Origin of the sequence: Kribbella turkmenica (genome assembly GCF_004348725.1) — a bacterium.
Classification (GTDB): domain Bacteria; phylum Actinomycetota; class Actinomycetes; order Propionibacteriales; family Kribbellaceae; genus Kribbella; species Kribbella turkmenica.
This window is the reverse complement of sequence record NZ_SMKR01000038.1, coordinates 1-46,109: the sequence shown is the minus strand read 5'-3', so window position 1 is coordinate 46,109 and position 46,109 is coordinate 1. Positions and strand designations below refer to the sequence as shown.

Below are 46,109 nucleotides of genomic sequence, written 5' to 3'. Positions count from 1 at the left end.
ACCTGGATCTGATCTACGGGACGCCGGGGGAGTCGCTCGACGACTGGCGGGCGTCGCTGGAGTCCGCGCTGTCGGCCGATCCGGACCATGTCAGCGCCTACGCGCTGATCGTCGAGGACGGCACCCACGCACGTCCCAGCCACCCCAGCGGTACTCGCCGAGCGCGGCCGCGGTCGCGTCGTTCTCCACCGAGGTCGGCAGGCCGAACCTCTCGGACACCAGCCGGCCGAGCGGAACGTTGTCCCAGCCGGGCAGACCGGGTGGGCCCAGAATCACACCGGTCCGTGGATCGAGTGGCCCGCCGCACCCGACGCCCACCGCCACCGGCGCCGAGCCGGCCTCGGTGAGCGCCTGCTCGCCGAGCTCGAGGAGACGTTTGACCACCGCCGCCGGACCTTCGTCCACGGCGGTCTCGATCTGGCAGAACGACTGGACGGTGCCGTCCGCGGCGACGATGCCGGCAGCGAGCTTGGTGCCGCCGACGTCCAACGCGAGCACGGGCGGCAGATCAGGGGAAGGCACGCTCAGCCTTTCTGCGCGGTCGTCGCCACGCCGTCGAGGATGTACCGCTGGCCGAAGGCGAACAGGATGATCATCGGCACCACGGCGATCACGCTGGCGGCCACCGCGAGCTCCCACTCGTAGTGCCCCGAGAGCGCGAAGGCGTCGATGATCTGCTTCAGGCCGCGCGGCATCGTGAAGTACTCCGGGGTCTGCAGGTAAATCAGGGGTTTCATCAGGTCCGACCAGCTCGCCTTGAACTCGAAGACGAACACGATCACCAGCGCCGGCTTGCAGAGCGGGAACGCGACCCGCCGGAACATGCCGAAGTACCCGCAGCCGTCCACCCGGGCCGCCTCGAACAGCTCACGGGGGATGCCGAGGAAGAACTGCCGCAGCAGGAACACGTAGAAGGCCGAGCCGAACAGGTTCTGCGCCCAGAGCGGGATCTGGGTGTCGATCATGCCGAGCCGGTTCCAGATCAGGTACACCGGGATCATCGTCACCGCGCCCGGCAGCATCATCGTCGACAGCAGGACGCCGAACAGCAGGCCGCGCCCGCGGAAGCGGAAGTAGGCGAACCCGAACGCGACCAGCGCGCTCGACAGCGTCACCGCCGTGGCGGCCATGAACCCGACGGTCAGCGAGTTCGTCAGCCAGCGCAGCACCGGCGCGGTCTCCCAGATCCGGACGTAGTTCTCCGGCTGGAAGACCTCCGGGATGAGCCGGTTGTCGAACACCTGCGACCGCGGCTTCAGCGATGCGGACACCAGCCACACCAGCGGATAGCAGAAGGCGAAGGTCGCCAGCGTCAGGAAGAACAGGAAGGGCAGCCGGCGGATGGTGAAGCCGGACGGTTTGGCCGAGGAGGTCACCGTGGTCGATGCGGTCGCCATGTCACCGCTCCCCGTGGTAGTAGACGTACCGGTTGCCGACCCGGAACTGGATGAAGGTGATCAGCAGGATGATCACGAACAGCAGCCAGGCCATCGCCGAGGCGAAGCCCATCTTGAAGAACTGGAAGGCGTTCTGGAACAGGTAGACCATGTAGACCAGCGACTCCTCCGACGCCGCCGCCTTCTGCTGCGGGCCGTAGAACATCGTGTACGCCTGGTCGAACATCTGCATCGCCGCGATCGTGTTGGTGATCACCGTGAAGAACAGCGCACCGGAGATCATCGGGACGGTGATCCGGAAGAGCTTCGTCACCGGCCCGGCACCGTCCAGCTCGGCCGCCTCGTACAGCTGCTTCGGTACGCCGTTCAGCGCGGCGAGGTAGATCACCACCGTCCCGCCGAGCGTCCAGAGGCTGACGACCGCCAGCGAGGGTTTGAGCCAGTTGGGGTCGGTGGTCCAGTTCGGCCCGTTGATCCCGACCCAGCCGAGCACCTTGTTCACCAGGCCCTGCTGACCGTTCAGCAGCAGCAGGAACATCGCCGCCGCGGCCACGGCCGGCGTCATCTCCGGCAGGTAGAACGCGGTCCGGAAGAAGCCGCCGGCCCGGCCGACCCGCTGCAGCATCATCGCCAGGACCAGCGCGAAGATGGTGCCGAGCGGGACGAACATGGCCGCGTAGACGAATGTGTTGCTGAGCGACTTGAGCACCCGCGGGTCGTCGAACAGCTCGCGGTAGTTCTCCAGTCCGACCGCGCGCGGTGCCTGGATCATCTGGTAGTCGGTGAACGACAGCACCAGGCTGGCGATCATCGGCCCCGCGGTGAAGATCAGGAACCCGATCACCCATGGCGAGACGAACAGCCAGCCGGCCCGGTCCTCCTGCTTCGCCAGTGGACTCCGGTGGAGCCGGCGCCGGCGGGCAGGCTCGGCCTGCCCGCCGGTCACCGGACGCTCGACGGTCGTCGTCATGGAATCAGCCCTGGCTGACCTTGTCGAAGGCGGTCTTTGCCTCGGACTGGGCCTGGTCGAGAGCGGCCTGCGGCGTCACCGAGCCCGCCAGCGCCTTGCCGACCGCGTTCTTCCACGCGGCCTCGATCTCCGCACCGGCCGGTGACGGGTTCAGCGACTTCGCCTTGTCCAGCGCGCTGTAGTAGTTCTCGATCGCCTGGTCGAAGCCGGCGTCACCGGTGGGCTTGAGGTACTTCGCCTTGATCTCCTCGTCGGCCGACTTGTTCCCGGTGAACAAGCCGGTGAAGAAGCTCTTGTCCTTCGTGACGGTCTGCATCCGCGCCTCGGCCGCCTTGTGCCAGGTCTCCAGCGAGGTCATGGTCTTGGCCCACTTGCAGGCGGCGTCCATGTTCTTGGCGCCCTTCGGCACCACCCAGGCCGAGCCACCGAGCGTGCTGATCTGCTCGCCCTGCCGGTTCGTGAACGGCGTCGACGCGAGCTCGAGCCCGTGCTTGCGGGCGTCCCGCAGCACGTTCACGTACCAGTTCTCGATCGGCATCACGGCCAACTGGTCCTTGGTGAACTGGTTCTGCTCGCCGAAGATGTCGAAGGTGTCGCGGAAGGTCTTGAAGTTCGACCAGCCGCCCTGGTCGTTGATCAGCTTGATCGTGTACTGCAGCGCCTCGACCGCCTTCGGGTCGTTCAGGTTCGGCTCGCCGCCGGGCTTGACCAGTTCGGCGCCGTTGGCCATCGCCCAGATCGGGAAGAAGTCGGGCATCCGCGGGTCGTACCCGATCCGGGCCGGGCGGCCGGCCTTCGCCTTGTACAGCTGTTTGGCCGTCTGCTCGAGCTTGTCCCAGTCGGTGGTCTGGATGTCCTCCACCGCCACGCCGGCCGACTTCAGCGCCTTGCCGCTGATCAGGTTGGCCGTCACCGTGTAGAACTCCGGGATGCCGTAGGTCTTGTCCTTGAGCTTGACCTCGTTCATCGCCGCTTCGCGGTACTGGCCGGTGTCGATCTCGTTGTTCTTGATGCAGTCGTCCAGCGGCTGAATCGCGCCCTTGGCGGCGTAGGTGCCGATCAGGTTACGAGCCATGTAGACGACGTCCGGCGGGTTGCCGCTGGACACCGCGGTGAGGAACTGCTGGGCGTCGAAGTCGCCCTTGTTGTTCTTCACCGTGACGGTCGGGTACGCCGCCTTGAATGCGGCGATCCGGGACTGGGCCACCTCGTCCTCGCCGCTGAAACCCATCACGTTCAGGGTGCCCGACGGGGTCGAGTCGGCGGAGCTCTGGTCGCTTCCGCCGGAGTCTTCGTTGTTCCCGACGCCGGCGCAGGCCGTGAGTACCAGTGTGCCGGCGGCCAGCACCACGGGAAGGCGCAGGTGCTTCATTGCTTGCTCCTAACTCGACAGGGGACGAGCGGCCGAAATGTGGCATCGATGCCACATTCGGTTGCAGGCACGGTATGTGTGATTTTCTGCCGTCGTCAAGACGTGCGTGGAAGGTTGTGGACAACGATCCGGTTGCACCTCGCCCGGTGCCCCTCGGGAAACCCCGGTGAACAGGCTCAGCCGCGCGGTGCCGGCCCGGTGGAGCCGCGGACGATCAGCCGCGCCGGGACCCGGACGATCCGGCGCCTGGCGGGGAGGTCCCCGCGGATCCGGGCCAGCAGCAGCCGGGCGCAGCTGCGGCCCAGCTCGACCGTGTGCTGGTCGACCGTCGTGAGGGCCGGCTGCACCAGGGACATCCACGGCACGTCGTCGTACGCGGCGAGGCTGATCTGCCGCGGGATCCGCAGCCGCCGGTCCTTCAGCTCGGCCAGCGCGCCCTGGGCCAGCACGTTGTTGGCCGAGATGATCGCGGTCACCTCGTGCTCGTTCAGCAGCTTGCGGGTGGTCTCCCGGGCGGCGTCGGCGTCGAAGCTGGTGTACGCGATCAGGTCCTCGTCGAGGTCGACGAAGTTGTCCAGGTGCGCGGCCCGGAACCCGGCCAGCCGGCCGGCGCCGGTCGACCACTTGGTCTCGTCGATCAGCAGGCCGATCCGGGTGTGGCCGAGTGCGATCAGGTGATCGGTCAGCTCACGGGCGCCGGCCTTGTTGTCACTCATCACGACGTCGCCGTTGGACCGGCCGAGCTCACGGTCCGCGCAGACCACGTGCACCCCGTTCTCCTGCAGCACCCGCGGGCACTTGGCCGTTACCGGGGTGACGATCACGCCAGGCACCCGCATCGCCAGCAGCGTCTCCGCGGCCCGCATCTCCTCGGCCGGGTCGCCGTTGTCGTTCACGAGCACCATCTGGTACTCCGCCGCCCGCAACTCCTCCTCGATCCCCGCGGCCAGGTCGGCGTAGAACGGGTTGCGCAGATCGGAGATGAGCACGCCGATCGACGTCGACGTCCGGCTGCGGAGGTTGCGGGCGTTGTGGTCGAGGACGTACCCGATCCGCTCCGCGGCCGCGCGCACGCGGGCACGTACGTCGGGAGACGCGTAGCCACGGGTGTGCAGGGCGCGGGACACCGTCGACGGTGAGACACCGGCCTCACGGGCCACGTCCTGCACCGTCGGACGTCGTACAGACTGCTGTGCCGGCTGTGAGACCGCCCTCGCCGCCTGCTGCCCCCGTGGACTCATGGCCCGCAGTCTAAAGGCTCAGAGCCGCCCTGTAGCGGTCCCAGCTGTCCCTGATGGCGTCGAAATCCTCCGGACCGAAGTCATGTCGGTCCGTGTCGGTACCGTCCACGTAGTACAGCGCCGGAACCCCCAGACCGCCCTGCATTCTGACGTACTCGAGCCACTCCGCATGGCTCGGCATCATCCAGCCGTCGGTGTCGATCCCCAGCTCGGGGCACACCGCCTTCACCACACCGGCCCGGTAGACCATGTGGCGAGCGACATAGCCGGGCACCGCGGTGTCATCCCGCAATACGTCGTTCAGCCGGATCACGTCGGTCACGTCGAGGAAAGCAGGGTTGGGGGTGTGCGTGACGACCAGAGCATCTGGCTTGACTCGCTTCGCGGTGGCGTAGACGAGTCGCAGTTGCTCATGGAGCAGAGCAGCACCCCAGCGGGGTCCGCTGTGCCGCAGCGACGAGCCTGACGGCGTCCGCGCGGTGAAGTCGATCTTGAAGCCGTCGGCATCGAGGTCACCGAGCATGTACTCCACAGCCTCGGTGATGAGGGCGACACACGCAGGGGAGTCCGGGTCGAGGCCGACCGGGTTGCCGCCGGCGTCAGTCACGCAGGCGTCGGCCGTTGCACCCTCCTCGTCCCACGCCTTCCACCACAGCAGCACCCGCTGTCCGGCCGCGTGCCGCCGGGCGATCCACCCCTTGAGGTCGTCCCACTTCGCCGGATCCGGCCGGCAGGTGGCGTACGACGCCTGCCACTTGTCGTCGATCACGATCGTCTCCGGCACGATCCCCTGGCCGGCAAGTGTTTCCAGGAACCGGTCGTAGTTCGCCTCGGTAGCCAGCGGCTGCGGTGCCTGCGCTGTCCGTGCACCGACTGCGCACTGTGCACCCCACCCGCAGAAGATCGTCCCGTGCCACCAGTCCGCGTCGGCGACGTTCCGTTGGGGCACGACGCCGTGTGTGTCGAGCAACGAGCGATGCCGGACCAGGACGTCCTCAGCGGACTCGCCACCGAGGTGTACGACGAGCAGCGGCGTACTGAACGGCTCGTCGACCACTGTCTGGCCCTCATAGTCCAGCCGAAGACTGAAGCCCCCGGTCACCGGTAGGTAGTGGTAGCTGGTGAAGGTCTGGTCGGCGACAGGTGCGACCACGCTCATCCCGAGCCACTGCTCGTCCACGGCCGCGGCGAAGCACCAGGGCGAGGGTGTGAACAGCCACCGCTCGATCCCCGGCTCACTGCCCTCTCCGCACACGCTGATCGTCGCCGTCTCGAGTGCGTCCCGCATGACTCGGGTCGGATGATCCGGGTTGGGCGAGTACACCTGCTGCAGACCGGACCCGCTGGGCAGGAACCCACGCGGCGTACGACGTCCGCCGAGCAGATGTACGTCGGTGAGCCGTCCCTGCCCGGTCACCGTCGTCGACGTCTCGATGCGGTCCGGCAGGAAGCGCGTGGTCGTCACCCGCGAGTCCCATACCGTGCTGCGAGCGGTCGCGGTGACGACGAGCCCCTCAGCAGACTCCGCGACGTCCACCGCGATGTCGCCGTAGCTCTCGTCGAACCCGCCGACTGTGTCCAGGGAGGCGAAGAGCCGGAGCCTGAACAGCGGCCGGTCGTCGACCGCAACGGTGGCGAACGCCTTGGCAGCGTGAATATCGACTGTGTACTTCAACGAGTAGTCCTTACATCGACGAGGGCCTCGGCCAACTGACCCAGGTACCGGCCGTCCCGGGTGATCCCGGCGGCGATCCGCGCCTGCCGGACAGGCGCGGTGACGTGCGGCACGACCAGGAACTCCGAGCCCGAGACCTGCTGACACTCCCAGCCGGCGGGCACCACCAGCTCGACCCCCGTGCAGCTCACCCGCACCGGGAACGGCTGCCCGTCAACGGCATCGATCCGGTACGGCGTGATGCGCACCGCACCCGTGAACACCGGGTCGTCCGGCAGGAACAGCTCGCGATGGACGCGCGCGACCTCGTCGCCGAGCCGGGAGAGCTCCTCCAGGTAGGCCGGCGTGACCACGCGTGGCTCCCAGTGCCCGGAGATCATCAGCGATGGCTGCAGGCGCTGGTAGAGCGCCGCCGAGGCAGCGTAGTCGCCGGCGGCGAACGCGTTCGCGTACTGGAAGTTGGGGATCTCCGGGGACTCGCCAGGGACCCAGGTCCCGGTCTGCTGATCCCCGGTCGCGAGCACTCGCCGGCCGTCGGCCTCGAAACCGATGGCCGACGCGTACAGCGTGTGGCCGGGAAGTGCGTGCAGGTCGAGTTCGTACTCGCGCCACCGGATGCTGGACCCGTTGGGCACGTGCTGTGCGCACGGAATCGGCTCGAACCAGAGGCACGGCAGGTCGTAGCGGGTCGGGTTCTCCAGCACGTGGGCCACCGGGCTGGAGGCCCACACCTCGGTTCCGTGAACGTCACGCATGAGGTTGAACGCGGCAACATGATCGTCGTGGTAGTGCGTCGGGACGGCGACCTCGATCCGCTCGATCCCGTAGTCGCGCTGCAGTGCGCGCAGGCTCGGCAACCACGGCCGCAGGTTGTGCCGCCCGCTGCCGAAGGCGACGCCGCTCGTCAGGTCGTACCCGTAGTCGATGAGCAGTGCCGTGCCCGAGTCGCTGAGCAGCACGTAGCTGCGGGACTCGCTGGTCCGGTTCATCAGCAGGTGCGGGCTGAGCTCGACGTACGGATGCTCGAGCTTGTCGAGCAGTCCGCTCGGACTGCCGAGTCGAGTCTGGATGAGCGAGTCCAGGGCGTCGCAGGTCTTCCGGACGGCGAGCGCCGGGTCCGTCATCGGTGAGCCGTGACTGGGCATCAGTACACGCGGCTGGTGGTCCAGCAGTTGTACCAGCGACGCCATGGTCGTCGCGGCACCTTCGAGGCCGACGTACGACCACTGCAGGGCGGCGGCCGACCACACCTTGCCAGGGCTGTGCAGGAGATCGCCGGTGAAGGCGTAGCCGTCGATCAGGTAGCTGACACTGCCAGGCGTATGACCCGGTGTCGGCAGCGTCCGCACATCCAGATGGCCGACGCGAGTGACGCTGTAATCCTTCATCACGCCCGCGACCGGCACCGACTCCAGCAACGAGAACCGGTCCGTGTGCAGATCGTAGTTGTTCGCCACGCGTCGTTGCTGCCAGTGATGACTGACCTCTGCTATCAGCCCGTACTCACCCTCCGGCACCCAGATCCGCGTGCCACTCGCGGCCAGCCGCGGCAGCCCCTCGACCTGGTCGCGGTGGTGATGTGTGACAAGTACGTCGGTCACCCGGTTCACGCCGTACGAGGCCAGCCGGTCCATCCATCGCCCGCTTCCGGCGTCGATGGCGACCGCTGACCGCGTCTGCTCGTCGACGAGCAGATACACGACGCAGGTGTCCTCGATGGCGTGCAGCACATCCAGCACCCTAAGGGGAGTGCTGGAATCGATTCCACTTCGGCCCGCGGGCTGGACGGCCGGACACGCCTACAGCGATGCGAGCGCCTCCGCGACCGTGGAGTAGATCCGGAACTGACCGCCCAGCCCGGTGACCGCCAGTGGCCGGTCGACCGGCCGGCCGACGCCGACCAGGGCCAGGGTGATGTTGTGCCGACCGGCCAGGTTGCGCGCCTCGACCAGATTGCCGAGGCCGGCCGAGCTGCAGAAGGTGACGGCGGACACGTCGATCAGCACCAGCCGGGCCGGCGGGGCCACCGCGGCGCGGATCGACTCGGCGGCGAAGTCGGTCGTCGCGATGTCGATCTCTCCGGACAGGCGGACCAGCAGGACGCCAGGTTCCAGTTCCTCGGCCAGTGCGTCGAAGGTGGTTCTGATCATCTCGCCGTCCCGCGGCTCAGGCTGGCTGGTCACGCCGGTCTCTCCCCCGGGTGGTTCCGCGAAACGCCGGTCGGTCCTGGCGGGGGAACTCCCTGCCCTCACCGTATGCCCCAACGCGCAGGCGTCACAACGGGTCCGGCCGGGATGACCTCGGAGCGTGATCCGGCCAGGGAGTAAGCGCTGCCAGGTCTTCGGTTCAAACGAATGACCTCATCCCCAGAAGGCCGGCTGGGTCTGGACGTTGAGCTCGGACAGCTTCACCTTCTCGGCCGGGTCGGTCCGCCGGTCGGAGATCTTGAAGGTGTCGAACGCCGTCACCGACTCGGTGCCGTAAATCGTCCCGTTGTAGTAGTAGACCGACCAGTACCCGCCGAACGAGGCCGGCCGGCGCGGCGGGCGGTCGAAGTACCCGATCTCCTTCGGGTGGGCGGAGTCGGTGAAGTCCCAGACCGAGAAACCGCCCTGATACCACGCTTGGACCATGATGTCGCGGCCGCGGACCGGGATCAGCGAACCGTTGTGCGAGACGCAGTTCTCCTGCTCGGCCTGGTGCCGCGGGATCTTGTAGTAGCTGCGGAAGGTCAGCTTGCGGTGCTTGATGTCGAAGATCGCGGTCGCACCCTTGTCCGGCCCGACCGCCTCGTTGCACTCGGCACCGCCACCGCCGCCGAGCTCGTCCATGAAGACGACCTTGGTACCGTCGCCGTTGAACGTCGCGCCGTGCCAGAAGGAGAAGTTCTCCGCGTCCTGGACCCGGTCGATCACCCGCGGCGCGGCCGGCCGGGAGATGTCCAGCAGGACGCCGTCGCCCATGCATGCCGCGGCCGCGATCCGGCGGGCCGGGAAGGCGGTGATGTCGTGGCAGCCGCTGGTCTCGTAACCGGTCTCGCTGCCCGGGAACCCGCCGTCCGGGAACAGTACCGGCGACGCCACCACAGCGGCCCCGGCCGGGTTTCGCAGCGGCACCTTGACGATGTCGATCCGGTCGTTCGGCGGCTGGCAGTCCGGGTAGGTCGCGTGCGGGAAGTACGACGAGTTGTAGATGTAGACCGAGCGTTTCGACGGCTCGGGGACCAGGGTGTGCGTGTGCGAGCCGCACTTGGTCTCGACGGCGGCGACGTACCGGGGGTTGGCGGGGTCGCGGACGTCGAAGATCTTGATGCCCTCCCAGGACCCCTTGATCGTCGGCGACTGCGGCACGCTCTGGCACGAGCTGTCGCTGCGGGACTGGTCGGTGCTCAGGAACAACAGGCCGCCGTACACGCTGATGTCGTTCTGGCTCCCCGGGCAGGACACCTGGCTTATCATCCGCGGCTCGGCCGGGTCGGCGACGTCGTAGACGGCGAAGCCGGCGTAGTTGCCGACGTACGCCTTCGTGCCGGCGAACGCGATGTCGGTGTTCACCCCGCCGGTCAGCGGACCGGTCATCGGCACGCTGGCCAGGTGGGTGATGTTGTCGCTCTTCGAGGCGCCGGTGTCCGGCGGAGCGGCCGCGGCCGTGCCGGCCAGACCGGTGACGAGGGCAACAGCGAGGGCGAGACGGACGAGCCTGCGGGGGCGGCGCATGCCTGGGTCCCTTCTTCGGTTCTGCTTCGAACCCAAGCCTAGGCGTGATAGACACGTTATGGAAGCGATCTGACACAAGGAGTGAGGCCGTGGGGATCCGCCGCTCAGCCGTTGCCGTTGCGCTCGTCGTCGTTCTGGCAGGCTGCAGTACGACGGAGCCGGACGCGAAACCGGCGCCGTCGCAGCCGCCGGTGATCGTCCCCGGGACGCCCGGCGGCCCGAACCGGACGGTGCCGGCGCTGCCCTCCCAGGCCGCCGCACCCGACGCCGACGACGTCACCTTCCTGGCCGACATGATGGTCCACCACACCCAGGCGCTGCTGATGGCCGGCCACGCGCCGGCCGCGGCGGAGAACCCGAAGGTCAAGGGCCTCGCCGAGCGGATCCGGGTCGGTCAGAAGCCTGAGATCGAGGCGATGCGGCAGATGCTGGTCGCCCGCGGCCAGACCCCGCCCGACCTGACCCACGTCGACCACATGGACCACAGCGGGATGCCGGGGATGGCCACGCACGACGAGTTGGCCACGCTGGCGAGGGCGCGCGGCACGGCGTTCGACCAGCTGTTCCTGAGCCTGATGATCAAGCACCACCAGGGTGCGGTGACGATGAGCCGCACGGTGATAGACAAGGGAACGGACCCGCAGGTGGGCGAGCTGGCCCAGGACGTCGGCGTCACCCAGACGAAGGAGATCGCGACGATGCGGCAACTGCAGAAGGAGCTCTGATGGGCGTCCTCGACGGCAAGGCCGATCTCGTCACCGGAGGGTCGCGCGCTACCGGAGGGCTGCTGAGCTGAGTACCGCCGATCTGATCGCCGACATCGACGCCGCCGCGGATCCCGCGGCGGCGATGATCCTGGCGGGCTATTTCAAGCTCGGTCCCGGCGGCTACGGTCACGGCGACCGGATGATCGGGGTGAAGCTGTCCACGATCCGCGGCCTGATCAAGCCCTACCTGCGTGCGGACCTTCCGCTGGCGGAACTCGAACAGGCGCTGAGGAGCCCCATCCACGAGCACCGGCTGGCCGTGCTCTGCGTGCTCGCGGCTCGCGCCGATCGCAGCCGCCGACCCCAGACCGCGAACCCGGACGAGCTCGCGGCGATCTACGACCTCTACCTGCGCAGTACGGCGTACATCAACAACTGGGACCTGGTCGACTGCAGCGCCTCGGAGATCGTCGGCGGGTACCTGCTCGACAAGTCTCGCGACGTTCTCACCTCGCTGGTGCGCTCGGAATCGCTGTGGGAGCGGCGGATCGCGCTCGTCGCCACCCACCTGTTGATCAGGCAGGGTGAGAGCGCGGACACCTACGCACTGGCCGCGCTCGTGCTCGACGACCGCGACGACCTGATCCACAAGGCGGCCGGGTGGATGCTGCGCGAGGCCGGCAAGCGGGTGTCGGCGGACGAGTTGCGGGCGTTCCTCGACCGGCACGCGGCGGTGATGCCGCGGACGATGCTCCGGTACGCGATCGAGCACTTCGCGCCCGACGTCCGCAAGTACTACCTGTCCTTGCGCTGACTTTTCGGCCGACGTCGAAAGGCCTGCCGCAGCGGTGCGGCGGCGCTAGCCTGAGCCGCAAAGATCGCGTGCTAGGGAGCCGCCCCATGAACCTGAAGCGCATCGTCCAGCTGTTGCTGCTCGCAACACTCGTCGCCGCCGGACTGGTCGGCGTACCGACCTCCGCCATGGCCGCACCCGGCTTCCAGATGCCGATCCCGTGCGGTCTCCGCTGGACCACCGCCACCCACAGCGGCCATGCCAGCCAATGGATGCTCGACATGGTCTCGCCGAGCGGAGCCACCCGCGGTACGCCGGTGCTCGCATCGGCCGGCGGGACCGTCAGCGCGTCGCTGCTGTCGTCCAGCGGCGGTCACATGGTCGTCATCGACCACGGTGGCGGCTGGCAGACGCGGTACCTGCACATGGATCGCCGAGACGTTGCGGTCGGCAACGTGGTGGCCCAGGGCCGGCAGATCGGCACCGTCGGCAACACCGGTGACAGCACCGGGCCGCACCTGCACTACGAGCAGAAGCTGAACGGCACCGTCCAGCAGTCGTGGTTCAACGGACACGCGGTGCCGCTCACCTGGTCGTACAACCAGCACTTCGAGACCAGCGCCAACTGCGGTGCCGGTGACGGGAAGTTCTGGGTCGACACCTTCGCCGACGCACCGGGCCACAGCACGCCGGGCGGAACGCAGACCGGCACCCTCTACAAGGGCACGAACTACGTGTTCTGCAAGGTCTGGGGACCAGAGGTCCGGGTCGGTTCCGCGTACAACCACTGGTGGATGAAGACGGACCTCGACGTCGGCCCGGCGAACCAGTGGGTGTCGGCGTACTACCTGTCCCGCTGGGGCAACGACGAGGCGAAGGACAACAACGGCCGGGACCTGCCGAACTGCTGATTGTCGACAAATCGCCGTGGTCAGGCCTTCCGGCTGTCCGCGTACGGCGGGGCTGCGAGCGCGCAGTGCGGGTGGTGGTGCACGTCCACCGGCCGCGCTGCGCGATCGGCCAGCGTGATCCAGGCCAGCACTCCGCCGGCCGCGGTCAGCGCGGCCGAGATCCACAGTGCGTTGGCGAACCCGTTGCTGAAGGCGTCCGGTTCGCGGTACGAGTCCCCGGTGATGCCGGAGGCGATCGGGATCGCCGCGACCGCCATCAGTTGCGCGGACCGGGCGACCGCGTTGTTCACGCCGGACGCGATGCCGGCATGGTGGTCCTCGACCGACGACAGCACTGTCGCGGTCAGCGGTGCGACCGTCGCGACCAGCCCGAGGCCGAGGACGGCGACCGCCGGCAGGACCGCGCTGACGTAGCCCGCGCCGGCCTCGATCCGCAGCATCAGCAGGAAGCCCGCGGCCATCAGCAGCGGTCCGACGGTCATCGGGATCCGGGCGCCGATCCGGTCCGCGAGGCCGCCGGCGTACCCGGACAGGGCGAGCATCAGCGCGGTCATCGGCAGCAGGGCGGCTCCGGCCGACACAGCGGAGTACCCGAGCACGGTCTGGAGGTAGACGACCAGCAGGAAGGTCGCCGTCCCGAGGCCGCCGTAGACGACGACCGTGACCAGGTTGGCGCCGGTGAAGCGGATGTTGGCGAAGATGCCTGGTGGCAGCATCGGGTGCGAACTGCGGCGCTCGACCTCGACGAACACCGCCAGCGCGACCGCGCCGACCATCAGTGACACCAGCACGAGGGTGTCGCCCCAGCCCCGGTCGCCGGCGCTGATCAGGCCGAAGGTGAGGCCGGCGAGCCCGAGGGTCGCGACGACCGCTCCGGTGATGTCGAGCTTGCCGGCCGCGGTCTCGTCCCGGGTCTCCGGCACATGCCGCACGGTGACCAGGACGGTCATCAGCGCGATCGGGATGTTCAGCAGGAAGATCAGCCGCCAGGACCCACTGTCGACCAGGCCGCCGCCGACGAACGGTCCGACCGCCGCGGCGACCGAGGTCAGCCCGGACCAGGCACCGACCGCCTTGCCGCGGTCCGACGGCGCGAACGACGTCTGCAGGATGGCCAGGCTGCCCGGGGTCAGCAGGGCGCCGCCGACGCCCTGCAGCACGCGGCCGGCGATCATCACCTCGAGGGTCGGCGCCACCGTGCAGATCACCGAGGCGACCGCGAACCAGACCACGCCGGCGACGTACACCCGCCGGCGGCCGAGGCGGTCGCCGAGCGAACCGCTGAGCAGGATCAGCGCCGACAGCGGCAGCATGTAGCCGTTGACGATCCACTGCAGGCCGGCCACATCGGCGTCGAGCTCCTCGCCCATCGCCGGCAACGCGACGTTCACCACCGTGCCGTCGAGGAACGCCATCCCCGACCCGAGGGCAGTGGCCGCGAGGACCCACCTGGCCCGGCTGGTGCCGAACACGATCCGCTCGTCCGTCATGGACTCACATTAGGCGGTAGCTGACGGTTATTGCGGCTGCGGCAGGTCCAGCTGGAGAACGACCAGGGCCTTGTCGGCCGGGATGCCCTGGAGGACCGACAGCTCCGGTGGGTTGCCGACCGCGCAGCGGGTCTCGGTCAGCAGCGGGCAGACGGCGTTCAGCAGTCTGCCGCCGCGCACCGTCAGGTTCGTCGGCAGGCCGCCCTCGGCGATCGTGGTCAGCGGCCTGATGGCCGACGCGGCCCGCTCGGGCCGCGACTCCGTCCGCCGGACGGTCGAGCCGGACAGGCGATAGGTCAGCCGCAGGGTCGTGGCCGCGGTGGTCAGGGGCACGTCCGTCGTCGTGGTGATCTCGGTGCTGGCCAGCGGGACGTTCATGCCGTCGGCCTGGACCCGGAGATTGCCTGCCGTCGGCGAGGTCCTGGTCATCATCCCGGGCAGTTGCTCACCGGACGACGGCAACTGGACCTGCAGGATGTTCGTCGCCTTCGGCAACATCACTTCCTCGGTGATGTCGAACGACCCGTCCGGCCGCGGCACGGCGACGAGCCGGATGCCCGGCCGGGTCGCGCCGGGTCCGGGACTGGTGGACGGGGACCGGGCCGGGGTACTGATGGTCGCTGTCGGCCGTCTGGGGTCGGGCAGCCCCGGGCTCGGAGCTGCTGGGCCGGCGACATCGGGTGAACAGGCCGCGGCCGCGCTGAGCCCCAGAGTCAGCGCGGCCGTTGCCAGCCACCGTGCCCCCGAAGCCCGCCACCGGAGGTCCTCCACCCCCGATGGAACGTCCGGGAGGAACTCCTGGGCCGCCGTCGACGCGTCGTCCGGGGAACCGCGTACAGACACGTGTCTTCGCCCCCCAACGGATTCGACCACTTCCTCTGGCGGTCGGATCGGACTTGCGCATACGATACGCCGCAATTGGTGGGGTCCGGCAATTCTTGCCGGAATTTCAGGGGGACTTCGAGGGGGGCACGAAATGGTGAGACGCAGCGTGTCCGGGCCATTCCGAACTGTATTGGCAGGAATTTCGAGAATTCCTGGTCCGGTGATTCGAAGGGTGATTCCACTGACGCTGGCGGTGACCGTCGCGGCGGCACCCGCGGTGCTGGTCGCGCCGGCCGAGGCGGCCGAGGCGGCCGTGGGCGCGCATCTGTACATCGTCCAGGGGCTGCCCGGGCGGTCCCTCGACGTCAGCATCGACGGCCGTACGGTGACCAGCGGGCTGGCGACGACGAAGATCGCCGGGCCGTTCCGGGTTGCCGCGGGCAAGCGCATGGTGACGGCCCGGGAGGGCGGGAAAGTGGTGATCCAGCGGGAGTTGACGCTGGGATCGGGGTCCAGCGTCGACGCCGTGATCCACCTGCCGGTGTCGCCCACGGGCGCACCCGTGCTGACGTCGTACGTGAACAAGCTGACCTCGGTCCCGAAGGACAAGGCCGCCCTGCGGGTCGCGCACGACGCGGCCGTCGGCCCGGCCGACATCCGGGTGAACGGCCAGGTCGCGTTCGCGAACGTGGCGAACGGGGAATCGCTGGAGGCGGTCGTCCCGGCGGCCACCTACAAGGTCGACATCGTGCCGGCCGGCGCCACTTCACCTGTTGTTCTCGGTCCCTTGGACCTGCCGCTCCGGGCCGGATACCTGACCCGGGTTTTCGCGGTCGGTAATCCGAACGCGAGAACAATGAATGTCGCTCTCGGGACGATCAAGTTGCCGGCGACGGGCTCGGGGACACCCGGGCTGGTGGAGACCGGGACCGGTGGTCAGGCGGCGGAGCTGGACCAGGCGCAGAGCTCCACCTCCGGCCTCTGGGTGCTGTTCGTGCTGGCGAGCACGCTGGCCGCGGTGGCGACCATCCGGGCGGTGGCGGTCCGGAAGGTGGCCCGTCGCTGAGGAAGCTCCTGCTCGCACTGGTGCTGTGCTGCGCGGGCCTGGAGGGGTGCGCTGCGCAGGCAGCAGATTCCGGGCTGGACCCCGGGGCGGACGGCGGTACCCCAACGCCGTCGTCCGTCCCGGCCACCCGTGGCGTCCCCGGATTCGCTCCCGAGATCACGCCCACAGCCGGGCCGTCCACGGCCGAGGACGGCCGGGCCGCCGCGCCGCCCGCCCGGATCGGTACGCCGGCGCCGAGCCAGCGGATCTGGTTCGTGCCGACCCAGGTCGTGCTGCCCGGTGGCGCGAAGGCTCCAGTGGTTCCCGCGAGCACGGTCGGCGGCGAGCTCGAGGTGCCCGAGCAAGGCGATCGCGTCGGGTGGTGGGACGGCGGTGCCCAGGCCGGCGACCCGTTCGGGTCGGTGGTGCTGGTCGGCCATGTCGACACCAAGACCGACGGCATCGGGTACTTCGCCCGGCTGCTCCGGATCAAGTCCGGCGAGCTCGTCGTACTTCACGGCTCCGGGCACACCCAGGCGTACCGGGTCAGCTCGATCGTGTCGGTACCGAAGTACGCCCTCGCCACCCGCAGCGGCGCGTTCGACCAGACGGTCGCCCACCGGCTCGTGCTGATCACCTGCACCGGCCCGTACGACGCGGCCCGCGGCGGCTACGAGGACAACCTGGTGGTGACCGCCACCGCGGTCGGCCTCGCACGCTGACCCACTGGGGCGTGTTCCAGTTCCCCGCGTGCTGCACGCCACCGAGTACCTGCTCGCGACTGCAGGGATTGGGCGAGGTGCCCTAGGCTCGGCCTCCATGGCGAGGTATTTCGACGTACATCCGGAGAATCCGCAGCGGCGGGCCGTCGGCCAGGTGGTGGACCTGTTGCGCGAGGGCGGGCTGATCGCGTATCCGACCGATTCCGGCTTCGCGCTCGGCTGTCAGCTGGGCAATCGGGAGGGAATCGAGCGGATCCGCGCCATCCGGCAGCTGGACGACCGGCACCACTTCACGCTGGTCTGCCAGGACTTCGCCCAGCTGGGCCAGTTCGTGCACATCAGCAACACGGTGTTCCGCTCGATCAAGGCGGCCACGCCGGGGAGCTACACGTTCATCCTGCCGGCGACGAAGGAGGTCCCGCGCCGCCTGCTGCACCCGAAGAAGAAGACCGTCGGTGTCCGCATCCCCGACCACGTGGTGGCGCAGGCCCTGGTGGCGGAACTCGGTGAGCCGTTGGTGTCCAGCACCCTCCTGCTGCCCGAGCACGAGGTGCCGATGACGCAGGCGTGGGAGATCAAGGAGGAGCTCGACAACCAGGTCGACGCCGTGATCGAGGGCGAGACCGGCACCGAGCCGACGACCGTGATCGACTTCTCCGACGACGTCGCCGAGGTCGTCCGCGTCGGCGCCGGGGATCCGTCGCCGTTCCAGTGAGCTCTTGCGGTCGGGAAGCAGCCTGTGCACCTGCTGAGATAGTGGAGCGGTGACCATACTCGACCTCTCGCCCGACGAACTGCTCACCACGACCCGCACGGTCCGCAAGCGGCTCGACCTGCAGCGGGAGGTTCCGATCGAGTTGGTGCGGGAGTGCATCGCGATCGCGTTGCAGGGTCCGTCGGGGAGCAATCGGCAGACGTGGCACTGGATGGTGGTGACGGACGCCGGGAAGCGGGCCGCGATCGGCGAGTACTACCGGCTTGCGGTGGAGCGATACCTCCGAGGTGCCGGCGCGGCCGGGAAGTTGTTCGCGGACGACCCGGTGCGCGGACCGGTGCAGCGGCGGATCGGGAACAGCGTCGCCTACCTGGGTGAGCGGATGGGGCAGGTGCCCGTGCTGGTCATCCCGTGTCTCGAGGCGAAGTCACTGCCGGCCGGCAACCAGGCCGGCCTCTGGGGCTCGATCCTGCCGTCGGCATGGAGCTACATGCTGGCCGCGCGCGCCCGCGGACTGGGAACGGCGTGGACCACGCTGCACCTGAACCACGAGCGGGAAGTCGCCGACGTGCTCGGGTTGCCGGAGGAGATCCGGCAGTCCGTGCTGATCCCGACGGCGTACTCGATCGGCACGGACTTCAAGCCCGCACCGCGGCAGCCGCTCGACGAGGTCGTGCACCTCAACGCCTGGTAGCCATGTCCTCGATCGTCAGGCCGCTGAGCACCGACTTCGGCTCGGCGACGGTGAGGTCGAGGGCCGGATCCGCGGCGGCGTCGCGGACCTTCACCAGCAACCAGTCCTCACCGGTCCTGGTGAACGCCCACGCGCCGTTCAGTTTCACGCCGTGCAGATGGAACTTCAGGTGCCCGCGCTCGATCGCCACCGCCGGGTCCACTGGCCGGCGGCGATCGTCGCGGGTCAGGTTCGTCCAGATGCCGGCGTCCCAGACGATGACCGCACCGCTGCCGTACTGGCCGTCCGCGATCACGCCTTCGTAGGAGGCGTACTCCAGGTCGTGATCGGTCGTGAAGACGGCGAGCCGCTTCACCGTCGGGTCCAGCGACGGCCCACGCGGGACCGCCCAGGACTTGAGCACGCCGTCGACCTCCAACCGAACGTCGTAGTGCAGCCGCCGGGCATCGTGCAGCTGCACCACGAAGATCGGATCGGACGTCAAGCGGCAGCTGCCGTGGGTGACTCGAGGCGTTCCCGCAACCGGTCGAGGATGCCGCGGAGCAACCGGGAGACCTGCATCTGGCTGACGCCGATCTCGGCGCCGATGTCGGCCTGGGTGTGTCCCTCGATGAAGCGCAGCTCCAGGATCCGGCGCTCGCGCGGTGCCAGCTGGCTGAGCACCGGCTCGAGGACGGCGACCGCCTCGGTGCGCTCGAACGCGGTGTCCTCGGTGTCGGCGATCGTGTCGGCCAGGTTGGCGGACGAGTCGTCGTCGACCGGGCGGTCCAGCGACAGCACCGAGAAGCAGCCGTCGGCGGCCATCGCGGCCTCGACCTCGTTGACGTCGGCCCCGATCTCGTCGGCGATCTCCTGCACGGTCGGCTCGCGGTGCAGGTCCTGCGTCAACTGCGGACGGACCGACGCGATCGAGCCCTGGAGTTCCTGCAGGCGGCGGGGGATCCGGACGGTCCACGAGCAGTCGCGGAAGTACCGTTTCACCTCACCCCGGATCGTCGGTACGGCATACGCCAGGAAGGGGGTGTCGGTGTCCGGATCGTAGTTCCGGGCGGCCTTGACCAGGCCCAGGTAGGCGACCTGGTCCAGGTCCTCGGGCTCGACGCCCCGGCCGCGGAAGCGGGTGGCAATGCTGTGAGCGATGCTCAGATTGAGCTCGATCGCCTCGTCCAGAAGAGACTGCCGGAGATTCTCGTCGGTGCTGGCGGCCCGCCGGCTGAGAAGGGTGCGGGTCGTCGTGTCTCGGCGCTGCTTCGGATCGGTGCTGCGCTGCTCGTCGACGGTACTGCGGGTAAGTACGGTGACCATTTTTTGCTGACCTCGCGACGTTGAGTCACGGCGCGGCACATGTCTGGACCGCGGTCAGAGCTGTCTGCTGACATTCCTACCCCACGATTCGCGGAGTTATGCATTTGTACCTGGACCGACCATCGACCGCAACACGGCGCTCACTGACCTGTGACCCGGCATAGGTTCTGCCCATGGACTGGAAGCTCGAGCTGGTGTCGGTGCCTGTGTCGGACGTGGACCGGGCGAAGACGTTCTACACCGAGAAGATCGGCTTCCACGCCGATCACGACCACCGGGTCACCGAGGAACTGAGGTTCGTTCAGCTCACGCCGTCGGGGTCGGCGTGCTCGATCGCCATCGGCAGCGGGATGCCGCAGGCCGAGCCGGGGTCGGTCCGTGGGCTGCAGATCGTCGTGGCGGACGTGGCGGCGGCCCGCGAGGAGCTCGCGGGCCGTGGGGTGGAGGTGTCGGACCTGCAGGAGTTCCCGTGGGGGACCTTCGCCTTCTTCAGCGACCCCGACGGGAACACCTGGGCCTTGCAGCAGCTGCCTGCGCGCGACTAGCGGTCGAACCGCGGGAGCTGGTCGTCCGGATCCTCGTCCGGTGCGTCCGGGTTGGGGGCCGGCTGTTCGAGCGGGGAGTCGTCGTCCGGCCGGGTGCCGGCGGCCGGCTCCTCGTCGGTGGCCGGGTCGACCAGGTCCGGCATGTCCGGGTCCGGGTTGTCCGGGTTCCGGGAGTCGCCTGGACCGACCGGCATCGGTGGAATCGGGTTCGTGCTCATGGCTGAACCTCCTTGGTGAGATCCTTCCGGTACCCAGGGGGTTGGATGTGAATTCCGGTTATCGCTAACGCCGGGTCATCCGGCGGCTGTAGGGTGGCTTGTGGTTGAGCAGCCAGCCCCCTGATGTTGGCCGCCGTGTCCCTGCGAGGGCGACGATGACCGAACTCCAGCACCATCCCGGCGCGGTACGCCGCCATCGCGTGACCGCCCCTGTCCAGAAGTCAGGTGCCATGCCCGTAGCCACCTCTCCGGCCCGGCCCGTCGCCGTCCAGGTCCGCATCGGCGGCCGCTGGATCGCGGGTCAGGAAGTCGGCCGCCGGACCGGCGCGGCCGGTGCTGACGAGGTGCTCGTCAGCCACCACGGCCACCTGGTCTGGGTCGACGCGCAGGCCGTCCGCAGCTCGTAACCCCTTGTCCGCAAGGCTTTTCAGCAAAGAGTTTTCGCAACCAGATTGCCGATCTCGACCGCCCACGCGTGGTAGACGGCCACCTGCAGGCCGAGCTCGGTCTCGGCAAGCTCGTCGAGCCGCCGCTGCACCCGGTCCTGGAGATTCGTCACGGTGTTCATCCTGTTTCTGGGAGTGTCCTCACCGACAGGTCGGACCCGGCCCGCAGGTTTGACACACTGCACCCGTGGAGTTGCGGCAGCTGGAGTACTTCGTGGCGGTGGCGCATGAGCGCAGCTTCACCCTGGCCGCCCGGCGGCTGCACGTCGTCCAGAGTGCGGTCAGCGCCGCGATCGCCGTACTGGAGCGAGACCTGAAGGTCACCCTGTTCGAACGCAGCGCGCAACGGGTCGTCCTGACCGAGGCCGGCGCGGCGCTGCTCCCGGAGGCGCTCGCCGTCATGGATGCCGTCCAGGGTGCCCGGGACGTGGTCGACGAGTTCGGCGCCGGGATGCGTGGCTCCGTCCGGGTCGGGTTGCTGCCCGGACTCGGGCTGGTGAACCTGCCCGCGGCGGCCGGTGAGTTCCGCCGGCGGTACCCGAACGTCGAGCTGCAGCTGCGGGCCGAGGCCGAGGGCTCGGCCGGAGTGATCGCCGGGCTGCGCAACGGCGACGTCGACTGCGGGTTCCTCGGGATCGCGGCCGGCAGCGCGCCGCGCGACCTGACCACCTGGGAGCTGCTCCGCGTCCCGCAGGTGCTGGCGGTACCGGTCGGGCACCGGCTGGCCCGGCGGCGGTCGGTCACCCTGGCCGACCTCGCCGACGAGGCGTTCGTCGACTTCCCGCCGGGCTCCGGCACCCGGACCCTGATCGACCAGAGGTTCGAGGCGGCCGGGCTCGAACGACAGGTGGTGGTCGAGGCGCTCGGCATCGAGGGCGGGGTGCAGTTCGTCGCCCACGGCGTCGGGCTCGGAATCCTCCCCGAGTACGCCGTCAGCGGGATCGACTCGATCCGCGTCGTCCGGATCTCCGACGACGAGTTCCGTTGGTCGCTCTACCTCGCCACCCTGCGGAAGCGGAAACCGTCGGCCGCTCTCCGGGCCCTGCTCGGCCTGGTCAGCACGCATCTCCAGCACCCGCCGGGAACCGAACGCGGCCGGTCCTTGGATCAATGGAATTGATTCAAGTATCGACTTGAGTCGTTGGACTTGATGCATTGGCCGCAGCAAGATCTTCGGTGTCAGCAGGACCCCGAAGATCTGAAGGAGCAGGGCAATGAGCAACGAGCGAGTCGCGATCGTCACCGGTGGATCGAGCGGGATCGGCCGCGAGGCCGCGGCCCGGCTGGGCCGCGAGGGCTACGCGGTGGTGATCGGGTACGCCGGCAACCAGGCCAACGCGGACGAGGCCGTCAAGGAGGTCGAGCAGGCCGGCGGCCGGGCGATCGCGGTCCAGGCCGACGTCGCCGACGAGACCGCGGTGGCGGCCATGTTCGACCGGGCCGAGCAGGCGTACGGCGGTGTCGACGTGGTCGTGAACGCGGCGGGGATCATGCCGCTGTCGCCGCTGGCCGAGCTCGACCTCGACGTGTTCGACCGGGTCGTCCGGACGAACCTGCGCGGCACGATCGTGGTCGACCAGCAGGCGGTCCGCCGGCTGCGTTCCGGTGGCGCACTGATCAACGTGTCCAGCTCGCTGACGAAGCTGGCCCGCCCGGGCTACTCGGCGTACTCGGCCACCAAAGGCGGGGTCGAGGCGATCACGCTGATCCTGGCCCGGGAGCTGCGCGGCCGCGACGTCACCGTCAACACCGTCGCCCCCGGCCCGACCGCGACCCCGCTGTTCTTCGAGGGCAAGTCGCAGGAACTGATCGACCGGATCACCACCGAGCCGCCGCTCGAGCGCCTTGGCGAGCCGGCCGACATCGCCGAGATCATCGCCTTCCTGGCCGGCCCGGCGCGCTGGATCAACGGCCAGGTCATCTACGCCAACGGCGGCTCGGCCGCCTGACCACCGCACTCTTCCGAAAGGGAACCGACCATGAGCAAGACAGTCCTGATCAGCGGCGCCTCGAGCGGCTTCGGCGCCCTCACCGCCCGCGCCCTCGCCGACGCCGGCCACGTCGTGTACGCCGGCATGCGCGACCTGAGCGGCCGGAACGCGACCGCCGCGGCCGACGCCAAGCAGTACGCGACCGAGCACCAGGTCGACCTGCGGCCGGTCGAGCTGGACATCAGCTCGGACGCCTCCGCCCAGCAGGCCGTCGACACCGTGATCAGCGAGCAGGGACGCCTCGACGTCCTGATCCACAACGCCGGGCACATGGTCACCGGGCCGGCCGAGGCGTTCTCCCCCGAGCAGCTCGCGGAGCTGTACGACACCAACGTCCTGGGCACGCAGCGGCTGAACCGGGCCGCGCTACCGAAGCTCCGTGAGCAGCAGGACGGCCTGCTGCTCTGGGTCGGCAGCTCGAGCACGCGCGGCGGCACCCCGCCGTACCTGGCGCCGTACTTCGCGGCGAAGGCGGGGATGGACGCGCTGGCGCAGAGCTATGCGCTGGAGGTGGCACGGTTCGGGATCGAGTCCACGATCGTCGTCCCGGGGGCGTTCACCCACGGGACCAACCACTTCGCGCACAGCGGCTCGCCGGCCGACGCCGACGTGGTGGCGGCGTACGAGACGAAGTACTCCGGCCTGATGGCACAGGTCAGCCAGAAGCTCGCCGAGCTGGAGCCGGAGTGGGCCGACGTCGCCGAGGTCGCGAAGGCGATCGTCACCGTGGTGAACACCGAGAAGGGCCGGCGCCCGTTCCGGGTGCACATCGACCCGTCCGACGACGGCGCGGCCGTGGTCAACGCGGTCGCCGACCGGGTCCGCACCGAGCTCCTCCGCCGGATCGGCCTCGAGGACCTGCTCCACCCGGCGGCATGAACTGTGCACATCGCCACGCTCCGCGCGGCAGGTCATGGGGCTGTGACTCCCGGCCTTCCCTCGTCGCTCCAGTCGCTGCGCTCCCTCCGCTCCTCGGTCCAGGCCGGGAGGCCCGATGACCAGGCTGACCGACGTCCACGCGCACTTCCTGCTGCCGGAGTACGTCGCCGCGGCGGAACGGGCCGGGCATCTCTGTCCGGACGGGATGCCCGGCTGGCCGACGTGGACGGTGCGGAAGCAGCTGGACCTGATGGACCGGAACGGGATCGCCACCGCGCTGCTGTCGATCTCGTCGCCCGGCGTGCACTTCGGCGACGACTTCCGCGCGCGGGTGCTGGCCCGGCGGGTCAACGAGAGCGCGGCCGAGCTGGGCCGCGATCACGACGGGCGGTTCGGGTTCTTCGCCAGCCTGCCGTTGCCGGACGTCGGCGGTGCGCTGGTCGAGCTGCAGTACGCGTACGACGTGTTGCACGCCGACGGCGTCGTACTCATGAGCAACGCGGGTGGGTCGTATCCGGGTGAGCCGTCGTGGGAGCCGTTGTGGCGTGCGCTGAACGAGTGGGCAGCCGTCGTCCTCCTGCATCCGACGTCCCCACCGCAGTGGCGGCAGGTCGCGCTCGACCGGCCGCGGCCGATGATCGAGTTCCTGTTCGACAGCGCCCGGGCGGTGACCGACCTGGCGTTGACCGGGATCTTGACTCGCTACCCGGACATCCGGTTCGTCGTCGCGCACGGCGCAGTACTGCCGCTCCTCGGGGGCCGGCTCGACCACTTCCGCCGAACGTTCGCCCCGGACAGCCGGCCCAGCGTGACGGCACAGCTGGAGAACCTCTGGTACGACGTCGCCGGTACGCCGGACGCGGCGCTGGGCGATCGGGTCCTGTACGGCAGTGACTACTGCTTCACCCCCGCCGACGCGGTCGGGCGGCAATTGACCGCGCTCGACGCCCGATCCGGCGACTGGCGGAAACGGGTTCAGGAGAACGCGGAACTCGCGCTGGAGTCACCCCGGCGGGCCCTGACAGCACCGCCGGGGTGACTGTTGATCTCTCAACAGCCACCGGATAGTACGCGTTCGCGGAACCGAAGGACAGGCGGTGTCCGATTCGGCACCCATGGCATGCTCTGGGGCAGAAGCTAGAGGCGAGGAGTGCTGTGGGGCCGTGGGACGTGGACCAGGTGCTGGGGTTGGCGCCGGATCCTGCGTCCGCGAAGGCAGCCCAGGCTCAGGCGCGGCCGGCGAAGTGGCCGGAGACCGGTAGCTCGGAGCGGGCGGTGTGGGGACTGTGCCTGGGAGGCGGTACGACCGAGGCGGTGGGGCGGGGAAGGGGTTCAGCACAGCCGTACCGGACCGCGGTCGATCCGAGCGGTCCGGCGTACAAGTGCTCCTGTCCGAGCCGGAAGGTCCCGTGCAAGCACGCACTCGGGTTGATGCTGCTGTGGGCGGCGGGCGAGGTCCGATCCGGCGACGAGCCGGAGTGGGTGAAGTCGTGGGTCGACCAGCGGGTCGCCCGGGCGGAGCGGCCCGAGCGGAAACCGGGTGAGGTCGCCGACCCGTTGGCGGCGCAGCAGCGCGCGTCCCGGCGAGCGGACCGGGTGTCCGCGGGGATGGCCGAGCTGGCCAGCTGGCTCGACGACCAGGTCCGGCAGGGTCTCGGTGGGTTCGACCAGCGCGCCTACAGCGAGCTCAGCCGACTGGCCGCCCGCATGGTGGATGCACAAGCGCCAGGTGTGGCCGGAGCAGTACGGCGGGCGGCGGGCGTCGTCGGCCGCGGGCACGGCTGGCCCGGCGAACTGCTCGAGGAGCTCTCGCTCATCCACCTGATCGTGTCCGCCCACGCCCGCCTCGCCGATCTCCCGCCGTCACTCGCCGATACCGTGCAGTCCCGGATCGGCTGGACCGTCGAGACCGCGCGGGTCCAGGCCGAGGGGGAGAAAGTGGCGGACGACTGGCTGGTCCTCGGCCGGGTGATCGAGCCCGACGACCGGCTGACCGTCCGCCGCGTCTGGTTGCGCGGGGCAACGACCGGCCGGCTGGGGCTGATCCTGAACTTCGCCGCCGCCGGTCGCCCGCTCGATCCGCTGCCGGCGCGCCCGGGCGAGTACGTCCCCGGTGCGCTGTCCTACTATCCCGGGGCCCTCCCGATGCGCGCGCTGCTCACCCAGACCGCACCCCGCCGGCCCGCACCCCGGCCGGCCGGATTCACGGCCCGGCAGGCGCTGGCGTCGTACGTCGAATCCGTCGCCGCGGACCCGTGGAACGAACGCTGGCCGTTCGTCCTGCAGGACGTCCGGCCGGCCCGGTACGGCGACGGCTGGGCGCTGGTGGACGAGTCCGGTGACGGGCTCGAGCTGCTGCCCGGCCTCGATCCGCTGAAGCTGCTCGCGGTGTCGGCCGGCGAGCCGCTCACCGTTGCGGGCGAGTGGAACCGGGCCGGCTTCCGGCCGATGACCTGCTGGCACGTCGACCGGCCGGTGATCCTGTGAAGGGCTGGGACGGGCTGGTCAGTTCGGCGCTGCTGGGGACCGACCGGCGGCCGGTGCACTTCGAGGAGTTGCCCGAGCACATCCAGGAGCGCCTGGGAGACGGTGATCTGCTGGACGCGGCCGCGCTGGCGACCGTCTACAAACGCGCCGGGCGTACGCCGCTGCGCGACCTGGAACCGATGCCTGCAGCTGCCGGTGAGGATCGCCCGTTGCCCCGGCCGGTCGCGATCCGGCGGCTGGCCGCCATGCTCGGCGGCTTCCAGACTGCGGCGCTCGGCGAGTGGTTGCGAGCCGCCGACGAGCGCGGCTGGGGAGTGCCGCCGGAGCATCTGCCCGCGCTGGCCGACCATGCCCGGAACAGAGCGGAGTTCCGCCCGCTCGTGATCGCCGCGGCCGGCCGGCGGGCCACCTGGCTGGCCGACCTGAACCCCGAGTGGAAGTTCCTGCACGCGGCCGAGAGCGACGACCCGAAGCTCTGGTCGCACGGCAACGCGCTGCAGCGGCGCACCTGGTTGCGCAAGACCCGCGCGCAGGATCCGGCCGCCGCACTCGAAGCCCTGCGCGAGGTCTGGCCGACCGAGTCGGCCGCCACCCGCGCCGAGTTCCTCGCCCTGCTGGCCGAGGGGCTGTCGTTGACCGACGAGGAGTTCCTGGAGGCGGCGCTCGACGACCGCGCCAAGGATGTCCGCCGGGGCGCCGCCCGGCTGCTCGCGCGCATCCCGGGATCGCGGTACGGCGACCGGATGACCGGGCGACTGTGGTCGCACCTGGTCGTCAGCCAGGGAGTCCTCGCGGTCGACCTGCCGAAGCGCGTCAGCGCGTCGATGGAACGCGACGGCATCGATTCGCAGAACCCGGAGGGCATCGGCAAGCGGGCCTGGTGGTTCCTCCAGATCGTCGCGAACACCCCGCTCTCCGTCATGGACCCGGCCTGGCCGGCGATGCCCGTCGAGGGGTGCGCACCCGAGATCCTGCAGGCGGCCTGGACCGAGGCGGCCGTCCGGGAGCGCTCGCGGACCTGGGCGCGCGAGTTGCTGACGGCGAATGCCTCGACCGGCGGCCGGAGTGCGGCGGAGTTGCTGCGGATCCTGCCGGCCGACGAATGGGTCCGGGCGGTCACCGCGCTGAAGGAGACCATCGACCTGACCGAACTGGTCGGTCGGTTGCCGGTGCCGTGGCCGGCGTCGCTCGCTTCGATGATTCTCGATCAGCTGGCCGCCGCCGGGACTGCCCGGGGCTGGGCCCGGCTGGCGAGTGTCGCCGCCCGCGCGGTGCCGGCCGACGTACTGGACCATCCGATCACGCGGGAGCCGACCGGTGAGGAAGACACCTGGCGGCGCCGGCTGGTGGAGACCTTGATCTTCCGACGTGAGCTGTACGAGGAGCTGTCATGAGCACAGAGGTATTGCGCCCGCACGCCGAGGACGAGTACGCCGGTGAGCTCGCGGCACTGACGGCCGCGGACGACCGGCCGCGTCCGCCGGCGTGGCGGCTCTCGCCGGCCGCGGTGGTGACGTACCTCCTCGGCGGCCGGGCCGGCGAGGAGGAGATCTCGCCCAAGTACGTCGGTCCGCGCCGGCTGATCGAGGTCGCGGTCGCCACCCTCGCGACGGACCGCGCGCTGCTGCTCCTCGGCGTACCGGGAACGGCGAAGACCTGGGTCAGCGAGCACCTCGCGGCCGCGATCAGCGGGGACTCGACCCTGCTCGTGCAAGGCACCGCCGGGACCGCCGAGGAGTCGATCCGGTACGGCTGGAACTACGCCCAGTTGATCGCCCAGGGCCCCAGCGAGCAGGCTCTGGTGCCGAGCCCGGTGCAGCGGGCGATGGCGGACGCGAAGATCGCCCGGATCGAGGAGCTCACCCGGATGCCGTCCGACGTCCAGGACGCGCTGATCACGATCCTGTCCGAGAAGACGCTGCCGATCTCCGAGCTGGCCACCGAGGTGCAGGCCCGCAAGGGGTTCAACGTCATCGCCACCGCCAACGACCGCGACAAGGGGGTCAACGAGCTGTCCAGCGCGCTTCGCCGGCGGTTCAACACCGTGGTCCTGCCGCTGCCCGACTCCGCCGACGACGAGGTGCAGATCGTCTCCCGCCGGGTCGCCCAGCTCGGGTCGGCGCTCGAACTGCCGCAGCCGGACGACGCGCTGGACGAGATCCGCCGGGTGGTGACGATCTTCCGGGAGCTGCGGTCCGGTCGGACCGAGGACGGCCGGACGGCGGTCAAGTCGCCGTCCGCGACGCTGTCGACCGCCGAGGCGATCAGCGTGGTCACCGGCGGACTCGCGCTCGCGGCCCACTTCGGCGACGGCGTGCTGCGGCCGACCGACGTGGCCGGCGGCATCCTCGGGGCGGTCATCAAGGACCCGTCCGCGGACCGAGTCGTCTGGTCGGAGTACCTGGAGACCGTGGTCCGCGAGCGCGACGACTGGGCGCCGTTCTACCGGGCCTGCCGAGAGATCAGCGGATGACTGTTCACCTGTTCGGGATCCGGCATCACGGACCGGGCTCGGCGCGGGCGGTGGCGACCGCGCTGGCCGAGCTCGCTCCGGACGTGGTGCTGATCGAGGGACCGCCGGAGGCCGACAAGGTGGTAGAGCTGGCCGGGGCGGAGGAGATGGTGCCGCCGGTCGCACTGCTCGCGTACGCGGCGGACGACTCGACCCGGGCCGCGTTCTGGCCGTTCGCGGTGTTCAGTCCCGAGTGGCAGGCGATCGAGTACGCGCTGACGGCCGGCGTACCGGTGCGGTTCTGCGACCTCCCGGCCGCCCACCAGTTCGCGTCCTCGGGTGGTGAGGGCCGGCGGGGGCTGTCGATCGATCCGCTGGCCACGTTGGCGAACGCCGGCGGGTACGACGATCCCGAGCGCTGGTGGGACGACGTGATCGAGTCCCGGCGCGAGGGTGCCGAGCCGTTCACCGTGATCGCCGACGCGATGCGTGAACTCCGGCACGGCGAGGAAGCGCGTGGTCGCGAGGCGCAGCGCGAGGCCTACATGCGGACCGTACTGCGGAAAGCCGTCCGGGAAGGTTTCGAGCGGATCGCGGTGATCTGCGGTGCCTGGCACGTGCCCGCGCTGGAAGCACCGTTGCCCCCAGCAACTCACGACGCGCGGATCCTGAAGGGCCTGCCGAAGCGGAAGGTCGCCTGCACGTGGGTGCCGTGGACGCACGGCCGGCTCGCCGCGGCCAGTGGGTACGGCGCCGGGATCACTTCACCCGGCTGGTACCACCACCTCTTCAGCGCGCCGGACCGGATCACCGCGCGGTGGCTGTCGAAGGTCGCCCAGGTTCTGCGCGAGGAGGACCTGCCCGTCTCGAGCGCGCACGTCATCGAAGCGGTCCGGCTCGCCGACACGCTGGCGGCGCTGCGAGAGCGTCCGCTGGCCGGGCTGAGCGAGGTCACCGAGGCGACGCGGGCGGTCCTGTGCGGCGGGAACGACGTACTGCTCGACCTGGTCACCCGGGAAGCGGTGGTCGGCGAGCTGCTCGGATCCGTGCCGGGTGAGACGCCGCAGGCGCCGGTCGCGGCGGACCTGGCGGCGCAGGCGCGGCGGCTCCGGATGCGGCGGGACCCGACCGAGCGGGTGACCGAGCTCGACCTGCGGAAACCGAACGACCTGGAGAAGTCGCGACTGCTGCACCGGCTGCGGATCCTCGGCGTGCACTGGGGTGTGCCGGCCGCCGACGAACGCCGGGCGCAGGGCACGTTCCGCGAGTTGTGGCGGCTGGCCTGGGACCCGGGACTCGAGGTGGAACTGGTCGCCGCCGGCGCCCACGGCACGACGGTCGCCGGCGCGGCGACCGCGGTGATGCTGCACGTCGCCGACGAGTCGTCGACCCTGGCCGACGTCACCGCGGCGTTGGAGAAGTCGCTGCTGGCGGACCTCGCGGACGCCTTGCCGTCCCTTCTCCGAGGTGTCGACACCCGCGCGGCCGCGGACGCCGACGTCGGTCATCTGATGGCCGCGCTGCCCGCGCTGGCGCGATCCTCGCGGTACGGCGACGTCCGCGGGACCGACACGGCCGGGCTGGCGTCGGTCGCGGGGCGGATGGTGTCCCGGGTGTGCGCCGGTCTCGGCCGGACCGTGCACGGACTCGATCCGGACGCCGCGGCCGCCGTACAGGAACTGATCGACGGCGTGCAGGACGCGACCGCCCTCCTCGACGAGGACGTCCGGGCCGAGTGGCTGGCGACGCTCGAGGGCTTGAGCGACCGGTCGTCGGTGCCGCCGATGATCCGCGGCCGGCTGACGCGGCTGATGCTGGACACGTCCCGGCTGCCCGACCACGAGGTCGCTCTGCGGCTCGGACGGGCGTTGTCGCCGGGGACGCCGACCGCGGACGCCGCCGGGTACGTCGAAGGCTTCCTGGCCGGCGGTGGGTTGCTGCTGGTGCACGACGAGCGGTTGCTGGCCTTGGTGGACGCCTGGCTGGCGGCGATCCCGGACGAGGCGTTCGTCGAGGTGCTCCCGCTGCTCCGGCGTACCTTCGGGACGTTCGCGTCGCCGGAGCGGCGGTCGATCGGCACCCGGGCCCGCGCCCTCGGCGACCCGGCCGCACTGGTGGTGGCTGATGACAACGACCTGGACGCCGAGCTGGCCGCGTCCGTGCTGCCGGTCGTCGCCCGGCTGCTGGGGGTGTGATGGACGACGGACGCATGCGCCGGTGGCGACTCGTGCTCGGCGGCGAGGCCGAGCTGGAGACCGGTACGACGCTGTCGTCGGAGGACCGCTCGGTCGACTCGGCGCTGGCCGCGCTGTACGACGCACCGTCCGGTGAGGCGGGCACGCAGCGGGCGGCCGGGCTGGGGTCGTCGGCGCCACGGGTGGCGCGGTGGCTGGGTGACATCCGGCAGTACTTCCCGAGCACCGTCGTCCAGGTGATGCAACGGGACGCGGTCGAGCGGCTCGGCATCACCCGGATGCTGATGGAGCCGGAACTGCTGGGCGCGGTCGAGCCCGACGTCCACCTGGTCAGCACCTTGCTCGCCCTGAACGAAGTGATGCCGGAGGAGACCAAGCAGACCGCGCGGGACGTCGTCGGCCGGGTGGCCGCCGAGCTGGAGGCCCGCCTGGCCGAACGCACGCGGGCCGCGGTCACCGGCGCACTCGACCGGGCCGGTCGCACCGGCCGGCCCAGGCACTCCGACATCGACTGGGACCGGACGATCCGGGCCAACCTCAAGCACTTCTCGCCGGTGCTCGGCACGATCGTCCCGGACCGGCTGATCGGCTACGCCCGGCGGAACCACAGCGTCCAGCGGGACATCGTGCTCGCGATCGACCAGTCCGGCTCGATGGCGGAATCGGTGGTGTACGCGTCGCTGTTCGGGGCGGTGCTCGGGTCGATCCGGACGCTGCGGACCAGCTTGGTCGTGTTCGACACCGGGGTCGTCGACCTGACCGACCAGTTGGAGGATCCGGTCGACGTACTGTTCGGGACGCAGCTCGGCGGCGGGACGGACATCAACCGGGCGCTGGCGTACTGCGAGGAGCTCGTCACCCAGCCCGCGGAGACCGTGATGGTGCTGATCTCCGACCTCTACGAAGGCGGTGTCCGGGAGGAGATGCTCCGCCGGGCCCGGTCGCTGGTCGAGTCCGGCGTCCAGTTGATCGCCCTGCTGGCGCTGGCCGACTCGGGGACGCCGTCGTACGACGCCGAGAACGCGGCCGCCCTGGCCGAGCTCGGCGTACCGACGTTCGCCTGCACGCCGGATCTCTTCCCGGACCTGATGGCCGCGGCGATCAAGCGCGAGGACATCGCCGGGTGGGCGGCGACGAATCTCTTGGGAAGCACCTGAGAGCTCCGGCACCGCCGGCTCTTCGCCGGACATCACTACCGCCGAGGAGGCACCCGCGCGTCATCCGCCGATCAGTCGGCTAGTTCGAGAATGTCGATGGGGGTGTTGGGGTCGGCTTCGGCGAAGCGGAGGGCCCAGTGGACGGCCTCTTCCTTCGACTCGACCCGGATGATCGAGACGCCGGCGATCAGTTCCTTGGTCTCGGCGAACGGGCCATCGACGACGCGCGGCTGCTCACCGGGCGCCGGGAACGTGATCCGGGCGCCGCGTGAGCTCGGCATCAGCCCCTCGGCCGCCAGCAGCACGCCGGCCTGCCGCATCTCCTCGAGGACGGCGTCCGCCCGGGCCAGCATGGCCGGGTCGGGCGGGTTGCCCGCCTCAAGGTCGTCGTTGGTCTTGTGGAGCAGCATGTACCGCATAGAGCAGACCTTAGTGCCCGGTGTCGACCTAGCCCCGGTCCAGCGCGTGCCAGAACGCTGACGGGATCTCGTGGTCCATCCAGCCGGCGACCTCGGTGATCTCCTGCGGGGTCCGCGCCCCCACCACCACGGCCGGTACGGCGGGATGGGCGAGCGGGAACTGGACCGCGGCGGCCAGCAACGGCACGTCGTACCGGCGACACAGCTCGCGGAACCGGTCGATCCGCCGGACGAGGTCCACCGGGAGGCGCTCGTACCCGTGCGGTGCGCCTTCGGCGAGTACGCCGCCCTGGAACACGCCGGCCGCGAGCACCGCGACTCCGAGCTCCTCGCAGAGCGGCAGGAGCTCACCGGCTCCGGACTGGTCGAGCACCGTGTACCGCCCGGCGAGCAGGATGCAGTCCGGACCGGCCGGGCCGGTGTCGCGGAGGAAGCGGGCGGCGACGTCGGCGTGGTTCACCCCGAGCGAGACGGCCCGGATGGTGCCGCGGCCACGCAACTCGGCCAGCGCCTTGAGGGCCTCGGTGGAGGCCGTCGGGTAGTCGAGATCCGGGTCGTGGATGTGCAGGATGTCGATCCGGTCGATGCCGATCCGCTCCAGGCTCTCCTCGAACGAGCGCATCACCGCGCGGTACGAGTAGTCGAGCCGCGGACCCAGCCCGGGCGGTGGTTCGGCCCAGATCGGCTGGACGTCCGGCCCGCCCGGCTCGATCAGCCGGCCGACCTTGCTGCAGAGCACGAACCGGTCCCGCGGGCGCCCGCGCAGCGCCAGGCCGGCTCGGCGCTCCGACAGGCCGTACCCGTACACCGGCGCGGTGTCGAACAACCGGATCCCGAGCTCCCAGGCGCGGTCGATGGTCGCGACCGCCTGGGGCTCCGGCACCGCGGCGAACATTCCCCCGATCGAGGCTAGCCCGAGCCCGAGCCGGCTCACCCGTAACCCTGTCCGCCCCAGCTCAGCACTGCGCATGCGGCGACCCTAGAAGCCGCCGCCGACAGTTCCCGGGTCAGCGGGGTACGTCGCCCCGCCAGGCGCCGGTCTCGCCTGGGCGCTCCTCGATGAACTCCTTGAACCGCTGCAGGTCACCCTTGACGCGGCCCTCGACCACGCCGAGCATGTCGCCGGCCTTCTCGACGAGGCCCTCCGGATCGAGGTCCATCTGCGCGGTCACCCGGGTCCGCTCCGGGCTCAGCTGGTGGAAGGTGATCACGCCGCCGTGGTTGGGACCGGAGTCCGACCGCCACGCGACCCGCTCGTCCGGGTGCTGCTCGGTGATGGTCGCGTCGAACTCGCGCGTCGCCCCGCCGATCTTCGTCACCCAGTGGGTGTGCGTGGCGTCCAGTTGGCGGACCTCCTCGACTCCTTCCATGAACTGCGGGAAGGACTCGAACTGGGTCCACTGGTTGTACGCGGTCGTCACCGGTACGTCGACGTCGACGGACTGGGTGATGTTGCTCATCAGCATTTCCTTTCGGTTCGTCGGGAGCTCGCCCGGTACCCCGTCCGGGCCGATCCACCCCCTTTCCAAGCCGCTGGGAGGCGCGGCACTATGCGGGGATGGGTGAGATCGCGGAGCGGTACCGGCGGCGGGCCGAGGCGTTCGAGCGGAAGGTCGCCGCGGTCCGGCCGGAGCAATGGGACAACCAGTCGCCCTGCGAGCAGTGGACGGCCAGGGACGTGGTCGACCACGTGGTGACGATGCATGGTGTGATGCTGATGCCGGTGGCGCGGACGCTGGCAGCCGCCGACGACCCGCTGACGGCCTTCCAGGAGGCCCGGGCAGCGGTCGAGGAGGTGCTCGACGACCCGATGCTCGCCCTCACCGAGACCGACACCCCGACCGGCCGGCTGACCACCGAACAGCACATCGACCAGGTGATCTCCGACGACATGGTCCTGCACGGCTGGGACCTGGCCCGGGCGACCGGCCAGGACGACACGATGGACCCGGACGACGTCGAGCGCCTCTGGGCCGGTACGGCGGCGATCCCCGCGGACCTGATGGAGAAGTTCCGGACGCCGGGAGCTTTCGGGGAAGGGATCGAGGTCTACGGCCCCGAGGTCGAGGTGCCTGCGGATGCGCCGCTCCAGGACCGCCTACTCGGCCTGATCGGCCGCCAGCCGTAGCGGGAGGGTGCTCGGCGCGTAATACGTCTCGGGTGCCTCGCACAGCGGCGCGCTGGTGAGTTGGTTCGGTTCGGTCATCAGGATGGCGTGGCCGCTACTGATCGGCCGTTCCAGGTACTCATGGCCGGGGAGATTGGCCACCGCCGTACGGCACCCGAGCGCCATTCCCTCGAAGAGCGCGGTCGTGGACACGCCGACCTGGTACGTGGCCGAGGCCAGGAGATCGAGAGTGCTGCCCTCGGTGGACAGCCGGACTCCGGCCGGGATCGTGTAGTCGGACGCCCGCTCGCTCGGATGCAGCCGGAAGACGACGTCCAGTGACGGGTCTTCCTTGCCGACCGCCTCCGCGACGTGCAGCAGCTCGGTGCCGATGGTCCCCTGGGACAGGAAGACTGCGAGCCGGGGGTCCTTCTGGGCGACAGTCGGCAGGTACGACGCGCCGACCACCGACGTACTCGTCCCGGCCGGGAGGTCGGCGACGTCGGTCCAGTACGGGCCGAAGCACCAGAGAGCGTCCGGTTGGTCGGCCACGTTCGGACGACCCGGGTAGCTGTAGCCGAGGTGGAACCGGCTGATGGCGCCGTGCTGGAGCTCGACCACCCGGATGCCGAGGTCGCGGGCCGCACCGACGATGTGCTGGTGGAAGTACGCGACCACGACGTAGACCGTCGTGATCCGGTGCTTCCGCAGCAGCCTGCGATAGAGCGCCCGCAGCCGCAGATGCTTCGGCACCTCCCGCGCCAGCAACGCACCGACCGGCACCGAGACCCCGGTCAGCTCCCGCAACGCAGCGCCGATGCCGCGGTCGTCCACCGTCCGCTTGTGCACGGCGCCGGCCGCTGAGGTGAAGAAGTCGAGATTGCGACTGCCGGGGAGTGGAGTGCCGTTGATGCCCGAATCGAGGATGAGCGCTTCGGTGCCCAGCACCCGGCGGAGTTCGTCGGTGTAGATCTCGACACCGCCCGGTTTCCGCGGGTGCGGGACGACCAGGGCGTCGTACGAGCCGAGGAACGGGGTGCGGGTGACCAGGCCGGTCACGTGCTTGGCGACGAGCCGCGCTTTGTCGTAGGGCGTACGTCGGACCGGATGGGGGGCGCCGTGGATTCCGCTGCGCCGGCTCAGCTCATGGAAGATCCGCATCCGGACGAGGGTCCACGGGCTCGCGTCGCCGATCCGCCAGTGGAGCAGCCCCAGGTCCCGCTCCACCTGCCAGACCGCCCGGCACAGTCCCGCCACCGTCGGCTCCGCGCCGTTCCCGGTACTCGTCATAGTTGATCCCTACCATCCCCGCGACACTGCCGACGCCCGAGAAGAACCGGCGGACTGCCTTCAGCAGGTACGTCCTCCGGCCGAGCAGGAGCCCGGCGAGGGCGAACCCGATCGCCGAGATCACCCGGCCCGAAGCATAGGCCAGGACCAGCAGGTAGCTGATCGCGCCCGGCCGGATCAGCAGCCGGCTGATCGTGTCGCCGCTGCCGGACCGGAACGCCCGCTTGACCAGCCAGCGCAGCTTCGTCCGAGCGACCGGCACGTGCTCGGTGATGCACGCCTCCTCGCACCATACGATCCGGAACCCCGCCCGGTGCACCCGGAGGAAGAAGTGCAGGTCGCTGGAGCCGGTGTAGCGGAACGCGGGATGGAAGCCGGGCCTGACCGTGTGGTAGACCCGCCGGCTGACCAGCGTGTTGTTGGTGTATGCCTTGGGCAGTTCCTCGCCGGTGGTGTGCTTGCCGGTCGAGTCGTGCACGTCGCTGTAGCGGTTCCAGGGCGGAGCGCCGGGCGGCAGATTGCCTTTGACCGGGCCGGTGACGACGTCGGCGCCGGACGTCTCCCAGGCGTGCAGCAGGGTCGCCAGCCAGTTGGGCGGCGCGACCTCGTCGTCGTCGACGAAGATCAGCGCGTCGTCGTTCCGGCACAGCTCGACCGACTTCTCCCGGGCGAACGGAATCCCCGGCTCCGGCTCGACCGCCGATTCGATCGGGTACGGCGTACCGGGCCCGAACTCCTCGATCACCGGGGCCGCCGATCCGGCGGCGTCGTTGTCGACCACGACGATACGGATCGCGCAGTCGCAGTCCTCGGGGAGTTCCTGAGCCTGCAGGCTGGTCAGCAGACGGCGCAAAAGTACAGGTCGCCGGAAGGTGATTACCGCGATGGCGACACTGGTGCTCATGGCGCCTGAGACTATCGGTCGAGTCCAACAAGAACCATCGGAGCACCTGCGGGCAGGTGCGAATTCACCCGCCGGAAACACCGTCGGAATGGCGACGAGGCCGGCCGGGGGACCGCGCGATGGGTGATCGGACCGGAGGTTGTACCTGGAGGTAGGTACAGTTCTGGGGTGGAGACGGTGGAGCGGTTGATCCGCAGTACGCAGGAGTTGTTGTGGGAGCGGGGGTACGTCGGGACCTCGCCGAAGGCGATCCAGCGGGCCGCGGACGCCGGGCAGGGGAGCATGTATCACCACTTCAGCGGGAAGGCACAGCTCGCCAAGGCGGCGATCGCGCGGTCGGGGGTGGAGCTGCGGGCCGCCGCGGAGGAGCAGTTCGCCGGGCCGGGTACGGCGACCGAGCGGATCACGCGCTACCTCGAGCGGGACCGGGACGTGGTGCGGGGGTGCCGGATCGGGCGGTTGACCGCGGATCCGGACGTGATGGCGGACCCGGAGTTGCGATCGCCGGTCGACGAGACATTCCGGTGGCTGCGCGGCCGGCTCGCGGAGGTCGTTGCCGAAGGCAAGCGGGCGGGTGAGTACCCGGCGACGATCGACCCGGAGCAGACCGCGGCGACGATCGCCGCCGTCCTGCAGGGTGGGTACGTGCTGGCCCAGGCGGCGGACTCGCCCGAGCCGTTCGAGCTGGCGGTGCGCGGTCTGGTCAATCTGTTGCCGGGAGATGCCGAATGAGGATCGGCGCGGTGTTCCCGCAGTTGGAGATCGGTGCGGATCCGGTCGCCGTGCGGGAGTGGGCGACGACCGTCGAGGCCGCCGGGTACACGCACATCCACGCGTACGACCACGTACTCGGCGCCGACCCGGCGAACCGGCCGGGGTGGAGCGGATATACCGACAAGTCCTTGTTCCACGAGGTCTTCGTGCTGTTCGGGTATCTCGCGGCGATCACCGCGTCGGTCGAGTTGGTGACCGGCGTGCTGGTGCTTCCACAGCGTCAGACCGCGTTGGTCGCCAAGCAGGCCGCGGAGGTCGACGTACTGAGTGGTGGGCGGTTGCGGCTGGGCGTCGGCATCGGGTGGAACCAGGTCGAGTACCAGGCGCTCGGCGTCCCCTTCCGGCAGCGGGGTGCGTTGCTGGAGGAGCAGGTCGACGTACTGCGCCGGTTGTGGGCCGAGCCGGTCATCTCGTACGACGGCAAGTTCCACCAGATCGAGGAGGCGGGCCTCAACCCGCTGCCGGGCCGGCGGATCCCGATCTGGTTCGGCGGTGGCGCGGACGCCGTACTCCGTCGTACCGGCCGGATCGGCGACGGCTGGATGCCGCAGACCGCGCCGGACGCCGAGGCGAAGGCGCGCGTGGACCAGCTCCGCAGGTACGCCGCCGAGGCCGGCCGCGACCCGGCGACGATCGGCATCGAACCTCGCCTCACGCTCGGAGCCGTACCCGAAGCCGAATGGCAAGCGTTCGTGGAGGGCTGGCGCGACCTCGGTGCGACCCACCTGGCCGTGAACACGATGAAGATGGGCCTCGACCGTCCCGAGGACCACGCCGCCGTGCTCCGCGACGTCCTCCCGCGCCTCGGCTAGCTCCGCCACGGGGTGTTCGCGGTGGACTTCCGGATCTTCAGCGGGCAGGGGAGGGTGATGATCTCGGCCGGGCGGTCGGGGTTCTCGATGCGTCGGCGGAGGAGGTCGATGCCGGTCTCGACGATGGCGTGGACGGGTTGCTCGACCGAGGTGAGGTCGAAGGACTCCCAGGCGGCCAGGTCGGTGTTGTCGAAGCCGATCACCCAGAGGTCGCCGGGGACCCGGACGCCCAGCGCCCGGGCGCCGTCGAGGATGCCGAAGGCCAGCAGGTCGGTGACGGTGTAGATCGCGGTCGGCGGCTTCTTCGCCGACAGGAGTTTCTGCGCGGCGGCGTGGCCGTCGGCGTGCGGGACTCCGACGGTGAGCACGTTCCGGGGCTTGATCCTGATTCCCGCGTCGGCGAGCGCGGCCCGGAAGCCGAGGTCGCGGTCCCGGGAGGTGTTCCCGGTGTGCTCGAGGGTGACCAGGCCGATATCGGTGTGCCCGGCCTCGGCGAGGTAGCGGCCGGCGTCGTACGCGCCCTGCCAGTTGTCGCCGACGACCTGGTCGCAGTCGAGACCGTCGATGCCGCGGTGCAGCAGGACGGTCGGCGTACCGGAGGCGACCGCGATGGTGTGCAGGGACGAGTCGTAGGTCGCCGAGGTGAGCACGAACCCGTCGACCAGGCGCTGCTGGATCATCTTGCCGACCGACTCTTCCGGGTCGTGCTCGATGTTCCACAGGATCATGTGCAGGCCGAGCGCGCTCAGCACCCGGCCGATCTCGTCCAGCAGTTCGGCGTGGAACGGGCTGGTGACGCGGGTCATGAAGACCCCGATGGTGTCGGTCCGGCCGGTCTTCATCGCCCGGGCGAGCGCGTTCGGTATGTAGTTCGCTTCCTCGAGCACCCGCAGGACCCGGGCCCGGGTCTCCGGGTTCACCTTCGGGTTGTTGGTCAGCACCCGCGAGACCGTGGCCTGTGAGACCCCCGCCAGGCGTGCCAGATCACGGCTCGTCGGTGGTCGCGTCATGATCCGCCCCCTCCCTCGTGCTCCGAGTCCGAAACCCTACTGAAGAGTGTCGCCGTTCGCCGTTGACCACGCCCACGGAGCTGTGTATACGTATCCACTGTATACGTATTCATCCCTCGCGGATGGGAGATTCCGGTGCAGACAAACCACTCCAACCTGAGCCGCCGCAGGTTTCTCGCCGGACTGACGGGACTCGCGGCCGGCGGCATGCTGGCCGGCTGTGGCGGCAACGGCAACGCAGGCGGTGGCGGCGACGGGAAGGGTCTGACCTTCCTCAACTGGCAGCAGGTGAAGGGCACTCCGCTCGAGCAGGCGATCCAGGCGTACGAGAAGTCGTCCGGTACGTCGGTCACCGTGCAGCCCGCGGTCACGCAGGAGTACGACACCAAGATGCGCACACTGCTCGCCGGCGGCAGCCCGCCGGACGTGATGCGGATCAACGACGACTTCGTCCGCGGCTTCTCCGAGCAGGAGGCGTTGCTCGACCTGAAGCCTTACATCGACAAGGACGGTCTGGACACGGCCGCGTTCGCCAAGGAGGCGTACGAGTTCCCGAAGCAGCCGGACGGTGCGCACACCGCCTGGGTGCTCGGTTACGAACCGCGGCTGATCTTCTACAACGTCGACCTGTTCAAGCAGGCCGGCGTCCCGCTGCCGCCGACGACCTGGTCGCCGGACGGCTGGAGCTGGGCGGACTTCGCCGAGCGGGCGAAGAAGCTGACCGACCCGGCCAAGAAGCAGTACGGCGCCCTCGTCTACCTGGACACCGGGTACGAGCAGACGTTCACGGTCAACCACGGCAGCGAGACCGGCATCTACTCCACCGACGGCAACCAGTTCACGCTGTCCGGCGCCAAGGAGGTCGAGGCCCTGCAGTGGGCGACCGACCTGACCTGCAAGGACAAGGTGCAGCCGCCGTGGTCGGCGCTGCAGCAGGACAACGTGCAGAACCAGATGTTCGCGCAGGGCAAGATCGCGATGATGTACGCGACCTTCGGCACCGTGCCGTACCTGCGCACCACGATCAAGGACTTCACCTGGGACGTCGCGCCGCCGCCGGCCGACCTCCAGCAGAAGACCGAGGCCAGCGTGATCGTGTTCTGCATCCCGAAGGCGGCCAAGAACCCGGACCAGGCGTGGGAGTTGCTGAAGTTCCTGGCCGGCGAGGAGGGCGGCAAGATCCTCCTGCAGGGCGGCGCGTTCACCCCGATCAACAAGAAGGTCGCCGCCCAGCTGGCACCGAACGGGCAGATGCCCGAGCACATCGGGCTGTTCGGTGAGGCCGCGGAGCACCTGACCGCGACCAACCAGACCAAGAACACCCTCGGTGCCCGGGAGCTGTACCGGCCCGCGCTCGACCAGGCCTACAACTGCGAGAAGCCGGTCGGCGACGTCCTCAACCAGATCAAGCCACAGGTGGAGAACGCCTTGAAGGGGTGATGTCGATGGCAACGACAACACCAACCAGGGCGCCGGTGGTGGAGGCCGCGGTACCGAACCACGCCGCCGAGGCACGACGGGCCCGGCGCCGGCAGAACCTGGTCGGCTGGCTGTTCATCAGTCCGATCGTGGTCGGTGTGGTGGCCTTCCAGTTCGTCCCGATCCTGGTCTCGATCGGCGCCTCGCTGACCGACTGGAACGGCATCTCGGCGCCGAAGTTCGTCGGGATCAGGAACTTCACCGACCTGTTCGGCGAAGACCCGCTGTTCCTGCAGACGTTCAAGAACACCATCTACTTCACGCTGGCGAGCATCCCGCTGACGATCGGGATCGGCCTGGTGCTGGCACTGCTGTGCGCCCGGCCGATCCGCGGGGTCGCGTTCTTCCGGACGGCGTACTTCGCGCCGTACGTGACGAACGTGGTCGCGATCGGGTTCGTCTGGTTCTGGTTCTTCCAGCCGGACAACGGCGTGGTCAACGGGCTGCTGAGCCAGGTCGGCATCACCGGGCCGCAGTGGCTGTCGAGCTCGGCCTGGGCGATGCCGGCAGTCGTCATGGTCAGCGTCTGGCAGGGCATCGGCTACCCGATGATCATCCTGCTCGCGGGCCTCCAGGGCCTTCCCACCGAGTACTTCGAGTCCGCGAAGCTCGACGGGGCCGGGGCGGTCCAGCGGCTGCGGTTCATCACACTGCCGTTGCTCACACCGCACTTCCTGTTCCTGCTGATCACACAGTTCATCACGTCGTTCCAGGTGTTCGGCCTGATCTACGTGATGACCAAGGGCGGTCCCGGTCACGCCACCAGCGTCTACATCTTCAACATCTACCAGAACGCGTTCAGCTTCGGGAAGGTCGGCTACGCCTCGGCGATGGCGTGGATCCTCTTCGCGGTGATCGCGGCCGTCACGTTCCTGCAGTGGAAGCTCCAGAAGAGGTGGGTGTTCTACTCGTGAGACTGATGAGCAGGACCTCGCAGTACGTGGTGATGTCGCTGTTCGCGGTGGTCTTCCTGGCGCCGCTGGTCTGGATGATCAGCGCGTCGTTGCGGCCGGAGGCGAAGGTGCTGTCGGTGCCGCCGCAGTTCCTGCCGAAGGACGCGCAGTGGGACAACTACCGGCAGATCTTCGAGCTGATCCCGGTGTTCCTCTGGAACAGCGTGAAACTGGCCGGGCTGAACGTGGTCGGCGTCCTGGCCGTCGCGTCGATGGCCGGGTACGCGTTCGCGCGGCTGCGGTTCGCCGGCCGGGACCTCGCGTTCATGGTGCTGCTGGCGACGTCGATCATCCCGGGGATCGCCTACCTGATCCCGCAGTACATCGTGTTCCGGCAGATGGGCTGGGTGGACACGCAGTACCCGCTGTGGGTGCCGAAGGTGCTCACGCCGGTGTTCGCGACGTTCCTGATGCGGCAGTCGTTCCTGACCATCCCGCAGGAGCTCGAGGACGCGGGCAAGATCGACGGGGCGTCCACGTTCGGCATCTACCGGCGGATCATGCTGCCCCAGACCAAGCCGGCGCTGGCCGCGATCGGTGTCTTCACCTTCCTCGAGTCGTGGAACGACCTGTTCGGTCCGCTGATCTACATCAACTCCGAGAACCTGCAGACGCTGCCGGTGGCGCTGGCCCAGTTCCAGGGCGAGTACTTCACCCAGATCAGTCTGCTGATGTGCGGGGCGACCGTCTCGGTGGTCCCCGTCATCGCCGTCTTCCTCTTTGCACAGCGCTATTTCATCCAGGGCATCACGATGACAGGAATGAAGGGGTGAGCACCGTGCCGGACAGGCTCGTTGCCATGCAGATCGGAGCGGTTTCGTTCGTCGACGAGGGCGTCGACCAGACACTGGACATCCTGGCCGACCGTGGCGCGGTGAACGCGCTGTTCCTGGCCACGCCGACCTGGACCCGGGGCACCGGCGGGCGGCAGATCCCCGGGTACCCGATCCCGGACCACGGCGCCGCGGAGTACGACCTCGGCTGGGTCGGCGGCAACTACGCCACGCCGCACCCGCAGTACTACGGGAACACCGTGCTCGGCGCGGCCGGGCGGGCACCAGAGCACCCGGAACTGGACCTGCTCGCCGAGGTGGTGCCGAAGGCGCGGCAGCGCGGGATGAAGTCGTTCGCCTGGATGGAGGAGAGCGGCGGTGCCCGGCAGCTGCGGACCTACCCGAACTTCGTCAAGGTGCTCGAGGTGGACGCGTGGGGCCGGCCGGGTCGCCGGCCGTGCTTCAACAACCCGGACTACCGCAACTGGCACCTCGGCTTCGTCGAGGACTACCTGCAGAGCTACGAGCTGGACGGGCTCGCCTGGTGCTCGGAGCGGCCGGGCCCGCTGAACATGCTGATGCAGGGCACGGTCGACGTGGCCGAGATCGGCTGCTTCTGCCCGCACTGCCGGCAGGTGGGCCGCGATCGCGGGATCGACGTCGCGCGCGCGATGCAGGGCTATCGCGAGCTGGTCGAGTGGAATCAGCGGATCGGTGCGGGCGAGCGCCCGGTCGACGGCGCGTTCGTCACCTTCTGGCGGATCCTGCTGACCTTCCCCGAGGTGCTCGCCTGGCAGACGCTGTGGACCGAGAGCCAGCGGCAGCTGTACCGCGACATCTACGGTGTCGCCAAGGCGATCTCGTCCGAGGCGCAGGTCGGCTGGCACGTCTACCACAACATCTCGTTCAGCCCGTTCTACCGGGCGGACCAGGACTACACCGAGATGGCGAAGTTCTCCGACTTCATCAAGGTCGTCATCTACAACAACTGTGCCGGACCGCGGTTCTTCACCTGGGTGAAGAGCATCTGCGGAGCGCTGTTCGCCGACGCGGACCCGGACGACGTCTACCCGTTGATGATGAAGCTGCTGCAGCTCGACGAGGGCGACTACGCGAAGCTGCCGCAGTCGGGCTTCACCGCCGACTACGTCCGCCGGGAGACCGCACGGGCCGTCGCCGGCGTCGGTGGACAGAGCAGGATCTACCCGGGCATCGACATCGACATCCCGGTCGGCGTGCCGAAGGAACGGCTGGAGAAGCCGCGCGACCTCGGCACGAAGATCAACTGGGACGACAACGAGGGCGAGCTCACCGCGTGCACCCGCGAGTCCGTGCGGGACGCGACACTGGCCGCATTCGAGGGCGGTGCGGAGGGTGTCGTACTCAGCCGCAAGTACTCCGAGATGCTGCTGGAGAACCTGTCCGGCGCGGGTGACGCGGTCCGGAGTCTGCCGTGACACCTTGGTACCGGCGCACCCTCCGGTGGGGGCAGACGAACCTGACGGAGAAGGACCCGGCCCGGTACGACGCCGACTGGTGGCGCGAGCACTGGCGTCGTACCCGCGTCCAGGGCGTGATCGTCAACGCGGGCGGGATCGTCGCGTACTACCCGAGCATGTTCGAGTTGCACCACCGGGCCGAGTTCCTCGGCGATCGCGACCTGTACGGCGAGATCGTCGAGGCGGCCCGGGCGGACGGTCTGACGGTGCTGGCCCGGATGGACTCCAACCGGGCCCACCAGCCGCTGTACGACGCGCACCCGGACTGGTTCGCGATCGATGCCGACGGCAACCCGTACCGGGCCGGCCGGCTCTACGTCGCCTGCGTCACCGGCCCGTACTACCGGGACTTCCTCACCGGAGTGCTCGAGGAGATCGTCGAGCGGTCCGCGCCGGACGGCATCACCGACAACAGCTGGAGCGGGCTCGGCCGGGACCAGATCTGCTACTGCCTGAACTGCCGGGACGGGTTCGGCGCCGACCTGCCGGTGCGGGTCGACTGGGAGGATCCGGCGTACCGGCAGTGGATCCGGTGGAGCTACCAGCGGCGACTCGCGGTCTGGGACCTGAACAACGAGGTGACCCGGCGGACCGGCGGTCCGGACTGCCTGTGGATCGGCATGAACGGTGGTGAGGTCGTTGCGCAGAGCAAGCGGTTGCGGGACGACGTGGAGATCTGCCGGCGAGCGCCGATCTTCCTGCTCGACTCGCAGTGGCGGCACGACGACTCCGGTTTCCAGGCCAACGCGGACAGCGGCAAGCGGCTGCACGGACTGCTCGGCTGGGACACGCTAATCCCGGAGAGCACCGCGATGTACGACGCCGGGACGCCGACCTTCCGGCTCGGGAGCAAACCCGGGCCGGAGGCGCGGATGTGGGCGGCGGAGGGGTTCGCCGGGGGCATCCAGCCGTGGTGGCACCACATCGGCTCGGTGCACGAGGACCGGCGGCAGTACGCAACGGCGGAGCCGCTGTTCAGCTGGCACGCCGAACATCAGGACTACCTGATCAACCGCGAGCCGGTCGCGACGGTCGGACTGCTCTGGAGCCAGCGCAGTGTGGACTTCCACGGCAGGGACACCCCGGAGACGACCAGCCAGTTGCCGTACCGCGGCTGGGTGGACGCGCTGGTCCGGGCGCGGATCCCCTACCTGCCGACCCACGAGGTCGACTCCCGGTTCGCCGTACTGGTCGTGCCGAACGTCGGTGTTCTCACCGACGCGCAGTGCGACGAGTTGACGGCGTACGTCGAGGGCGGCGGACGGCTCGTCGTGACCGGCGAGTCGAGCCTGTACGACGAGTGGGGCGATCGGCGCGACGACTTCGCGCTCGCCGGCCTGCTCGGCGTCCACCACCAGGGCAAGCGGCTCGAGGCGGGGAAGGTCGACTGGGAGACGTACGACGCGCACACGTACCTGCGGATCGAGGACCGGTCGATCGCGGACGGCTTCGACGACACCGACGTACTGCCGTTCGGCGGGCGGTTGGAGCTGGTCGAGACCACCGGGAAGGCCGCCCTGACCTACGTCCCGCCGTTTCCGATCTATCCGCCCGAGTTGTCGTGGATGGCCGAGCCGCGCAGCGACACGCCGGTGCTCGTGCTCGGTGAGCGGACGGCGTACCTGGCGGCGGACCTCGACCGGCTGTACGCGCAGTACCACCATCCGGACCACGGCCGGCTGCTCGCCAACCTGGTCCGGCACGACGGCATCCCGCTGCGCGTCGAGGGTGCCGGCGTACTCGACTGTCACCTGTACCGGCAGGAAGAGACGCTGATCCTGCACCTGGTCAACCTCGACCAGGGCGGTGCGTGGCGCGGCCGGCTGGCGGAGTTCACGCCGGCCGGTCCGTTCACGATCCGGGTCCGGGGGACCGGCAGCCGGGCGCGGTTGCTGGTGGCCGGGGTGGACGCGGAGGTGAACCAGCAGGACGGCTGGATTACGGTCGGGGTAGACCGGATCACCGACCACGAGGTCGTGGTCGTGAAGACGAAGGAGTGAGTTCGTGGCAGTCGAGGTCATCGGTGCACGGCAGGACCGGTACGACGAGATCCTGACCGAGCGGGCGCTCGGGCTGATCGAGCGGTTGCACCGGGAGTACGGCGCCCGCCGGCTGGAACTGCTGGAGCGCCGGCGCGAGCG

The 46,109-nt window shown here is 69.7% G+C and carries 48 protein-coding genes and 1 pseudogene; 28 read left to right on the top strand and 21 right to left on the bottom strand.

What is annotated here, in order from left to right; translation table 11 throughout:
* Positions 1-125, top strand: a pseudogene (locus E1218_RS37185) (radical SAM family heme chaperone HemW); the annotation flags it as partial.
* Here E1218_RS37185 and E1218_RS11555 read toward each other — a convergent pair.
* The 9 genes from E1218_RS11555 to E1218_RS11515 all read right to left on the bottom strand — a co-directional run bounded on the left by E1218_RS11555 (position 91) and on the right by E1218_RS11515 (position 10,371).
* Positions 91-498, bottom strand: a complete 408-nt coding sequence (locus tag E1218_RS11555) for an ROK family protein (RefSeq protein ID WP_233712167.1) — start codon at positions 496-498, stop codon at positions 91-93. The pseudogene E1218_RS37185 and the gene E1218_RS11555 overlap by 35 nt on opposite strands.
* A 26-nt stretch (positions 499-524) precedes the next feature.
* Positions 525-1,397: a carbohydrate ABC transporter permease gene (locus tag E1218_RS11550; RefSeq protein WP_132319147.1), complete on the bottom strand. Its 873-nt coding sequence runs from the start codon at positions 1,395-1,397 to the stop codon at positions 525-527.
* Between the two features lies 1 nt (position 1,398).
* Positions 1,399-2,367, bottom strand: coding sequence for a carbohydrate ABC transporter permease (locus E1218_RS11545; protein ID WP_132319145.1), 969 nt, complete (start codon positions 2,365-2,367; stop codon positions 1,399-1,401).
* 4 nt (positions 2,368-2,371) lie between these two features.
* Positions 2,372-3,739 carry an extracellular solute-binding protein gene (locus tag E1218_RS11540; protein WP_132319143.1) on the bottom strand — a complete coding sequence of 456 codons (1,368 nt, stop codon included), beginning with the start codon at positions 3,737-3,739 and terminating at the stop codon, positions 2,372-2,374.
* Positions 3,740-3,915: 176 nt separating this feature from the next.
* Positions 3,916-4,980: a LacI family DNA-binding transcriptional regulator gene (locus E1218_RS11535; RefSeq protein WP_132319141.1), complete on the bottom strand. Its 1,065-nt coding sequence runs from the start codon at positions 4,978-4,980 to the stop codon at positions 3,916-3,918.
* 10 nt (positions 4,981-4,990) lie between these two features.
* Positions 4,991-6,655, bottom strand: coding sequence for an alpha-amylase family protein (locus tag E1218_RS11530; RefSeq protein ID WP_132319139.1), 1,665 nt, complete (start codon positions 6,653-6,655; stop codon positions 4,991-4,993).
* Positions 6,652-8,394, bottom strand: a complete 1,743-nt coding sequence (locus E1218_RS11525) for an MBL fold metallo-hydrolase (RefSeq protein ID WP_165949231.1) — start codon at positions 8,392-8,394, stop codon at positions 6,652-6,654. The genes E1218_RS11530 and E1218_RS11525 overlap by 4 nt, the downstream gene beginning before the upstream one ends.
* 60 nt (positions 8,395-8,454) lie before the next feature.
* Positions 8,455-8,838, bottom strand: coding sequence for an STAS domain-containing protein (locus E1218_RS11520; RefSeq protein ID WP_132319135.1), 384 nt, complete (start codon positions 8,836-8,838; stop codon positions 8,455-8,457).
* A gap of 177 nt (positions 8,839-9,015) precedes the next feature.
* Positions 9,016-10,371: an LVIVD repeat-containing protein gene (locus tag E1218_RS11515; protein ID WP_132319134.1), complete on the bottom strand. Its 1,356-nt coding sequence runs from the start codon at positions 10,369-10,371 to the stop codon at positions 9,016-9,018.
* Positions 10,372-10,460: 89 nt separating this feature from the next.
* On the opposite strand from E1218_RS11515, the gene E1218_RS11510 reads away from it, so the two are divergent.
* The 3 genes from E1218_RS11510 (at position 10,461) to E1218_RS11500 (ending at position 12,782) form a co-directional block, all read left to right on the top strand.
* Positions 10,461-11,096, top strand: coding sequence for a DUF305 domain-containing protein (locus tag E1218_RS11510; RefSeq protein WP_132319132.1), 636 nt, complete (start codon positions 10,461-10,463; stop codon positions 11,094-11,096).
* Positions 11,097-11,163: 67 nt separating this feature from the next.
* The gene (locus E1218_RS11505; protein ID WP_267900294.1) at positions 11,164-11,892 is read left to right on the top strand and encodes a DNA alkylation repair protein; all 729 of its coding nucleotides are present in this window, start codon (positions 11,164-11,166) and stop codon (positions 11,890-11,892) included.
* An 86-nt stretch (positions 11,893-11,978) separates the two neighbouring features.
* Complete coding sequence (locus E1218_RS11500) at positions 11,979-12,782, top strand: M23 family metallopeptidase (protein ID WP_132319128.1); 804 nt, start codon at positions 11,979-11,981, stop codon at positions 12,780-12,782.
* 20 nt (positions 12,783-12,802) lie between these two features.
* Here the strand turns inward: E1218_RS11500 and E1218_RS11495 are convergent, their stop codons facing one another.
* Positions 12,803-14,272: a DHA2 family efflux MFS transporter permease subunit gene (locus tag E1218_RS11495; protein WP_132319126.1), complete on the bottom strand. Its 1,470-nt coding sequence runs from the start codon at positions 14,270-14,272 to the stop codon at positions 12,803-12,805.
* Positions 14,273-14,299: 27 nt separating this feature from the next.
* Positions 14,300-15,115 carry a hypothetical protein gene (locus E1218_RS11490; protein ID WP_233712166.1) on the bottom strand — a complete coding sequence of 272 codons (816 nt, stop codon included), beginning with the start codon at positions 15,113-15,115 and terminating at the stop codon, positions 14,300-14,302.
* Between the two features lie 214 nt (positions 15,116-15,329).
* On the opposite strand from E1218_RS11490, the gene E1218_RS11485 reads away from it, so the two are divergent.
* The 4 genes from E1218_RS11485 (at position 15,330) to E1218_RS11470 (ending at position 18,273) form a co-directional block, all read left to right on the top strand.
* Positions 15,330-16,163: a DUF4397 domain-containing protein gene (locus tag E1218_RS11485; RefSeq protein ID WP_233712165.1), complete on the top strand. Its 834-nt coding sequence runs from the start codon at positions 15,330-15,332 to the stop codon at positions 16,161-16,163.
* 20 nt (positions 16,164-16,183) lie between these two features.
* Positions 16,184-16,864 carry a class F sortase gene (locus tag E1218_RS11480; RefSeq protein WP_233712164.1) on the top strand — a complete coding sequence of 227 codons (681 nt, stop codon included), beginning with the start codon at positions 16,184-16,186 and terminating at the stop codon, positions 16,862-16,864.
* Positions 16,865-16,961: 97 nt separating this feature from the next.
* Entirely contained in the window at positions 16,962-17,579 is a 618-nt protein-coding gene (locus E1218_RS11475; protein ID WP_132319122.1) for an L-threonylcarbamoyladenylate synthase, read from the top strand.
* Positions 17,580-17,628: 49 nt separating this feature from the next.
* Complete coding sequence (locus tag E1218_RS11470) at positions 17,629-18,273, top strand: nitroreductase family protein (RefSeq protein WP_132319120.1); 645 nt, start codon at positions 17,629-17,631, stop codon at positions 18,271-18,273.
* On the opposite strand, the gene E1218_RS11465 is transcribed toward E1218_RS11470, so the two are convergent.
* Together E1218_RS11465 and E1218_RS11460 are read right to left on the bottom strand one after the other, a co-directional pair.
* A complete protein-coding gene (locus E1218_RS11465; protein WP_132319118.1) occupies positions 18,260-18,757 on the bottom strand; it encodes a DNA polymerase ligase N-terminal domain-containing protein in 498 nt (165 codons plus the stop codon). The two genes, E1218_RS11470 and E1218_RS11465, sit on opposite strands and share 14 nt — an antisense overlap.
* Positions 18,754-19,578: a SigB/SigF/SigG family RNA polymerase sigma factor gene (locus E1218_RS11460; RefSeq protein WP_132319116.1), complete on the bottom strand. Its 825-nt coding sequence runs from the start codon at positions 19,576-19,578 to the stop codon at positions 18,754-18,756. The genes E1218_RS11465 and E1218_RS11460 overlap by 4 nt, the downstream gene beginning before the upstream one ends.
* Before the next feature lie 173 nt (positions 19,579-19,751).
* Between E1218_RS11460 and E1218_RS11455 the strand changes: the two genes are divergently transcribed.
* Positions 19,752-20,123, top strand: a complete 372-nt coding sequence (locus E1218_RS11455; protein WP_132319114.1) for a glyoxalase superfamily protein — start codon at positions 19,752-19,754, stop codon at positions 20,121-20,123.
* Here the strand turns inward: E1218_RS11455 and E1218_RS11450 are convergent.
* Positions 20,120-20,341, bottom strand: a complete 222-nt coding sequence (locus tag E1218_RS11450) for a hypothetical protein (RefSeq protein WP_132319112.1) — start codon at positions 20,339-20,341, stop codon at positions 20,120-20,122. The genes E1218_RS11455 and E1218_RS11450 overlap by 4 nt on opposite strands.
* A gap of 230 nt (positions 20,342-20,571) precedes the next feature.
* Here E1218_RS11450 and E1218_RS11445 point away from each other — a divergent pair, with 230 nt between their 5' ends.
* On the top strand, positions 20,572-20,748 hold the full coding sequence (locus tag E1218_RS11445) for a hypothetical protein (protein ID WP_233712163.1): 177 nt from the start codon (positions 20,572-20,574) through the stop codon (positions 20,746-20,748).
* A 20-nt stretch (positions 20,749-20,768) separates the two neighbouring features.
* On the opposite strand, the gene E1218_RS37745 is transcribed toward E1218_RS11445, so the two are convergent.
* On the bottom strand, positions 20,769-20,900 hold the full coding sequence (locus E1218_RS37745; protein ID WP_267900293.1) for a hypothetical protein: 132 nt from the start codon (positions 20,898-20,900) through the stop codon (positions 20,769-20,771).
* Between the two features lie 74 nt (positions 20,901-20,974).
* Between E1218_RS37745 and E1218_RS11440 the strand changes: the two genes are divergently transcribed.
* The 9 genes from E1218_RS11440 to E1218_RS11400 all read left to right on the top strand — a co-directional run bounded on the left by E1218_RS11440 (position 20,975) and on the right by E1218_RS11400 (position 31,948).
* A complete protein-coding gene (locus E1218_RS11440) occupies positions 20,975-21,907 on the top strand; it encodes a LysR family transcriptional regulator (RefSeq protein ID WP_132319108.1) in 933 nt (310 codons plus the stop codon).
* Positions 21,908-22,001: 94 nt separating this feature from the next.
* On the top strand, positions 22,002-22,736 hold the full coding sequence (locus E1218_RS11435) for an SDR family oxidoreductase (RefSeq protein ID WP_132319106.1): 735 nt from the start codon (positions 22,002-22,004) through the stop codon (positions 22,734-22,736).
* A gap of 30 nt (positions 22,737-22,766) precedes the next feature.
* Entirely contained in the window at positions 22,767-23,657 is an 891-nt protein-coding gene (locus E1218_RS11430; protein ID WP_132319104.1) for an SDR family oxidoreductase, read from the top strand.
* Positions 23,658-23,772: 115 nt separating this feature from the next.
* The gene (locus tag E1218_RS11425) at positions 23,773-24,696 is read left to right on the top strand and encodes an amidohydrolase family protein (protein ID WP_132319102.1); all 924 of its coding nucleotides are present in this window, start codon (positions 23,773-23,775) and stop codon (positions 24,694-24,696) included.
* 116 nt (positions 24,697-24,812) lie between these two features.
* Positions 24,813-26,144 (top strand): SWIM zinc finger family protein, encoded by a 1,332-nt coding sequence (locus E1218_RS11420; protein WP_132319100.1) that lies wholly within the window; start codon positions 24,813-24,815, stop codon positions 26,142-26,144.
* The gene (locus E1218_RS11415; protein WP_132319098.1) at positions 26,141-27,538 is read left to right on the top strand and encodes a DUF5691 domain-containing protein; all 1,398 of its coding nucleotides are present in this window, start codon (positions 26,141-26,143) and stop codon (positions 27,536-27,538) included. The genes E1218_RS11420 and E1218_RS11415 overlap by 4 nt, the downstream gene beginning before the upstream one ends.
* Complete coding sequence (locus E1218_RS11410; protein ID WP_132319096.1) at positions 27,535-28,617, top strand: ATP-binding protein; 1,083 nt, start codon at positions 27,535-27,537, stop codon at positions 28,615-28,617. Before E1218_RS11415 ends, E1218_RS11410 begins: the two co-directional genes overlap by 4 nt.
* The gene (locus E1218_RS11405) at positions 28,614-30,791 is read left to right on the top strand and encodes a DUF5682 family protein (RefSeq protein ID WP_132319094.1); all 2,178 of its coding nucleotides are present in this window, start codon (positions 28,614-28,616) and stop codon (positions 30,789-30,791) included. The genes E1218_RS11410 and E1218_RS11405 overlap by 4 nt, the downstream gene beginning before the upstream one ends.
* Positions 30,791-31,948, top strand: coding sequence for a VWA domain-containing protein (locus tag E1218_RS11400; protein WP_132319092.1), 1,158 nt, complete (start codon positions 30,791-30,793; stop codon positions 31,946-31,948). The genes E1218_RS11405 and E1218_RS11400 overlap by 1 nt, the downstream gene beginning before the upstream one ends.
* 71 nt (positions 31,949-32,019) lie before the next feature.
* Here the strand turns inward: E1218_RS11400 and E1218_RS11395 are convergent, their stop codons facing one another.
* Genes E1218_RS11395 through E1218_RS11385 form a run of 3 tightly spaced genes read right to left on the bottom strand, consistent with a single transcriptional unit; the run spans position 32,020 to position 33,827 of the window.
* Positions 32,020-32,367 carry a YciI family protein gene (locus tag E1218_RS11395; RefSeq protein WP_132319090.1) on the bottom strand — a complete coding sequence of 116 codons (348 nt, stop codon included), beginning with the start codon at positions 32,365-32,367 and terminating at the stop codon, positions 32,020-32,022.
* 28 nt (positions 32,368-32,395) lie between these two features.
* Positions 32,396-33,337, bottom strand: a complete 942-nt coding sequence (locus E1218_RS11390; protein WP_132319088.1) for an aldo/keto reductase — start codon at positions 33,335-33,337, stop codon at positions 32,396-32,398.
* 37 nt (positions 33,338-33,374) lie between these two features.
* Positions 33,375-33,827: an SRPBCC family protein gene (locus tag E1218_RS11385; RefSeq protein WP_132319086.1), complete on the bottom strand. Its 453-nt coding sequence runs from the start codon at positions 33,825-33,827 to the stop codon at positions 33,375-33,377.
* A gap of 98 nt (positions 33,828-33,925) precedes the next feature.
* Between E1218_RS11385 and E1218_RS11380 the strand changes: the two genes are divergently transcribed.
* Positions 33,926-34,495 (top strand): TIGR03086 family metal-binding protein, encoded by a 570-nt coding sequence (locus tag E1218_RS11380; protein ID WP_132319084.1) that lies wholly within the window; start codon positions 33,926-33,928, stop codon positions 34,493-34,495.
* On the opposite strand, the gene E1218_RS37175 is transcribed toward E1218_RS11380, so the two are convergent.
* Positions 34,466-35,635, bottom strand: a complete 1,170-nt coding sequence (locus tag E1218_RS37175) for a hypothetical protein (protein ID WP_233712168.1) — start codon at positions 35,633-35,635, stop codon at positions 34,466-34,468. The two genes, E1218_RS11380 and E1218_RS37175, sit on opposite strands and share 30 nt — an antisense overlap.
* A complete protein-coding gene (locus E1218_RS11370) occupies positions 35,619-36,668 on the bottom strand; it encodes a glycosyltransferase (RefSeq protein ID WP_132319082.1) in 1,050 nt (349 codons plus the stop codon). The genes E1218_RS37175 and E1218_RS11370 overlap by 17 nt, the downstream gene beginning before the upstream one ends.
* 168 nt (positions 36,669-36,836) lie before the next feature.
* Between E1218_RS11370 and E1218_RS11365 the strand changes: the two genes are divergently transcribed.
* Together E1218_RS11365 and E1218_RS11360 are read left to right on the top strand one after the other, a co-directional pair.
* Positions 36,837-37,400, top strand: a complete 564-nt coding sequence (locus E1218_RS11365; protein ID WP_132319080.1) for a TetR/AcrR family transcriptional regulator — start codon at positions 36,837-36,839, stop codon at positions 37,398-37,400.
* A complete protein-coding gene (locus E1218_RS11360) occupies positions 37,397-38,254 on the top strand; it encodes an LLM class F420-dependent oxidoreductase (RefSeq protein ID WP_132319078.1) in 858 nt (285 codons plus the stop codon). Before E1218_RS11365 ends, E1218_RS11360 begins: the two co-directional genes overlap by 4 nt.
* On the opposite strand, the gene E1218_RS11355 is transcribed toward E1218_RS11360, so the two are convergent.
* Complete coding sequence (locus E1218_RS11355) at positions 38,251-39,264, bottom strand: LacI family DNA-binding transcriptional regulator (protein WP_132319076.1); 1,014 nt, start codon at positions 39,262-39,264, stop codon at positions 38,251-38,253. The two genes, E1218_RS11360 and E1218_RS11355, sit on opposite strands and share 4 nt — an antisense overlap.
* A gap of 135 nt (positions 39,265-39,399) precedes the next feature.
* Between E1218_RS11355 and E1218_RS11350 the strand changes: the two genes are divergently transcribed.
* From E1218_RS11350 to E1218_RS37945, 6 genes are all read left to right on the top strand, one after another.
* Positions 39,400-40,704: an ABC transporter substrate-binding protein gene (locus tag E1218_RS11350; RefSeq protein WP_132319074.1), complete on the top strand. Its 1,305-nt coding sequence runs from the start codon at positions 39,400-39,402 to the stop codon at positions 40,702-40,704.
* Between the two features lie 5 nt (positions 40,705-40,709).
* Positions 40,710-41,657: a carbohydrate ABC transporter permease gene (locus E1218_RS11345; RefSeq protein WP_132319072.1), complete on the top strand. Its 948-nt coding sequence runs from the start codon at positions 40,710-40,712 to the stop codon at positions 41,655-41,657.
* 5 nt (positions 41,658-41,662) lie between these two features.
* Positions 41,663-42,469 carry a carbohydrate ABC transporter permease gene (locus tag E1218_RS11340; protein WP_132319070.1) on the top strand — a complete coding sequence of 269 codons (807 nt, stop codon included), beginning with the start codon at positions 41,663-41,665 and terminating at the stop codon, positions 42,467-42,469.
* A 26-nt stretch (positions 42,470-42,495) separates the two neighbouring features.
* Positions 42,496-43,926 carry a glycoside hydrolase family 10 protein gene (locus E1218_RS11335; protein ID WP_132319068.1) on the top strand — a complete coding sequence of 477 codons (1,431 nt, stop codon included), beginning with the start codon at positions 42,496-42,498 and terminating at the stop codon, positions 43,924-43,926.
* Entirely contained in the window at positions 43,923-45,968 is a 2,046-nt protein-coding gene (locus tag E1218_RS11330) for an alpha-amylase family protein (RefSeq protein WP_132319066.1), read from the top strand. The genes E1218_RS11335 and E1218_RS11330 overlap by 4 nt, the downstream gene beginning before the upstream one ends.
* 4 nt (positions 45,969-45,972) lie before the next feature.
* A partial coding sequence (locus tag E1218_RS37945) for a hypothetical protein (RefSeq protein WP_165949230.1) occupies positions 45,973-46,109 on the top strand: 137 nt, incomplete at its 3' end.

Coding starts and splice junctions, on each gene's coding strand:
- E1218_RS11540 (WP_132319143.1), bottom strand. CDS start 3,739: ATGAAGCACCTGCGCCTTCCCGTGGTGCTGGCCGCCGGCACACTGGTA.
- E1218_RS11410 (WP_132319096.1), top strand. CDS start 27,535: ATGAGCACAGAGGTATTGCGCCCGCACGCCGAGGACGAGTACGCCGGT.
- E1218_RS11475 (WP_132319122.1), top strand. CDS start 16,962: ATGGCGAGGTATTTCGACGTACATCCGGAGAATCCGCAGCGGCGGGCC.
- E1218_RS11460 (WP_132319116.1), bottom strand. CDS start 19,578: ATGGTCACCGTACTTACCCGCAGTACCGTCGACGAGCAGCGCAGCACC.
- E1218_RS11545 (WP_132319145.1), bottom strand. CDS start 2,367: ATGACGACGACCGTCGAGCGTCCGGTGACCGGCGGGCAGGCCGAGCCT.
- E1218_RS11400 (WP_132319092.1), top strand. CDS start 30,791: ATGGACGACGGACGCATGCGCCGGTGGCGACTCGTGCTCGGCGGCGAG.
- E1218_RS11495 (WP_132319126.1), bottom strand. CDS start 14,272: ATGACGGACGAGCGGATCGTGTTCGGCACCAGCCGGGCCAGGTGGGTC.
- E1218_RS11500 (WP_132319128.1), top strand. CDS start 11,979: ATGAACCTGAAGCGCATCGTCCAGCTGTTGCTGCTCGCAACACTCGTC.
- E1218_RS11515 (WP_132319134.1), bottom strand. CDS start 10,371: ATGCGCCGCCCCCGCAGGCTCGTCCGTCTCGCCCTCGCTGTTGCCCTC.
- E1218_RS11430 (WP_132319104.1), top strand. CDS start 22,767: ATGAGCAAGACAGTCCTGATCAGCGGCGCCTCGAGCGGCTTCGGCGCC.
- E1218_RS11370 (WP_132319082.1), bottom strand. CDS start 36,668: ATGAGCACCAGTGTCGCCATCGCGGTAATCACCTTCCGGCGACCTGTA.
- E1218_RS11455 (WP_132319114.1), top strand. CDS start 19,752: ATGGACTGGAAGCTCGAGCTGGTGTCGGTGCCTGTGTCGGACGTGGAC.
- E1218_RS11405 (WP_132319094.1), top strand. CDS start 28,614: ATGACTGTTCACCTGTTCGGGATCCGGCATCACGGACCGGGCTCGGCG.
- E1218_RS11435 (WP_132319106.1), top strand. CDS start 22,002: ATGAGCAACGAGCGAGTCGCGATCGTCACCGGTGGATCGAGCGGGATC.
- E1218_RS11390 (WP_132319088.1), bottom strand. CDS start 33,337: ATGCGCAGTGCTGAGCTGGGGCGGACAGGGTTACGGGTGAGCCGGCTC.
- E1218_RS11445 (WP_233712163.1), top strand. CDS start 20,572: ATGCCCGTAGCCACCTCTCCGGCCCGGCCCGTCGCCGTCCAGGTCCGC.
- E1218_RS11385 (WP_132319086.1), bottom strand. CDS start 33,827: ATGAGCAACATCACCCAGTCCGTCGACGTCGACGTACCGGTGACGACC.
- E1218_RS11360 (WP_132319078.1), top strand. CDS start 37,397: ATGAGGATCGGCGCGGTGTTCCCGCAGTTGGAGATCGGTGCGGATCCG.
- E1218_RS11345 (WP_132319072.1), top strand. CDS start 40,710: ATGGCAACGACAACACCAACCAGGGCGCCGGTGGTGGAGGCCGCGGTA.
- E1218_RS11425 (WP_132319102.1), top strand. CDS start 23,773: ATGACCAGGCTGACCGACGTCCACGCGCACTTCCTGCTGCCGGAGTAC.
- E1218_RS11395 (WP_132319090.1), bottom strand. CDS start 32,367: ATGCGGTACATGCTGCTCCACAAGACCAACGACGACCTTGAGGCGGGC.
- E1218_RS11380 (WP_132319084.1), top strand. CDS start 33,926: ATGGGTGAGATCGCGGAGCGGTACCGGCGGCGGGCCGAGGCGTTCGAG.
- E1218_RS11535 (WP_132319141.1), bottom strand. CDS start 4,980: ATGAGTCCACGGGGGCAGCAGGCGGCGAGGGCGGTCTCACAGCCGGCA.
- E1218_RS11355 (WP_132319076.1), bottom strand. CDS start 39,264: ATGACGCGACCACCGACGAGCCGTGATCTGGCACGCCTGGCGGGGGTC.
- E1218_RS11340 (WP_132319070.1), top strand. CDS start 41,663: ATGAGCAGGACCTCGCAGTACGTGGTGATGTCGCTGTTCGCGGTGGTC.
- E1218_RS11450 (WP_132319112.1), bottom strand. CDS start 20,341: ATGAGCACGAACCCGATTCCACCGATGCCGGTCGGTCCAGGCGACTCC.
- E1218_RS11550 (WP_132319147.1), bottom strand. CDS start 1,397: ATGGCGACCGCATCGACCACGGTGACCTCCTCGGCCAAACCGTCCGGC.
- E1218_RS37175 (WP_233712168.1), bottom strand. CDS start 35,635: ATGCGGATCTTCCATGAGCTGAGCCGGCGCAGCGGAATCCACGGCGCC.
- E1218_RS11335 (WP_132319068.1), top strand. CDS start 42,496: ATGCAGATCGGAGCGGTTTCGTTCGTCGACGAGGGCGTCGACCAGACA.